General features: G+C 59.5%; 52 protein-coding genes, 2 tRNA genes and 1 pseudogene (1 of these 55 only partly in view). 33 read left to right on the forward strand and 22 right to left on the reverse strand.

Features of this window, described 5'->3' with window-relative positions:
* Positions 1–310: 310 nt before the first annotated feature.
* Positions 311–387: transfer RNA gene (locus tag IG169_RS00005), tRNA-Arg, on the reverse strand.
* Positions 388–1,062: 675 nt separating this feature from the next.
* On the opposite strand from IG169_RS00005, the gene IG169_RS00010 reads away from it, so the two are divergent.
* Entirely contained in the window at positions 1,063–1,371 is a 309-nt protein-coding gene (locus tag IG169_RS00010; RefSeq protein WP_246717036.1) for a zincin-like metallopeptidase domain-containing protein, read from the forward strand.
* Positions 1,372–1,374: 3 nt separating this feature from the next.
* Here IG169_RS00010 and IG169_RS00015 read toward each other — a convergent pair whose 3' ends face one another.
* Positions 1,375–2,517: an aminotransferase class V-fold PLP-dependent enzyme gene (locus IG169_RS00015; protein ID WP_193174099.1), complete on the reverse strand. Its 1,143-nt coding sequence runs from the start codon at positions 2,515–2,517 to the stop codon at positions 1,375–1,377.
* Positions 2,518–2,672: 155 nt separating this feature from the next.
* Here IG169_RS00015 and IG169_RS00020 point away from each other — a divergent pair, with 155 nt between their 5' ends.
* From IG169_RS00020 to IG169_RS24295, 11 genes and pseudogenes are all read left to right on the forward strand, one after another.
* A complete protein-coding gene (locus tag IG169_RS00020; RefSeq protein ID WP_193174100.1) occupies positions 2,673–3,632 on the forward strand; it encodes a DUF4007 family protein in 960 nt (319 codons plus the stop codon).
* The gene (locus tag IG169_RS00025) at positions 3,632–7,027 is read left to right on the forward strand and encodes an ATP-binding protein (protein ID WP_193174101.1); all 3,396 of its coding nucleotides are present in this window, start codon (positions 3,632–3,634) and stop codon (positions 7,025–7,027) included. Before IG169_RS00020 ends, IG169_RS00025 begins: the two co-directional genes overlap by 1 nt.
* Positions 7,020–7,541 carry a hypothetical protein gene (locus tag IG169_RS00030; RefSeq protein WP_193174102.1) on the forward strand — a complete coding sequence of 174 codons (522 nt, stop codon included), beginning with the start codon at positions 7,020–7,022 and terminating at the stop codon, positions 7,539–7,541. Before IG169_RS00025 ends, IG169_RS00030 begins: the two co-directional genes overlap by 8 nt.
* The gene (locus IG169_RS00035) at positions 7,538–8,164 is read left to right on the forward strand and encodes a methyltransferase domain-containing protein (RefSeq protein WP_193174103.1); all 627 of its coding nucleotides are present in this window, start codon (positions 7,538–7,540) and stop codon (positions 8,162–8,164) included. The genes IG169_RS00030 and IG169_RS00035 overlap by 4 nt, the downstream gene beginning before the upstream one ends.
* A gap of 6 nt (positions 8,165–8,170) precedes the next feature.
* Positions 8,171–9,016, forward strand: coding sequence for a phosphoadenosine phosphosulfate reductase domain-containing protein (locus tag IG169_RS00040; protein WP_193174104.1), 846 nt, complete (start codon positions 8,171–8,173; stop codon positions 9,014–9,016).
* A 44-nt stretch (positions 9,017–9,060) separates the two neighbouring features.
* On the forward strand, positions 9,061–10,659 hold the full coding sequence (locus IG169_RS00045; RefSeq protein ID WP_193174105.1) for a DEAD/DEAH box helicase: 1,599 nt from the start codon (positions 9,061–9,063) through the stop codon (positions 10,657–10,659).
* A 17-nt stretch (positions 10,660–10,676) separates the two neighbouring features.
* Positions 10,677–12,503, forward strand: a complete 1,827-nt coding sequence (locus IG169_RS00050) for an ATP-binding protein (RefSeq protein WP_193174106.1) — start codon at positions 10,677–10,679, stop codon at positions 12,501–12,503.
* 16 nt (positions 12,504–12,519) lie between these two features.
* The gene (locus tag IG169_RS00055) at positions 12,520–13,443 is read left to right on the forward strand and encodes a phospholipase D family protein (RefSeq protein ID WP_193174107.1); all 924 of its coding nucleotides are present in this window, start codon (positions 12,520–12,522) and stop codon (positions 13,441–13,443) included.
* Between the two features lies 1 nt (position 13,444).
* Positions 13,445–13,963 (forward strand): annotated as a pseudogene (locus IG169_RS00060) (integrase core domain-containing protein); the annotation flags it as partial.
* A 761-nt stretch (positions 13,964–14,724) separates the two neighbouring features.
* Complete coding sequence (locus IG169_RS00065; RefSeq protein WP_193174108.1) at positions 14,725–15,183, forward strand: helix-turn-helix transcriptional regulator; 459 nt, start codon at positions 14,725–14,727, stop codon at positions 15,181–15,183.
* Positions 15,184–15,412: 229 nt separating this feature from the next.
* Positions 15,413–17,701, forward strand: a complete 2,289-nt coding sequence (locus tag IG169_RS24295) for a DUF5906 domain-containing protein (RefSeq protein ID WP_193174109.1) — start codon at positions 15,413–15,415, stop codon at positions 17,699–17,701.
* Positions 17,702–17,852: 151 nt separating this feature from the next.
* On the opposite strand, the gene IG169_RS00075 is transcribed toward IG169_RS24295, so the two are convergent.
* From IG169_RS00075 to IG169_RS00085, 3 genes are all read right to left on the reverse strand, one after another.
* On the reverse strand, positions 17,853–18,464 hold the full coding sequence (locus IG169_RS00075; protein WP_193174110.1) for a hypothetical protein: 612 nt from the start codon (positions 18,462–18,464) through the stop codon (positions 17,853–17,855).
* 13 nt (positions 18,465–18,477) lie between these two features.
* Entirely contained in the window at positions 18,478–19,485 is a 1,008-nt protein-coding gene (locus IG169_RS00080) for a tyrosine-type recombinase/integrase (RefSeq protein WP_193174111.1), read from the reverse strand.
* A gap of 104 nt (positions 19,486–19,589) precedes the next feature.
* Positions 19,590–19,666 (reverse strand) — tRNA-Arg (locus IG169_RS00085).
* A gap of 274 nt (positions 19,667–19,940) precedes the next feature.
* Here IG169_RS00085 and IG169_RS00090 point away from each other — a divergent pair.
* From IG169_RS00090 to IG169_RS00110, 5 genes are all read left to right on the forward strand, one after another.
* Positions 19,941–21,020 (forward strand): extracellular solute-binding protein, encoded by a 1,080-nt coding sequence (locus IG169_RS00090; protein WP_193174112.1) that lies wholly within the window; start codon positions 19,941–19,943, stop codon positions 21,018–21,020.
* 70 nt (positions 21,021–21,090) lie between these two features.
* Entirely contained in the window at positions 21,091–22,191 is a 1,101-nt protein-coding gene (locus IG169_RS00095; protein WP_193174113.1) for an ABC transporter ATP-binding protein, read from the forward strand.
* Positions 22,192–23,049 carry an ABC transporter permease gene (locus tag IG169_RS00100; protein ID WP_193174114.1) on the forward strand — a complete coding sequence of 286 codons (858 nt, stop codon included), beginning with the start codon at positions 22,192–22,194 and terminating at the stop codon, positions 23,047–23,049.
* A gap of 13 nt (positions 23,050–23,062) precedes the next feature.
* Positions 23,063–23,914, forward strand: a complete 852-nt coding sequence (locus IG169_RS00105; protein ID WP_193174115.1) for an ABC transporter permease — start codon at positions 23,063–23,065, stop codon at positions 23,912–23,914.
* 132 nt (positions 23,915–24,046) lie between these two features.
* Positions 24,047–24,373 (forward strand): hypothetical protein, encoded by a 327-nt coding sequence (locus tag IG169_RS00110; protein WP_193174116.1) that lies wholly within the window; start codon positions 24,047–24,049, stop codon positions 24,371–24,373.
* A gap of 21 nt (positions 24,374–24,394) precedes the next feature.
* Here IG169_RS00110 and IG169_RS00115 read toward each other — a convergent pair whose 3' ends face one another.
* Positions 24,395–25,159: a GGDEF domain-containing protein gene (locus IG169_RS00115; RefSeq protein ID WP_193174117.1), complete on the reverse strand. Its 765-nt coding sequence runs from the start codon at positions 25,157–25,159 to the stop codon at positions 24,395–24,397.
* A gap of 233 nt (positions 25,160–25,392) precedes the next feature.
* On the opposite strand from IG169_RS00115, the gene IG169_RS00120 reads away from it, so the two are divergent.
* Both IG169_RS00120 and IG169_RS00125 read left to right on the forward strand, forming a co-directional pair.
* Positions 25,393–25,686 (forward strand): hypothetical protein, encoded by a 294-nt coding sequence (locus IG169_RS00120; RefSeq protein WP_193174118.1) that lies wholly within the window; start codon positions 25,393–25,395, stop codon positions 25,684–25,686.
* Positions 25,687–25,764: 78 nt separating this feature from the next.
* The gene (locus IG169_RS00125) at positions 25,765–26,979 is read left to right on the forward strand and encodes an MFS transporter (protein WP_193174119.1); all 1,215 of its coding nucleotides are present in this window, start codon (positions 25,765–25,767) and stop codon (positions 26,977–26,979) included.
* 30 nt (positions 26,980–27,009) lie between these two features.
* Here the strand turns inward: IG169_RS00125 and hppD are convergent, their stop codons facing one another.
* A complete protein-coding gene (gene hppD / locus IG169_RS00130) occupies positions 27,010–28,122 on the reverse strand; it encodes a 4-hydroxyphenylpyruvate dioxygenase (protein ID WP_193174120.1) in 1,113 nt (370 codons plus the stop codon).
* Between the two features lie 118 nt (positions 28,123–28,240).
* Between hppD and IG169_RS00135 the strand changes: the two genes are divergently transcribed.
* Together IG169_RS00135 and IG169_RS24300 are read left to right on the forward strand one after the other, a co-directional pair.
* Complete coding sequence (locus tag IG169_RS00135; RefSeq protein WP_193174121.1) at positions 28,241–28,717, forward strand: Lrp/AsnC family transcriptional regulator; 477 nt, start codon at positions 28,241–28,243, stop codon at positions 28,715–28,717.
* 80 nt (positions 28,718–28,797) lie between these two features.
* Complete coding sequence (locus tag IG169_RS24300) at positions 28,798–29,748, forward strand: N-acetyltransferase (protein WP_193174122.1); 951 nt, start codon at positions 28,798–28,800, stop codon at positions 29,746–29,748.
* Here IG169_RS24300 and IG169_RS00145 read toward each other — a convergent pair.
* The 5 genes from IG169_RS00145 to IG169_RS00165 all read right to left on the reverse strand — a co-directional run bounded on the left by IG169_RS00145 (position 29,729) and on the right by IG169_RS00165 (position 37,563).
* Positions 29,729–31,069 carry an MmgE/PrpD family protein gene (locus IG169_RS00145; protein WP_193174123.1) on the reverse strand — a complete coding sequence of 447 codons (1,341 nt, stop codon included), beginning with the start codon at positions 31,067–31,069 and terminating at the stop codon, positions 29,729–29,731. The genes IG169_RS24300 and IG169_RS00145 overlap by 20 nt on opposite strands.
* A gap of 6 nt (positions 31,070–31,075) precedes the next feature.
* A complete protein-coding gene (locus IG169_RS00150) occupies positions 31,076–33,604 on the reverse strand; it encodes a dipeptide ABC transporter ATP-binding protein (RefSeq protein ID WP_246717038.1) in 2,529 nt (842 codons plus the stop codon).
* Positions 33,605–33,615: 11 nt separating this feature from the next.
* Positions 33,616–34,773: an ABC transporter permease gene (locus tag IG169_RS00155; RefSeq protein WP_193174124.1), complete on the reverse strand. Its 1,158-nt coding sequence runs from the start codon at positions 34,771–34,773 to the stop codon at positions 33,616–33,618.
* Positions 34,774–34,788: 15 nt separating this feature from the next.
* On the reverse strand, positions 34,789–35,826 hold the full coding sequence (locus IG169_RS00160) for an ABC transporter permease (RefSeq protein WP_193174125.1): 1,038 nt from the start codon (positions 35,824–35,826) through the stop codon (positions 34,789–34,791).
* A 93-nt stretch (positions 35,827–35,919) separates the two neighbouring features.
* Positions 35,920–37,563, reverse strand: a complete 1,644-nt coding sequence (locus IG169_RS00165) for an ABC transporter substrate-binding protein (protein WP_193174126.1) — start codon at positions 37,561–37,563, stop codon at positions 35,920–35,922.
* Between the two features lie 341 nt (positions 37,564–37,904).
* Here IG169_RS00165 and IG169_RS00170 point away from each other — a divergent pair, with 341 nt between their 5' ends.
* Positions 37,905–38,711 carry an undecaprenyl-diphosphate phosphatase gene (locus IG169_RS00170; RefSeq protein WP_193174127.1) on the forward strand — a complete coding sequence of 269 codons (807 nt, stop codon included), beginning with the start codon at positions 37,905–37,907 and terminating at the stop codon, positions 38,709–38,711.
* Here IG169_RS00170 and IG169_RS00175 read toward each other — a convergent pair.
* Both IG169_RS00175 and IG169_RS00180 read right to left on the reverse strand, forming a co-directional pair.
* Complete coding sequence (locus IG169_RS00175; protein ID WP_193174128.1) at positions 38,708–39,421, reverse strand: sulfite exporter TauE/SafE family protein; 714 nt, start codon at positions 39,419–39,421, stop codon at positions 38,708–38,710. The genes IG169_RS00170 and IG169_RS00175 overlap by 4 nt on opposite strands.
* Before the next feature lie 44 nt (positions 39,422–39,465).
* Positions 39,466–40,464: a complex I NDUFA9 subunit family protein gene (locus IG169_RS00180; protein WP_193174129.1), complete on the reverse strand. Its 999-nt coding sequence runs from the start codon at positions 40,462–40,464 to the stop codon at positions 39,466–39,468.
* Positions 40,465–40,583: 119 nt separating this feature from the next.
* Here IG169_RS00180 and IG169_RS00185 point away from each other — a divergent pair, with 119 nt between their 5' ends.
* Positions 40,584–41,648 carry a 2-dehydropantoate 2-reductase gene (locus IG169_RS00185; RefSeq protein WP_210325796.1) on the forward strand — a complete coding sequence of 355 codons (1,065 nt, stop codon included), beginning with the start codon at positions 40,584–40,586 and terminating at the stop codon, positions 41,646–41,648.
* Positions 41,649–41,688: 40 nt separating this feature from the next.
* Here IG169_RS00185 and IG169_RS00190 read toward each other — a convergent pair whose 3' ends face one another.
* Both IG169_RS00190 and IG169_RS00195 read right to left on the reverse strand, forming a co-directional pair.
* Positions 41,689–43,578 carry a methyl-accepting chemotaxis protein gene (locus IG169_RS00190; RefSeq protein ID WP_193174130.1) on the reverse strand — a complete coding sequence of 630 codons (1,890 nt, stop codon included), beginning with the start codon at positions 43,576–43,578 and terminating at the stop codon, positions 41,689–41,691.
* 20 nt (positions 43,579–43,598) lie between these two features.
* Positions 43,599–44,219: a hypothetical protein gene (locus IG169_RS00195; RefSeq protein ID WP_193174131.1), complete on the reverse strand. Its 621-nt coding sequence runs from the start codon at positions 44,217–44,219 to the stop codon at positions 43,599–43,601.
* A 512-nt stretch (positions 44,220–44,731) separates the two neighbouring features.
* Here IG169_RS00195 and IG169_RS00200 point away from each other — a divergent pair.
* The 6 genes from IG169_RS00200 (at position 44,732) to IG169_RS00225 (ending at position 50,996) form a co-directional block, all read left to right on the forward strand.
* On the forward strand, positions 44,732–46,333 hold the full coding sequence (locus tag IG169_RS00200; protein ID WP_193174132.1) for an ABC transporter substrate-binding protein: 1,602 nt from the start codon (positions 44,732–44,734) through the stop codon (positions 46,331–46,333).
* A 51-nt stretch (positions 46,334–46,384) separates the two neighbouring features.
* The gene (locus IG169_RS00205) at positions 46,385–47,392 is read left to right on the forward strand and encodes an ABC transporter permease subunit (RefSeq protein WP_193174133.1); all 1,008 of its coding nucleotides are present in this window, start codon (positions 46,385–46,387) and stop codon (positions 47,390–47,392) included.
* A gap of 55 nt (positions 47,393–47,447) precedes the next feature.
* On the forward strand, positions 47,448–48,359 hold the full coding sequence (locus IG169_RS00210; RefSeq protein ID WP_193174134.1) for an ABC transporter permease subunit: 912 nt from the start codon (positions 47,448–47,450) through the stop codon (positions 48,357–48,359).
* Positions 48,360–48,363: 4 nt separating this feature from the next.
* Positions 48,364–49,365, forward strand: a complete 1,002-nt coding sequence (locus IG169_RS00215; protein WP_193174135.1) for an ABC transporter ATP-binding protein — start codon at positions 48,364–48,366, stop codon at positions 49,363–49,365.
* On the forward strand, positions 49,362–50,366 hold the full coding sequence (locus IG169_RS00220) for a dipeptide ABC transporter ATP-binding protein (protein ID WP_193174136.1): 1,005 nt from the start codon (positions 49,362–49,364) through the stop codon (positions 50,364–50,366). Before IG169_RS00215 ends, IG169_RS00220 begins: the two co-directional genes overlap by 4 nt.
* A 123-nt stretch (positions 50,367–50,489) precedes the next feature.
* Positions 50,490–50,996, forward strand: a complete 507-nt coding sequence (locus IG169_RS00225; protein ID WP_193174137.1) for a cytochrome b — start codon at positions 50,490–50,492, stop codon at positions 50,994–50,996.
* A 52-nt stretch (positions 50,997–51,048) separates the two neighbouring features.
* Here the strand turns inward: IG169_RS00225 and IG169_RS00230 are convergent, their stop codons facing one another.
* Positions 51,049–51,612, reverse strand: a complete 564-nt coding sequence (locus IG169_RS00230; RefSeq protein WP_193174138.1) for a cytochrome b/b6 domain-containing protein — start codon at positions 51,610–51,612, stop codon at positions 51,049–51,051.
* Positions 51,609–51,887, reverse strand: coding sequence for a PepSY domain-containing protein (locus IG169_RS00235; protein ID WP_193174139.1), 279 nt, complete (start codon positions 51,885–51,887; stop codon positions 51,609–51,611). Before IG169_RS00235 ends, IG169_RS00230 begins: the two co-directional genes overlap by 4 nt.
* Before the next feature lie 123 nt (positions 51,888–52,010).
* Here IG169_RS00235 and IG169_RS00240 point away from each other — a divergent pair, with 123 nt between their 5' ends.
* The 3 genes from IG169_RS00240 to IG169_RS00250 are packed head-to-tail and all read left to right on the forward strand — an operon-like array spanning position 52,011 to position 54,364.
* The gene (locus IG169_RS00240) at positions 52,011–52,322 is read left to right on the forward strand and encodes a PepSY domain-containing protein (protein ID WP_193174140.1); all 312 of its coding nucleotides are present in this window, start codon (positions 52,011–52,013) and stop codon (positions 52,320–52,322) included.
* 3 nt (positions 52,323–52,325) lie between these two features.
* Positions 52,326–53,003, forward strand: coding sequence for a response regulator transcription factor (locus IG169_RS00245; protein ID WP_193174141.1), 678 nt, complete (start codon positions 52,326–52,328; stop codon positions 53,001–53,003).
* Entirely contained in the window at positions 53,000–54,364 is a 1,365-nt protein-coding gene (locus IG169_RS00250) for a sensor histidine kinase (protein ID WP_193174142.1), read from the forward strand. Before IG169_RS00245 ends, IG169_RS00250 begins: the two co-directional genes overlap by 4 nt.
* 469 nt (positions 54,365–54,833) lie before the next feature.
* Here IG169_RS00250 and IG169_RS00255 read toward each other — a convergent pair whose 3' ends face one another.
* A complete protein-coding gene (locus IG169_RS00255) occupies positions 54,834–55,505 on the reverse strand; it encodes a hypothetical protein (RefSeq protein WP_210325797.1) in 672 nt (223 codons plus the stop codon).
* Between the two features lie 171 nt (positions 55,506–55,676).
* On the opposite strand from IG169_RS00255, the gene IG169_RS00260 reads away from it, so the two are divergent.
* On the forward strand, positions 55,677–55,964 hold the full coding sequence (locus tag IG169_RS00260; RefSeq protein ID WP_193174143.1) for a GIY-YIG nuclease family protein: 288 nt from the start codon (positions 55,677–55,679) through the stop codon (positions 55,962–55,964).
* A 63-nt stretch (positions 55,965–56,027) separates the two neighbouring features.
* On the opposite strand, the gene IG169_RS00265 is transcribed toward IG169_RS00260, so the two are convergent.
* The 3 genes from IG169_RS00265 to IG169_RS00275 all read right to left on the reverse strand — a co-directional run.
* On the reverse strand, positions 56,028–56,186 hold the full coding sequence (locus IG169_RS00265; protein WP_193174144.1) for a hypothetical protein: 159 nt from the start codon (positions 56,184–56,186) through the stop codon (positions 56,028–56,030).
* A gap of 83 nt (positions 56,187–56,269) precedes the next feature.
* Positions 56,270–56,647 carry a hypothetical protein gene (locus IG169_RS00270; RefSeq protein ID WP_193174145.1) on the reverse strand — a complete coding sequence of 126 codons (378 nt, stop codon included), beginning with the start codon at positions 56,645–56,647 and terminating at the stop codon, positions 56,270–56,272.
* A gap of 103 nt (positions 56,648–56,750) precedes the next feature.
* Positions 56,751–57,354, reverse strand: partial view of a hypothetical protein gene (locus IG169_RS00275; RefSeq protein WP_193174146.1) — the 3' portion only. The gene runs 44 nt beyond the window's last position; the window shows 604 of its 648 coding nt (coding positions 45–648); its start codon lies beyond the right edge, outside the window; it ends in the stop codon at positions 56,751–56,753.

Raw genomic sequence — 57,354 nt, forward strand, 5'->3', positions numbered from 1 at the left:
CCATGGTCGGATCAGGCCTGTCTTGGCCGAAGCCAATAATTATGACGCTATCTCGCCACCCGCGACTCTCCCGCGAAGCGGGTTCGTGCTTGAGGGCGCAAAGCGGTCGTTGATCGAAAATCCATCGTACGACGGCTTCGGACGAACACCGGAATTTTGATCCGCTGCCTCTGATAAGAGGTTCTTGCATATTGCCGCCCAATAATTTCTCCAAACGATCGCGCGGTGTTACCCCCGTGTTACCCAGACAAAAAAACTTGGACAGACGATGCGCGCTTAGAGATTAAGTATTTGAAAATGATGAGGATAATGGCGCACCCGACAGGATTCGAACCTGTGACCTCTGCCTTCGGAGGGCAGCGCTCTATCCAGCTGAGCTACGGGTGCCTGAAGAAGGCAAATTTTCCGACGCCCTTAAGTCTTTGAATTCTCGCCACTTATCCTATCGCTTTTCGAAAGGTAGCGAATGCGCTTAATCCGCGCAAGGGCGCGAATTAGCGCCTAACGAGCCTTCGCTGTGACACTGGTGTGACAAATTCAAGCGAAGGAGTACACCTTTTTTCGGAGCGTTTTAAAGGGGTTCTTGCGGGTACGATGCGACACAGGCTCCGCTGTTCGGATGGGAAAAAGTACTATTTCACCAAGCAGGTTGTCCCTCTTCGCTGGTTACCCCTAATAATAAATATAATAAATATAATAAATACTCCGCTTAATTTGTTAGCATGCTAATCTGCTCGACAATTAAATTGTTTGACATGCGCTCTCTATATCTCATGTAGAAACCGCCATATGTGTATTTCTATTAATAAAGGGAGGCTCCATCTAATAAGCGCCGACATCGCATAATACACTATAGCAATACTTGTACGATACGGCACCGCTACAGCCGATGCGGAACGCATGCTATCATCGGCGCAAGAAGCACGGCTCACACCAATCTGGTCAGTTCACCTCCCAGCGAACTTAATATCCGCAGGTTTGTGCGGCAAAGCGTATGCGGTTCAAGGCGTTGTGACCTTGGAACAACCTTAAGGCCCGATGGCGCCGTGCGAGTGTGATGGAATGGTAGACATACCAGGCTTCTATTCCACGCTGTGTCATGAGCTCGTGCACTGGCCCGGTGCCGAGAAGCGTCTTGGACGCGATATGAGCGGTCGGTTCGGAACCGAAGGCTACGCCATGGAAGAACTTGTGGCCGAGCTTGGTGCGACCTTCCTGTGCAGCGATCTTGGCATCAGCCAGGAACCGCGTCCGGATCATGCCTGCCACGTCAAGAACTGGCTGGCCGTGCTGAAGAACGACAAGAAGGCCGTGTTTACGGCAGCGAGCAAGGCTTCTGAAGCCACAAATTGGCTCGTCGAGCGCAGGTAAGCGCTATCGCAATTTTTCTATTGTATCGGCAATCAATTCGGTTGCCGATATTATCTCGTCGGCGTTCGTGAGCCTACCGATACTAAATCGCACCGAAGCCTCTGCATCTTCAGCATCGAGGCCGATTGCGCGAAGGACATGCGAAGGCTCCGGGATGCCTGAAGTGCATGCGGATCCGGAAGAAGCCGCGAGTTTCGGCTGGAGGCTCGCTAAGATGTCCTGGGCATCAAATCCGCGGAAGCAAACGTTCAGATTTCCCGGATGCCGATTTTGGAACGATGGTCCATTCAACGTAAAACCGTCGTCGAGCGCGAGAACTTCATTCGCGAGCCTGTTTCTCAGCATTGCTACTCTTTCCCGCTCCTCATGAGCATCAGGCCGGGTGAGCTGTTCTGCTGCCGCGCCGAAACCAACAACCAGTGGCAACGGTAACGTCCCTGATCGAATGTTGTTTTGTTGGCCGCCACCAACGATTCCGGGAACAATTTGACCCTGCAATTCCCTTCTGACGAAAAGCGCGCCGATTCCCATCGGCCCATACATCTTATGGGCCGACAGACTGATCAGATCAGCCGAACGCGCGAGCGCGGTGATATCAAGTGCGACCGGTGCCTGAGCCGCATCGCAATGAAACAGTGTGCCATGCCGCCTGCAAGCTTCAGAAATGCGTTCAATGTCTTGAATGGTGCCAATCTCATTGTTGACGGCCCCAACTGAGCAAATCGAGATGCCTTTTGATAGAATGGCTTCCAAATGCTCAAAATCGACGACTCCCGTGGGGTCAACTCGGAGCCTCTCGACCTCGAAGCCCAACTTGTCGCGAATTGTCCGTGCTGAGGCGAGCACACATTTGTGCTCGATAGGGCTAACCGCCACACGGGGGCGAGCGCTAATAGACGGTGCCATACCAATGAGGGCTAGGTTGTTCGCTTCGGTCGCGCCTGAGGTAAACACAATCTCATCGGTGTCCGCTCCAATAAGCTGCGCGACGGTTTCCTGTGCCTTCTCGACTGCTTCGTTTGCTTTCCATCCAACGATGTGCTCCGAAGAATGAGGATTGCCGAACGATTCTTTCCAATAAGGCACCATTGCAGCGAATGCCTCCTCAGAGAGCGGGCTGCTCGCTTGATAATCAAAGTATATCACTAATTATGTACTTTCATTTTCGGCGAATTTGCTATTTTCAACGCATTGCCTAGCGATTAAGCTTTCGTCCTGGAGCGACGCTCCAGTTTTCAGTTGACCCTACATCAAACGCCGCGTTATCGTCCACCTGGAATAACAATCCAGGTCAAATTTTCATGGCACGTAGTATTATTTACAGCGATCAGTATAAACCTCAATTTTCCGGACATGAGACATTTCCATTAAGATATGGCTGGCTCAAGAAGGCCGCCGACGCAGTTTCGGGATGCAAAAACGGTGCCGAAACCCGCAAAATATTTCTCGAAGAGGATGCTATTTCCCGTTTCGGCGTCGGTCGAAACATGGTCTCTTCTATTCGCTTTTGGGCTATGGCGACCAAGATGATCTGCGAGGCGAGCTCTGCCGGTCCAATTGAGTTGAGTCCGATGGCGCGGCGCATCCTTTCAGATAATGGCCTTGATCCCTTCATGGAAAACCCTGCCACCTTGTGGCTGATTCATTGGGAGCTCTGCAGCAATCCGGATCGCACGACATGGTATTGGTTCTTCAACCACTTTGCCGGGCTCTCCTTTGAGCGTGAGGATCTTGTAAGCGCCTTGGTCGCCCTTGCCGATGAAAGGCAGTGGCCGCGCGTTTCCGCCGCAACTGTCAAACGTGACGTAGAGTGCTTCGTAAGAACCTATGCTGCGAGGCCAACAACTGCTTCCGTCACAGGTGAAGATATCTTGGAATCCCCACTGACTGAGCTCGGTCTTATCCAAGCAACCGGCAAGAAAGATGGCTTCAGAGTTGTGCGTGGGCCAAAGAGCTCTTTAGGAGAGGGTGTTTTCGCCTACGCGCTAGTCGACTTTTGGTCCAAATATTCCGACTCAAACACCCTTTCTTTTGAAGCTATCGCGCACGAGCCGGGCTCTCCAGGCAGGGTATTTCTGCTTGATGAGAACGAGCTCGCAGAGCGTCTAAGCGACATCGAAGAGACGACTGCCGGCGCTATCCAATGGTCGGAAACTGCCGGATTGAAGCAGCTGCTGCGCCGCGCGCAGGTTCCGACCGAGAACGCGCTGACCTTCCTCGAGCTTGATTACCGCGTACATGACAAAATGGAGGCTGCATAATGTCCCTTAAAAACGCAGTCTCAATTGCTCGTCGCTTTCAGCGATCGATCCGCATCGACACGGACTTCGACAAGCCAGAAGCCTTAGAAGGCTTTATCTGCCCTCAATCATCCGTCGAGATCCTACGCTCGATGGCGCGCAATGTTCGCGAAGTAGGGCAAAGCGCCTTCACTTGGACGGGGCCGTATGGAAGCGGAAAATCAAGCCTTGTCGTCGCGCTTAGCGCGTTGCTGAGCTCTTCGGCAGCTACGCGGAAGGCAGCGGCGAAAGCAGTTGGAGCGGACGCGGCAAGAGAAATATGGCGCGCGATGCCGCCAGGCGAAGCTGGCTGGGATGTGATCCCAGTGGTTGGCCGACGTGATAATCCGGTGAACGTCTTGGCCGAAGCCTTCCAGCGCAGCTTGAAGAGCACAAGGACACCCAAAGGCGGATGGGATGAAGGTTCTTTGGTGAGCTTCATCGAGCGTAAGGCGCAGGCTTATGCGCCTGGTGAGGGCGGCGTCATCATATTCATTGATGAGATGGGCAAGTTCCTCGAAGCGGCGGGGCAGAGCCAAGGAGACATTTATATCTTTCAACAGCTCGCCGAGGCCGCCTGCCGGAGCGATGGGCGCTTGGTTCTCGTCGGCATTCTGCACCAAGCGTTTGACGAGTATGCGAACAAGCTGTCGCGTGAAGCCAGAGACGAGTGGTCGAAGATACAAGGACGTTTCGTTGACCTGCCGGTAAACGTTGCTGGCGAAGAGCAAATCGAGCTGATTTCTCAGGCAATTGTGGCGCAGCCGAAAACTAAAAATCACATCGCTCTGTCCAAGACAGTTGGTGCCCATATCACGCGGCGGCGAAAAGGTACGTCCAAGAACATAGATAAGGTTCTCGCGGACTGCTGGCCTCTCCATCCTGTGACCGCTGCGCTTCTAGGGCCGCTTTCCCGCCGTCGATTTGGACAAAACCAGCGCAGCATCTTCGGCTTCCTGAATTCAGCAGAACCGCACGGATTCTCTGATTTTCTGGATAACGCCGATAGCAAAGCTCTCTATCAGCCAGATGCACTTTGGGACTATCTGAAGAGTAATCTCGAACCGTCGATCATGGCGTCACCAGATGTCCATCGCTGGGCGTTAGGTGCAGAAGCCGTTGAGCGTTGCGAAGCCCTCGGTGGAGAAGCAATCCATCTAGGCTTGCTGAAAACGATCGCCGTCGTTGATCTCTTGAAGGACCGTTCTGGGATTGCTCCTAGCTTCGAAATTCTCGCTGCTAGCCTTCCCTCATTCGGTGAAACCGAATTGAACGAAGCGTTGGACCAACTCGCGGCGTGGTCCCTCGTCATCTACAAGAAGCACGCCGGTGCCTACGCAATTTTCGCTGGGAGCGACTTTGATATCGATAGCGCTTTGGAAGAGGTGTTGGTTGGCAAACAAGCCGTCGATATCGCCGCGCTCAAGAATCTGGCTGATTTGCATCCCATTCTCGCCAAGCGGCATTTTCATAAGACCGGAACAATGCGGTGGTTCGATATCGACATCGCAACCCTCTCTTCCCTAAAGGCCTGCGTTCGCGACTTTTCACCCACAAACGGTACGATCGGGCAGTTTCTTCTCGTCATTCCAGACGCGGGAGAGGACCAAAAAGAAGCCGAAGCAAAATGCCAGGCTGCATCCAAGCTGAGCGTTGATGCAGAGGTGATTATTGGCCTCTCACACCACGCCTGGAATATCACGAGTTTGGCGCGAGAGCTTATTGCTTATGAGCAGCTGCAGGCGGACCGCACAGAGCTCCAGGGCGATGCCGTTGCGCGAAGGGAGATCCAAGTTCGCGTTGCGAACCTGCAGTCCGCTTTGAATGCTGAGCTTCAGCGCGCGTTCGACAATGCTTTGTGGTTCCAGAAAGGATTCGCGAAACCTAGGCGGCTCATGTGGGATGAGGTAAACGCACTGGCGTCAAAGCTCGCTACGAACAGATTCCCCAAAGCTCCTCGTGTTTTCAATGAGTTGCTGAATAGAATTAAACCATCAAGTAGTGCCGTTGCAGCGCAGAATGCTCTGCTCAAGCGTATGGTGACAAATGAGGGAGAAGAACGTCTCTCAATCGAAGGCTACCCGGCCGAAGCAGGTTTGTTTGTCTCTGTTTTGGAGGCTACGGGGCTATACAAGAAGGTTCGTGGCCAGTGGCTCTTTCAAGAGCCGACGAGCGATGGCGACGCTAATCTGGAACCAATTTGGGCGGCTGCTGCTAAGCACTTGGAGAAGAACGCGAGCCGTTCCGTCTCCCTTCAGGAGATTTATGATCTCTGGCGCAAGCCACCCTATGGCGTTCGTGACGGACTTATGCCGACTCTAGCGGTGGCATTCGTTCTATCGATGAAGCGAAATGTCGCCTTCTACCGTGATGGCATTTTCCAGGCGCGATTTAAGGATTTGGATGTCGAATATCTCGCGAAGGATCCTGCTTCAGTGCAAGTCCGCTGGATGGATCTATCAGATGTATCACGCCGGCTCCTTTCCGAATTGGCTGAGGTTGTGCGGGAGCTTGATGGTCAAAACCGCCTAGAGAACCTTGAGCCGATCGATGTTGGCCGAGGGCTGATATCAATCTTCGACGCACTGGAGCCTTGGACACAGCGCACGATGCGCTTGTCATCCAACGCTATCCACATGCGAACGGTTTTTAAGAAGGCCAATGATCCCAATCGATTGATCTTTAATGACCTACCGTCACTCGTCGGCGATGGAGCTGACGTATCGGACCCGGCGCACCTCACTTCCGTTGTCGAGAATGTGAGGGCAGCGCTTGGCGAAATGGTGAATGCCTATCCCGAAATGCTCAATAGATTCGTCGACAGTATGCTTGATGAGCTGCATGTCCCGAACCGATCGCCGCAGGCCTTGGCTGATCTCAGAGCGAGGGCGGAGAATATCGAGCAAATCGGTGGTGACTTCCGACTAAACGCATTCATAGGACGCCTGGCGCGCTTCGCCGGGGGCAAAGAAGAGATCGAAGGCCTCGCTAGTCTCGCGGCGAACAAACCGCCACACGACTGGATTGATATGGATCTTGACCGAGCTCAGCTTGCGATTGCCGAGCTGTCGCAACAGTTCAACAAGGCTGAAGCCTTTGCTCGCGTCAAAGGTCGGCGAGACAAGCGTCAAGCCATGGCAGTGGTGGTAGGCGTTTCCGGCCGTCCTACCCCATTCATGAACGAGTTTGATGTCACTGATGCTGACCGTGAACACATCGATCTTATGGTCAGCAAGCTTGAGGAGGCGATTGCACAAGGTGGAGGTGGAAACAGGGATCTTGTTCTCGCGGCCCTGGCCGAATTGAGCACGCGCTACATGATGCCCCCCGAAGAGCCTTCCAATTCGGTAAAAGTGAAAGTCGCGCACCATGGATGAGAAACAATTTGAGCGTGACTCAATCTGCTATCAGCAAAACTTCGAACAAGCTCGCAATCTCAACAACCAGATGAATAATCTTCCAACGATTTCTATGACGTTGACTGGTGGACTTTGGTTTGCAGCGGGAGTGACTGAAGTACTCGATGATCAAATACGTTTTTGGCTTCTGATCCTATCAGGCTATTGTAATATTTTGCTGATATTTTCGCTTTTTCGAATCCGGGATGTTTTTGAAAGCTATCTGGAGCGAATTAAAGCATTTAACCCGGAAAGCTTTGCGTCAGGTAGGCCGGGAAATCCGAAAATCGGCTGGCTAGGCAAATATAGCACCATAACTATGTATTCTTATCTAATGCTATTCGCCGCAGGTGCATCATTTATATTTGCAATGCTCAAATACTGGCCCTTTGCAGGCCTTCCTAAGGGGGCGGGCTTTTTTATCGTCGCGCTATCGATAATTCTGCTGCGCATCCTCTCTGGCGAGGACAAGCATGAGGAGCGTGGATCGTGAGCTCTCCTCTCGCCCAGCTCGCTGAGGTCGATCGGACTATAGCATATTACGATGCGCAAGCTGAGACCTATGCTCAAGACACCCTCCAAGTTGATATGGCGCCGATTTATCAGCGCTTCCTCAAAAGGCTTCCAGAAGGAGGAGTGATCCTGGATGCTGGGTGTGGTGCAGGACGAGACATTCTTGAGTTCGTACGTCGTGGCTACGCGGTTGATGCCTTCGATGCGTCGTTGGAACTTTGCCGGATCGGGTCGCTGAAGACCGGGGTCCCCATCCAGCACCTGACATTTCAGGAGTTTTCAAGCGAAGCCAAGTACGATGGAGTATGGGCCTGCGCGTCTCTTCTCCACGTGCCCATGCGCGAAATGAGCCAGGTTTTAGCATCACTCATTCATTCGTTGAAACCGGGCGGCGTTTTCTATGCTTCCTTCAAGCATGGCGAAGGCGAAAGACACGAGACCGACGGACGGTTCTTCTTGGACATGACAGAGAGCCGGCTCCGAAGTCTGTTTGAGCCCTTCTCCAGCGTCACAATCAATGACGTGTGGATTTCCGGCGGTGAAGGAAGCCGTGCGGGCCGCGGCGATTGGATAAATGTCATAGCAACAAAAGAAAATATGTAACTGATTATGAATCATGAAAAGAAGGAAGTACGACACGTACTAGGCCTATCAGGTGGGCGAGACAGTGCTGCGCTGGCTGTTTATATGCGGCACCATCATCCGGAACTCGACATCGAGTACTTCTTCACCGACACCGGTAAAGAGCTGCCGGAGGTCTATGAATTTTTGGTGCGACTTGAAGGCGTTCTCGGAAAGCCGATTAAGCGTCTGAATCCAGATCGGGATTTCGATTTCTGGCTCAAGCAGTACAATAATTTCCTTCCCTCCGCGCAAACGCGTTGGTGCACCCGCCAATTGAAGCTCCGTCCTTTTGAGGAATGGATTAAGCCCATCGTCAAAGAAGGAACAGAGGTCTACTCCTATGTGGCGATACGAGCGGATGAGGAATATCGTGAAGGGTACAGCTCTAAGCACGACAATCTGAAGATACGCCTTCCCTTCAAAGAGGAAGGTATCGACAAGGCCGGTGTGATGGAAATCCTGGAGACATCTGGCCTAGGATTGCCCGAATATTACTCCTGGCGGAGCCGCAGCGGCTGCACCTTCTGTTTCTTCCAGCAGAAGATCGAGTGGGTTCGCCTCAGGGAACAGCACCCCGAAGCTTTCGAAGAAGCGAAGCGCTACGAGAAGAACGCCGTTGAACATGGTTCGCCGTTCACTTGGACCCAAGGAGAGCCCTTGTCTGAACTGGAAAAGCCCGATCGGATCGCCCAAATCCGTAGCGATTATGAAGAGCGCTTATCCCGGATGAAGGCGAAAAGCATGAAAAATCCGCTCCGCCCCAATCAAGAGCCGATTGATATTGATGACCTGTACGGTCAAAGTAAGATGTGCCTTGCTTGCCATAAATAAGTTCTGTTAGTCTGTGTTCTGAAATTCATTATTCGGGGTAGATTATGGCTGGGCAAGATTTAGGGACTCTTTTGTCGAGGGTCTCTATTGATACAATTAATGATATAGTTGAGGATGACATAGTATCCTTAATAAAGTCTATATCTTCGGCTTCTGATGTTAATAAGAACGTTCGCAGCGCCGCCCTTCTCCTGATCGATACTCAGCCTGAGTCGCACTTCGCCGAAGCGAAATTTAGGAGCATTATCCTAAACAGCATGGAAGAAAGCGCGCTCGCAAGCTTAGCCGCTCGTATTGGGTTCAAGGGAGATATCAAGAAATTTGATCCGTCCAGGGATGCGGACGTTTTCAAGCAGTACCTCGGGTTCTTTGGATTTGTGGTCGATGAACCTGTCGCTTTTTCTGAAATCCAAGCGAATGAAACGTTACAGCCGAACTTTGGTCTCTTCGACCATCAGCGCGATGCTGTAGACCGTGTGTGGCGCGTTGTTGGCGCCGGCCATGGGCGAGTCATACTCCACATGCCGACCGGCGCTGGTAAAACACGCTCAGCGATGCATCTCATTTGCCGATATCTCATCGAACATGAGCCAGGTATTGTCGTGTGGTTGGCCAACAGCTCGGAGTTGTTGGATCAAGGAGCTTCCGCTTTCCAGGAGGCTTGGAAGAATTTGGGTAACCGCCCCTTGGAGCTCAAGCGTATGTGGGGGCGGCATGATCCTGATATGAATGACTTTACCGACGGCCTCTTGGTCGGAGGCTTTCAAAAACTCCACGCCTACTTTTCGCGAAATCCAACAGCGCTGCTCAAAATCGGAATGAAAACCACCCTTGTTGTCGTCGATGAGGCGCATCAGGGAATAGCTCCAACATATCGTGACGTAATCAATCAGCTTGCCAATGCTGGCAAGAAAAGCGCTTTAGTCGGGCTTACAGCCACTCCGGGGCGCACGTGGTCGGATGTTGAAGAAGACGAAAAACTCTCCGACTTCTTTGAAAATCGCAAAGTCGTCCTTCGCGTCGAAGGGTGGGATAATCCCGTCAACTACCTCATAGAATCTGGCTATCTCGCGAAGCCTAACTTCAAGCGGATCGAAGTTCCGACAGAACTCTCAACAGAACCCTCCGGTAAGGGTGATGAATACAGTGATGATATTATTGACGAATTGTGTAATAGTTCCGAGCGAAATAAAGTAATTATTGAGGAGATTAGGGCTCTGACTGCGGATGGCCACAAGAGAATTATGCTTTTTGCTGCGTCAGTGAAGCATGCCGCAACGATTTCTGCGGTCCTTAATGTTATGGGGATAGAAAGCCATGTGGTCACCGGGACTTCCACGGAGCGCGCCCGGCAACGAGCCATCCGCGCCTTCAAATCAAATAAGAGTGCGCCAATCGTCCTGAGTAACTTCGGCGTCCTAACTACCGGCTTCGATGCCCCGAAAACCAGCGCAGCCATAATCGCTCGTCCAACAAAATCACTCGTGCTTTACAGCCAAATGGTAGGTCGGGCGACACGTGGTGTTAAGGCTGGTGGCAACAAGGAATGTACTATTTCGACAATCGTAGATACGTCGCTACCAGGCTTCGGCGATATGGCCGAAGCATTTGAGAATTGGGAAGACGTTTGGCGTGAACATTAATAAAACTGGTGGGGAAAATGTCTGATAATGACTCTTCAGTTATACCATCAAGCCTCGCAATCACGGCGATGCGTGACTCTGGTTATAAGAATACTGCTTATGCGCTAGCTGAGCTAATCGACAATGCTCAGCAGGAAAATGCAGATTGCATCGAGGTGATCTGTCGCCAATCGGAATCCCTCGTGAAGGAGCGTCATCGCTCTCGGATATCTGCAATCGCTGTTTTGGATAATGGCGGTGGAATGACGCCAGAAACGCTGAGAAAGGCGCTTCAATTCGGCAACGGTAATCGGCTGAATGACCGGAGCGGTATCGGTCGTTTCGGTATGGGGCTTCCGAACGCTTCGATCTCGCAAGCCGGCCGGGTCGATGTCTGGACGTGGCAAAATGGGCCAGACAACGCCTATCACTCCTACCTCGATGTCTCTGAGATCGAGAAAGGTGAGATGAGCCTAATTCCTACACCGGATCAACAATCCGTCCCGAAAGAATGGTCGGAACTCTCCGAGTGCATTGGTAAGACTGGCACACTGGTTGTGTGGACCAAACTCGATTTCCATCGACTGACTTGGAAGAGCGCTAAATCCACACTGAGCAACACCGAGCAGATCGCTGGGCGCATCTATCGGCGTTTTATTCACGATGGCAAGCTGCGCCTACGTTTGCTCGCCGTGAAAGATGATGGCTCGATCCTCTCAGATCATAACGCTCAGGTGGTCGATCCGCTTTATCTTCTGCCGTCTCCAAATGTGCCCGAACCATTCAAAGATAGACCGATGTTTGAGTTCGTTCACGATGACCCGGTCGAAATTGAGTACGGCGGAAAGACCCACACCGTACATGTCCGGTATTCGGTAGCGCTCCCGGAAACGGTTGAGGCTGCGAACGGAGCTGATCGCGGTCGAACCCCTTACGGGAAACATGCGCAAGCCAACATGGGCGTATCTGTGGTTCGCGCCGGAAGAGAGCTCATGCTCGATAAGGGCTGGTGTAACGGCTACGACCCCCGCGAGAGATGGTGGGGTGCCGAGGTGGACTTTCCGCCTGCTCTCGATGAGATTTTCGGCGTTACAAACAATAAGCAAGCCGCAACTCACTTCTCGGAACTTGCAACGATCGATTGGCAGCAGCTTGCTGAGGATGGTGAAGATTTCCGTGACGTCGTGAACCGGTTGAAGGAAGACGAAGACCCTGTTGGCTGGCTGTTGGAGCTGAGTGACAGCCTCAAGCGGAATTTGAAGCAATTGCTAGAGACGGTGAAGGCTCAAGCTGTTGGAGGGCGGGGATCCCGCAAGGAGCGACACGACCAGACTGATGATGCCACGGCATCGGCTAATGAAGCCTGGACAAAGAGAGCGAAAGAAAAACCCATCGCAGACGATACTGCGGAAACGAGTGACGATGATCTCAAGGCCTTAAAAGAGGACCTTCAGGAGACGAACAAATACTCTGAGGCAGACGCTGAGAATCTCATCGAGCTCATTAAGGAGAAGAGCCTCAAAGTCGTATTCTTAGAGGCGGATTTCCCGGACTCCTTTCAGCTCTTCAATGTTCAGAGCAAAGGCGGTCTTACCGAGATTACCTTCAACAGAAAGCACCCCATGTTTGACGCGGTCTTTGCAACGGTGAATACCGTGGACGAAGACATAGACGAGCTAACGAAGGAAGAGGTTCTGGAGCGTTTGTTGCGTGCGATTAACGCATCGAAATTGCTCTTTGCAGCTTGGGCGCGATATGAGCGCGAAGCCGGCGTTGACAAGGCCCGCGCTCTTGAGCGCGTGAGATTTGACTGGGGTCAGATGGCGGCGTCATTCCTGGATTTGGATGACGACGCAGCGCTATAAAATGGGGCCTAGTTGAATGCTATCAGATGGCGAACGCATTAAGCGTTTGATCGGGTCCGCGCGTAAAGAAGTCCTTTTATGTGCGCCGTTCATCAAACATGACGTACTTGAAAAGTTACTCGAGCTCGTCGCGCCGCGAGTACGTGTCACGGTCGTTACTCGCTGGAAGGCTGCTGAGGTTGCTGCAGGTGTAAGCGATCTCTCAGTCTTTGAGTTGATGACCGAGAAAGAAAACACTCAGCTGCTTCTCCTCGATGAGCTCCACGCAAAGCTATATGTGGCTGACGATGCATGTCTGGTCGGATCAGCAAATCTGACCGGCAAGGCGCTCGGTTGGAGCCCCAATCCCAACATCGAGATCTTGGTGGATCTAAAGCGTTCAGACGAGCAGGTTCAAGCGCTCCTGGAGCGACTTGCTCACGCCTATGAAGCGACTTTTGCGCTTCGGAATGAGATCCAGAAGGAGGCAGATGCTCTCGAGGAGCTAAGCTTGCCGGAGGCTGAGAAAGTCGATCCCGAAAACACGGCAGCACAGACCTCTTTTTGGTTGCCCAGATGTGCAGCGCCGGATCGCCTTTATGACGTGTACCGAAAGCTGTCGACTGGCGCCGGAATCTTCTCGAGTACTGAGCAGGACGCCAAGGCTGATGTCGAGGCATTGGCCGTGCCGAGCGGCTTAGATGAACCGCAGTTTGTTAGTCATGTGGCGGGTGCAATTTCCTCGCTTCCCGGCATGATGACTGTTCTCGAAGGGGTCCCAGGCACCATAGACGATGAAGAAGGCATCCGCTTGGTTGGAGAGATGTACCCGAATTACGATGCCGGCGAGCGGCGGAAACAGTGGGAAATCGTACGCGAGTGGATCAGGGTAGTCTTAGCTGATCGCTTCGAGGTTGCCCCATCAAACTATGTAGTCCGCCTGAAGCCGAAGCAGAATTGAATCACTGGGCACGAGAGCCCCGATCCTGGTCGAGGCGATACTGAATGCGCCCTGGTCACTGGACTTCGTGCAAGACCAGTTCGCCTGCGGACGGCGCTTTCGGGTGCTGAACATTGTCGATGACGTGACGCGCGAGTGTCTGGCTGCGATCCCGGACACGTCGATCTCTGGTCGCCGGGTGGCGCGTGAGCTGACCGATCTGATCATCCGTCGCGGCAAGCCCGACATGATCGTTTCCGACCATGGCACCGAGTTCACCTCGAACGCCATCCTTGCCTGGTCGAAGGATCACCGTGTCGAATGTCACTACATCGCGCCCGGCAAGCCGATGCAAAACGGTTATGTCGAGAGCTTCAACGGACGGATGCGGGACGAGCTCCTAAACGAGAGCCTGTTCTTCGGCATCGATCATGCGCGCAGCGCCATCGCCGAATGGAGGGAGGATTTCAACACCGCGAGGCCACACTCCTCGCTCGGCTACCAGACCCCGGCGGTCTTCGCCGGAGCCCTCACCGCAACGGGTCAAGGATCTTCTCTTAGTGTCAAGCGCTGGGGCACCGGACCTCCCCGTCCAGCAGGTCCTGCGCCGACTGCCGAACCGCCCCCACAAGTACTTGATTTTATTGCGCTAAATGGAGGCGGTTCGGGACCCATGATCTGTGGTCCTATGTGCTGCTCGCATTGTAAGCCTTTATACCACTCTGGCGCGCGTCGGTGATGCCAGCGTTGTCCGACTCATCGCCTAATCGCCAACGCTGCCCGGTCTACTATGGCTAGGTCTTATACAAACGGGTCAGCCGCCTTAATCAGAAATTCGGTTGAAACTTCTGATGCGTCATCCACCGCGAGCCCCCTCTCCTCCAGCCAATCCCGACTAACTTCCCACGGCATGACTCGCCGTTCAAGAAGCCAGCTCGCGACTTCATCGAGACGGTAAAAAGTCCGGTTCCCCTTTCCGCACTGTCTTGGCTCGGGCACAGGCCCGGTTTCGCGAACCCGCCAGTTCGCCAAAGCCTGCAGGCTGACTCCAAGCAACCGCGCCACTTCACGGCTAGGTACGGGGCGCCATGGCGGTGTTGATGAGCTGATCAAGTGGTTAGCCAGCTTCTCTCTACACCACGCTTTTGTTTCGTCTGGTTGTTCCATTTAGACAATGTAGTGGCCTTTTCCGGCTCGAAAATCCTATTTCTACGCAGGTGATGCACGACGCTGCAGTCGAGGTTTGTCGCCGCGCCTGTCACTAGCCACATCTGTCAGACAAAGAAAAAAAGGTACTGACCGATGAACAAGCTTCTAACCCAAACCCAAGTTGCCGCCTTACTCGGCGTTTCGGTGCGGACTGTCGCCCGAATGGCCAAGAACGGACAGCTGCCTAAGCCTGTCCTCCTTGGAAACAAACCGCGTTTTTGCGCAAAGGCCGTCGATGACCTCATTCACGCTGATGGGGGCGATGAACTCTGCGATGGAGTAACCCTTACGACTAGCTCCGGCTCTCAGTTCTTCCCGATCGTTGATGCGCGTTTTCTGGTGGAGAACGAGGGAAGCAAGTTTGCTGTCTTTGAGCTGGACGATGGAAAATTCCATCTGCGGCCTTGGCTCACCTATGTCGTTGATGACTTGCTAGACTGCGCTCCTGTGCTCCTGTCTTGTGAGGATCGCGATGTACGTGAGATCGAAATCAGTGATCTTCCCGAACTTGCGTCGGCCGCTTGGGAGCTGCCGGGAAGAAGACATATGTGATCTGAAAATTACGTCGGAGCGAGAAAGCCCGCTCTCAAACGAGCGCGAAATCGCGAGCGATTGACACCTCGACCGCCTCGGGGACCATCCGAGAGAAGCCCGAAACGCGGTTATTTTCCGAGTACTCTAGGGGAAGCGGAGTTCCCGACTCAAACTTTCTCGATGCATCACCAAATCGCTCCTCAGACCGGGACCGAACGATCAATTATGAGTGACAATGGAGCATAACGTGAAAATCAATATCGAGAAGCTAGCGGACGGATGGGGGAATGCTGAGGGGTATGTTTGTGCATTTTCGGGCACCAAACAGCTCTTTTTTTCCTGGCCAGAGCAAGAAAGGGAACTGACAGCTTGGCTCGAAGCCAACGCCGAGCGTCGCGACGTATATGTGGGATGGTGTTTGTTTCATCGCCCGAGCCGAAAAGCTACGGACGCATATGCTCTTCCTGGCGTTCTGATCGACCTTGATTTGAACTCCGGTAAGCACGCAAAGCAGAATTATCCCACATCGGAGCAGGAAGCCATGGCAGTTGTGGCGCAAACGGCCCTGCCGGATCCCTCGCAGGTCATCGCCAGCGGGGGTGGGCTCTACCTCTATTACCTCTTCAATGAACCGTTCATCATCGAGTCGCCAGCTGACAATGCCAGGGCAGCAGCTGTTACCAAGGGCGTAACAAATATTCTGAAAACGGCTATGGCCGCGCAAGGATGGGCGATCGATGACGTATCGGACTTGTCTCGGGTTACAAGGCCGTTGGGCGCACGGAATTGGAAGTACTCGGATGCTCGTCATGTCGAACTGAAATCAGAATCTGAAACCAGATTGAAAATAGAAGACTATGAGATGCTGATCGGCGCCGGCGTCTCCAGGAAACAAGCGGACGAGCGCCCCTTCCTTCATCCTACAGATCCTACAGAGGGTTACGCCGATTTCAGCTTGCTGCAGAAGCACTGCCGTTTTGTAGGTAAACTTCGGGACGAACCAACAGAGGTATCAGAGCCTGAGTGGTATGCAGCGGCGACGTTGGCCGCACATTGCGACAACGGTGACGACCATTTTCACGAGCTCTCCGCTTTGGATGCGACGAGATATGATGCCGCGGAAACCGATGCCAAGCTCAGGCACGCGAGAAAGGTCAAGCCCCGCACATGCGGATTTATCGCCGATGAGCTAGCGTCTCCGGAATGCGTTCGGTGCCCGTTTAGGGCTGCAGATATGACCTCACCGTACAAACTCGCGTTCGGCGACCGGGATTTGCTTGAGCTTCAATCCCAATACGTCCTATGCGCACAAACCGATATGTATCATCCAACATCGGATGATCGGGCGGCCCTGCCAGCGAGTTCATTTAATAACCATTTCGCGCATCGCGTTGCTAAGACTCATATGCGCTTCGTTCATGATGATCGCTCCCCGAAGGTGATTGGAACAGACTACATTCCCGGCGATAGCCGGCTGATCATTAGTCATTCTGATGACGCGCATGTTCTGAATGAATGGACTTTCGGGGGCCTGACACCGATTTCAGGCGAAACTGGCGTCATCGATGAGCACATTCAGCTTATTTTGCCGAAGAAGGAGGACCGCGACTGGGTACTTAATTACCTTGCCCATCTCCTTCAGCAGCCCGACATAAAAATCAAACACGGCATTATGCTCATTGGCGATCACGGTGTCGGAAAGTCGTTCATCACTGAGATTCTAAAAGCGCTTTTCGGAGATAGGAATGTCAAGGTAGATGACGCTGCGATTCATGCAAGCGACTACAGGCGATCCTTGGGCAACACTCAGATATTGGTAATCGAAGAGATGGCCACATCGTCTCGGTGGGAAGTTACAAATTCTCTCAAGCCATGGTTTACGAGCGACACAGTGGTAGCGAATGAAAAGTACATTCGGGCGAGCGAAGTCAGAACGCCGCGTGGAATTTTTATCTATACAAACCGCGCGATCCCCGCTGTGTTTGAACCTGGCGAACGGCGTAACGCAGTCTTTCGGATCGATCTCCCTGCACAAAACCAGAAATACTATGATCGGTTGTTCACCGCCGGCATCCAACAGCTCGCCGCATTCAAACGGGATTTGCTTGATCGAGATATTTCCGGTTGGTCGCCTCATGGTCGCCCGCCCGTCACTACCGCGAAGGCGGATATTATCGAAGCCAGCAGAACGCCGGTAGCGACCGACATCCAGGATCTTGTAAGTGACGGAAAGCTAGTCAAAGAGCTTGCCACTGTACGAGATATTATCAGCCTGCTGACCAATCCCGTGCATTCGTTCGCTCCGCCGTCCTCATCAAAGGTGACGAAGGCTCTGCATGAAATGGGCGCGAGGAAGTTGGCAAAAACCAAACTTTCGAATGGCTCATCAGTTGATCTGTGGGCACTTCGGAATGCTCAACGTTGGCTGATGGCTACTCACGCAGAACGAAAAGCGCACTACGAAGGTGTGGCTTCTTCTTCTGGAACGGTGCTTGGAATTGTCGACCAGCACGTCTCATCGGCCGGGTCAAATTGATAGAGGGTTCTTGGTTCCTGAGTTCTTCAATTGTGGGGAAATTATCGAAAAGGATCAGATGAAAATTAATCTCGGCTGATCCGCGAACCCAAGAACTCAAGAACCACCCTCCGGATTGCCGCCTTCGAACTGCCGGAAGGAGGAAAGGCATTCAATATTCATGCATCTGCATTTCCTGCTCTAATCGACGCATATTGGGGTCCTCCTCGATAGCAACCCCAACTATCTGGTCATCGTCAATCCGGAGTTTGATATTTGAGCTCGCCACCAAATCGAGCTTCTGAGAAATGTCAAAAACCAGTTCTCTAATTTTGGCGTGAAACGCTGCTATCAGCGACTGGGCAACTGGATTTCGCGTCACAGAAGCAGATGAGCAGAGACTGCCAAATTCCGGCACCCACATGAGGTTGCAGGGGTCCGGCGCCGAATGCCAAGAATGGATTGATTGCTCGGCCCAGAATGCCCTCGAGAAGTCCTCCGGAAAGACAATCTTGTCGCGCGCGCTGTTGTGGCTAATGACGAAATTCCCACGCTGATTGATGCGCATCATCAGAGCAACCCGTGGTCTTCTGTTTTCTTCGATAACAGTGGGAGACCAGTTGATCGGGTCTGCCAACTCGTTCATGTTTTCAGTTGAGCACCCGAAATCCCTAGCGTCGCAGTATTTGATCAGATCATCCCAATTTGACTTATGCCGCCTGTCTTTTTGGTACCGCTTCGCAAGTTCAAGAAATTCTTCCGATTTCGCTTCTTGAGAAAGCAAATGGGCCAGTTTCCTACTTCGCATAGTCTTGTTCCTTCGAGAATGAGAATAGCTTGTCGGCTACCGACTTGGCCGTAAGGTGCGTGTATCGCAACAGCATGCGCGGATCTTTGTGCCCGCTGATCAGCGCCACCTCTGGCAATGAAAGCCCAATCTCGAAGAAGTGGCTGATCGCTTCATGCCGAAGATCGTGAAATCTGAGATCTTCAATGCCAGCTCGCCGCTTCATACGTTCCCAAGCTAATCGAGTCGCGTTCGGCGTTGCAGGAAAGACCTTCCCACTAATCCCAGCCATTGAGAGCAGCACATCTCGCGCCGCGGCTGAAAGCGGCACGGTCCTTTCTTCCCCATTCTTTGTGTCCTTGAGATAGGCAAGTCCCTGATTCAGGTCGACGCTCCTCCATGTAAGCGACAGCAGTTCGCCTCGGCGCATTCCCGTTTCGAGCGCCAGCAAAACAAGCGGCTTCAGATATGAAGGCCCGTTATCGCACTCGTCCAAGATTAGCTGGAGTTCACCCGGCATAAGTCGCCGGCATCGAGCAGCACTCTCCCGCGGGCGGGACACTGCGGAAAAACACTGTTTCGGGACAGGATACTGCCATTCCTCGGCTGCGATACGAAGACAATGCAGCAAGATAACCATTTCCCGCCGGACGGTCGACGGCGAGACTACTGACAGCCGATCATCGCGATAATTCGCAATATGCGCTGGTGTGAAGCGTTTCACCGATACATTGGCTATTGGATGTCGATAGATGGCCCCCATATGTGCCCGCTCAGCGGCCTTACCTCGCTTGTGCCTCGTGATCGCTTGCTCGTAGCGCTCCAATAGATTTCTCAATCTGAGTGAAGGTTCCTTTCTCGCCTCGGCGCGCATCTCTCCATCGTCGAGGCGGCTTTCCTGGTCTCGCGCCCACTTGATGGCTGCAGCCTTTGTGCGGAAGGTTTTCGATGTTGCGCAATGTCCTTCCCGGCGCACTTGCGCCTGCCAGGTCCCACCACGTTTTCTAATTGACGCCATTCTCATCCGTCCGTTTGCTGTGACAACAGTGTGACAGGACGGGTTTTGAGAGAGATGCCGACCCGAATTCACGGATCAAACATAAGCTTTTTCAAAGACTTGAATGGCGCACCCGACAGGATTCGAACCTGTGACCTCTGCCTTCGGAGGGCAGCGCTCTATCCAGCTGAGCTACGGGTGCCACTGGCGAAACGCCAAAGCCCGGCCTTGATAACCGAGGCGGGCGCAACCTTCAATGCGGAAATTGCGCACAGAGGCGCAGAACCGTCACCGCGTTGACGCATGGCGAGACCGGACATCCGGTTCCGCATGGGCGGTCCCGACCGGCAGCTCCCGCGTCGCGCCGAAACCGGTTTCCGCATCGCAAATCAATAATTTGACCGAATAGCAAAAATCCACCAATCTTCCTGACCGTGGTCGATCCCAAGATCGATTTCTGCACGAAGGGAGTTGTCATGCAAAAGCGTAGTGGAAGTCTGAAATTCATCGTCTCCGTCGCAACCATTAGCCTTCTCGGCCTGGCCCATTCCGCCAGCGCGGATACGCTACGCCTGCTGACCTGGGGCGGCTATGCGCCGGAAAACGTGGTCGCGATGTTCGAGAAGGAAACGGGGAACACCGTCGAGGTGACCAAATCGAACAACGAGGAAATGATCGCCAAGCTGCGCGCGACCGGCGGCGGCGGGTTCGACCTGGTGCAGCCGAGCCAGGACCGCATCGCCGGACCGCAGGCCGAATTCGGGATATACAAGCCGATCGACCTCTCCAAGATCGATGCCGCGCAGTTCATTCCGTCGATGCTCGAGGCAACCAAGGCCAACACGACCGTGGACGGCGAGGTCTATGGCGTTCCACATGTGTGGGGGACCAGCGGACTTGTGCTCGACACCACCAAGGCCGCCGGCGTGAAGGACTACACCGACCTCTGCAACGCGGACGTCGCCGGGAAGGTCTCCTACCGCCTCAAGCGCCCGACGCTGATCGGTTTCGCGTTCTCGATGGGCATGGATCCGTTCGCCGCCTATGGCGACGAAGCCGCCTATACGGACATCATGAACAAGGTCGAGGCCAAGCTGATCGAGTGCAAGCCCAACGTCAAAACCTATTGGGGTGGCGGCGACGAGCTCCTGAACCTGATGCGTTCGGGTGAAGTCGTGGCCGCGATGGCGTGGGATACCGGCGGCTGGAAACTGAACGCCGACAATCCGGATATCACCTTCGTGGCGCCGACTTCGGGCGCGCTCGGCTGGATCGACACTTTCGCGCTGCCCGCCAAGGGCAAGGCCGACGACGTGGCCTATGCCTGGATCAACTTCGTGATGCAGCCTAAAATCGCGGCGCTGATCACCGAGGCGGCCGGCAACTTCACGGCATCCAAGGGCGCCGACGAGTTCGTTTCGGCCGATCTCAAGGCACGCTACCAGGCGAGCTTTCCGCCGGAAGCCGTCGACAACATCAAATGGTATCCGCCGGTGCCGGCCGGACTGGAAGCGATCGAAGGCGGCGTGCTTGACCGCGTAAAGGCCGCCAACTGATTATCCGCAAATCCTGCGGCACCCGCCTTCGGGCGGGTGCCGCTTCGTTTCACGGTATGACGAACAGCCGATGACCCCCGACCTTCAGTGCATCGATCTGACCAAGCGCTTCGGCGACACGACCGCGGTCAGCGACGTTTCCTTTTCCGTGCCGCCGGGATCCTTCTTTTCCATCCTCGGACCATCCGGGTGCGGCAAGACGACGATCATGCGAATGATCGCGGGATTTCTCGCGCCGACGAGCGGCGACATCCTGATCAAGGGCAAATCGGTGCTGGACGTGGCGCCGAACAAGCGGCCGGTCAACATGGTCTTCCAGCATCTGGCGCTATTCCCGATGATGAACGTCGCCGACAATATCGGCTACGGACTGCGGCGCGCCGGTCTGCCGAAGCGCGACATCACGCGCAAGGTCGGCGAGGTCCTCGAGCGCATCGGATTGCCGGAGATCGGACGCCGCCGTGTCGACGAACTTTCGGGCGGGCAAAAACAGCGCGTGGCGATCGCGCGCTGCATGGTTCTCGAACCGGACGTGCTGCTTCTTGATGAACCGCTCGGCGCGCTCGACCTGAAGCTGCGCGAGCGCATGAAGATCGAACTCAAGGCGCTGCAGGCCGATTTCGACACGACATTCGTCTACATCACCCACGACCAGTCGGAAGCATTGGTCATGTCGGACCAGATCGCGGTCATGAACCAGGGCTGTTTCGAACAGATGGGAACGGCGCGCGATCTCTACTACCGGCCGGAGACGCCGTTTGTCGCCGGCTTTGTCGGTGACAGCAATCGCTGGAGCGGACGGATCGAACGCAGCGACGGCGGCGCGCCGGAACTGCGGACCGACAGCGGCCTGCTTATTCGCGGAAACGCACAGGGACGCGCGCTCGGCGACGGCCAGTCAGCCGACATATTTGTCCGGCCGGAAGCCATTCGCCTCTCCCGCAACGAGACCGAACTCACATCGTTGGACAACCACCTGAAGGGTCGTGTCACGAGCCTGCTCTTCAACGCCGCCGCCAGCCGGGTGCTGGTTCGCGACGAGGGTAGCGCCGGCGAGATCGAGGTCGCGCTGCCGCAGTCGGGCGAATTCGACGACCTGGCCAAGGGAGACGTGGTGCATATCGGCTGGTCGGGCGAACAGGCGAATTGCTTCGCCGCCGGGGCCGAATAGATGCGTGACGGAACGCGGCTCGGCTTCATCCTGCTTCTGACGCCGCTGTTGCTGTGGCTGTCCCTGCTCATCATCATCCCGCATATCGACATGTTCCTGGTGTCGCTGCGCGAACGTGTCGGCGTCGGGAAATACGAGATCAGCCCGGCGAACTACCTGACGTTCCTGCAGGAGCCGCTCTATCTCTGGACGTTCCTGCGCACGGCGGTGATGTCGGTCCTGGCGACGCTGATCACGCTCGTTGTCGCCTTTCCGGTCGCCTACTACATCGCGAAAATGGCCAAGGGGCGCGTGCGGTCGCTGCTTTTCCTGCTTTGCCTGGTCCCGTTCTGGGTTTCCGAACTCGTCCGCACCTTCGGCTGGATGATCCTGTTGCGCGAGACCGGCGTGATCTCCAGCCTGCTGCAATATCTGGGGCTCGTCCACGGCCCGGTCGAAATGCTCTACAACGACGCCGCCATCATGATCGGCCTCGTCTACACCTCGATGCTGTTCATGGTCGTCCCCCTGATCACCACGCTCGGAAGCCTCGACGACGCGGTGATCGAGGCCGGCTACGACCTCGGCGGCAGCGGACCGTCTATCCTGCGAGAGATCGTCATTCCGCATGCGATGCCGGGGATCGTCTCGGGCTGCATCGTCGTTTTCATGCTGAGCCTCGGCAACTACCTGACGCCGACCATGCTCGGCGGCAAGGACAGCCTGTGGTTCACCGAACTGATCTATTCGCAGTTCATCGTGCGCTTCAACTGGGAGCTTGGCGCGGCATTCGGGTTCGTGCTTCTGTTCCTCTCGTCCTTCATCGTCTGGGTCATGCTGCGGCTGACCGGGCAGACGCTCGAAAAGACGATGGGCTAGGGGAGGCGCGACCATGATTCCGACTATTCCCCAATCGCGCCCGTTCCGGTTTGCCTATTCCGCCTATGTGGTGCTGTTCTTCGTCTATCTGGCGTTGCCCCTGTTCGTGGTGACGGTATTCGCCTTCAACGACAGCCAGTTTCCTTCCCTCCCCTGGGAGGGGTTCACCTGGAACTGGTTCTTCGGCGACGCGGCGCCGATGATCGGCGTGTTCCACGAACGGCCGATTCTGCGCGCCATCGGAACGTCGGCGTTTGTCGGTCTGGCCGTGTCGCTGTTGTCGGTGGCGGTCGGCGTGTCCAACGCCTTTCTCTTCACGCGCCACAAGTTTCCCGGCCGCGGCCTGCTCTACATTCTGATGCTGCTGCCTCTGGTCATTCCCGGCATCGTGCTCGGCATCTCGATGCTCGTCTTCTCCAGCACCGTGGCAAACGCTGTCTGGGACAGCATGAAATGGGACCTCGAAGTCCTGCGCCCGGGGCTGACGCTCGTCATCCTCGGCCAGTTCTCGTTCATCGCGACGATCGCGACGCTGGTCATTTCCGCCCGGCTGCAGAAGTTCGACCAGTCCCTGGAAGAGGCGGCGCTCAATCTCGGCGCAACGCGACTGACCGCGGTGCGCACAATTACGATTCCCTATCTCGCTCCGGCGATGATCGGCGCCTTCGTGGTGGCGTTCCTGATGAGCTTCGAAAATTTCAACACCACATTGATGCTGGTCGGGTCCGATGCACCGCTGACCATCGCCATGTTCGACCGACTGAAAGAGGGATCCACGCCATTGTTGAACGCGGTCTCCCTCCTGCTCATGCTGGGCTCGTCGTGCCTCGCCCTGGTCATGATCGCATTCCAGCGGCGGGATTAGGCCTGCCGCGTGTGAATTGCGGGATGGCCGTCAACGCGAATTTGTGCGGTGACCGGGAACCGCATGGACAGCCCTGCCCGACTCGATTAACCGGTTCGCCGCAACGCTTTGAAACCTTTCGAAGGAAGCCGCATGTTCGTTCGACTGGCGCTCGCCGCTGTCGCTGTGGCCTGCGCCACAACCGTCCGGGCAGGCGAAAACGAAGCCGTTCGTTTCGCCATCTTCCGCGGATACACCGCCGCCATCGAGGACGCCTGCCCGGCCTATTTCGCCTATGGCGACGCCACTTCTGGCAAAGAGCTGAGCCCTGCCGACCGCGCGGCGGCGATGGCGATCGTTCCCGCATGGCGCAAGGAGATGCGCCGCAACGTCAGATCGCTCGGTTGCGACGCGGCGGCACGCGACGCGCTGGCGTTTACGGATCTCGATTTTCAGCAGGTCTGGGAATTCAAGGAATAGCTGTCCGGCCCGGCCGGCGTATCACGCGGCGGCCGGCAGGCAAAGATCCTGAACGATCCGGTCGCGACCGGTTTCCTTGGCGACATAAAGCGAACGGTCGGCGGTGCGAAGCACGTCGTCGAGGGTCTGGCCCTTGCGATGACGCGCAATGCCGATGCTGACCGTGATCCCGATATCGCCGAGGTCCATCGATTCGGAGATTTTGTGTGTCAGGACACGAATGCGTTCCGCGACGCGCTGCGCCATATCGAGATCGGCGAGACGCAGGAAGACGGCGAACTCCTCGCCGCCAATGCGCGCGGCGACATCCTGAAGGCGGATGCTGTCCATGATGGCCTCGCCGAGATTGATCAGAACCTCGTCGCCGACGCCGTGGCCGTATGTATCGTTAATCCGCTTGAAATGGTCGGCATCGATGAACAGGACAGCGCCAGCGCCGGCCGGCTCGTCCGACGCGGAAAGCGCCGCGCCGACGGAGGCCATGAATTCGCGCCGGTTGGCGAGGCGGGTCAGGGAATCGGTCTGCGAAGCGATGCGCAGTTCGCGCGCCAGCCGTTCGACCTTCACGTGCTGGTCAAGGAACAGCCAGGCGATCGGAAAGGCCACGATAATGGTTATCAGCGCCGTCAGCAAAAGGTCGAGCGCAAGACGGTCCGAAAAGAAGATGCTGTAGAATGCCAGCGTCAGGGAATCGGAGCCCAACACCGCGGCCAAGGTCACGAGGCACGACTGACACCAGATCGGCATTGTCTTGAATTTCTCGAAAACCCTGTCCGCGCGGGCCATGACCGTCCTTCCCGTGGCAATCGCCGCATGATGCCAGCGGTCGATAAATTCGGGTCTTACCGGTCAGTTCAAATTTTAAGGATCCGCCACTTTTTTCCCGGGCCAGCCGGCGGCATCGACAGGAATTAACAAAATTTAGCCCGAAAGCCGTCAATTCCGCGCATCATGCAAACCTGATATTCAGGGATTCATGCCATTCTGGGACAGTGCCATCACTGAAACCAGGGGCTATTATGTATATCGATCCCCATACCATGACATTCCTGATGATCCTGTTCATCGGATCCGCATGTGCCTATTTCATAGGGTATGCGATGGACGGCGTCATGGGCGGAGACGGATTCGGCATCCTTCCGAACACGATCATCCTGATAGCCGGCGGCTTCCTCGGCTATTACGCCACCAAATACATTCACCTGCCTCTCAACGGCACGACCCAATATGGCGTCACGGTCGTTGCCGGCGGTTTCGCCAGCCTGGCATTGCTGGCAATGTTGAAGGCGCTTGCGCAAAGGATGGGTTTCTAGAAAAGCCAGTCCGGCGCTCGCGGCAACCCGCAGAATAGAGCATTAGACAAGACGGCAAACCGGCAATAGCGTCGCGCAATGCATCCTGCGGACCTTCTCGATAGCCGGTATTCCTGGAAACGCCTCGCGGTCAGTCTTCTGATCGCGACAATCGGCAATGTCGGCATGTGGTCGATCATAGTGATCATGCCCCAGGTACAGGCCGAGTTCGACACGGCACGGGCCGCAGCATCGGTTCCCTACACGCTGACGATGGCCGGCTTCGCTCTCGGCAATCTGTTTATCGGGCGCGCCGTCGACCGGTTCGGGATCACGGTGGCACTCTCCGGCGCGGCGCTCATACTCGGCACCGGCTACGCCGCCGCCGCGGTCGCGCCATCGATCCACATGTTGGCGGCGGCGCAATTCGTCATCGGTTTCGGCACTGCGGCGGGTTTCGGGCCGCTGCTCGCCGACATCTCGCACTGGTTCCGGCGCCGACGCGGTATCGCGGTGGCGATCGTCGCCAGCGGCAATTATCTGTCCGGCGCGATCTGGCCGATCCTGCTGCAGCCGATCCAGGAAAGCGGCGGCTGGCGCGCGGTCTATTTCGCGCTCGCCGCGATCATCGTCGCCAGCGTCATTCCGCTGGCCTGGCTGCTGCGGCGCCGGTTTCCGGCAAGTGTCGTCGATGCGGCGCCGGTCGTCACGCCGGCAAACGGCCGTGCGGCCGCCTTTTCGCCGCGCACGCTGCAATTGCTGCTCGGCCTTGCCGGTGTCGGCTGCTGCGTCGCCATGTCGATGCCGCAGGTCCATATCGTGTCGCTTTGCACCGATCTCGGCTTCGGGCCGGCCGTCGGCGCCGAAATGCTGTCGCTCATGCTGTTCGGCGGCGTCGCGTCGCGGCTCACGTCCGGATTGATCGCGGATCGCCTCGGCGGCGTCGCCACGCTGCTGATCGGATCGTCGCTGCAATGCGTCGCGCTGTTCCTCTACCTGCCCTATGACGGGCTGGTGTCGCTTTACATGGTCAGCCTGATCTTCGGCCTGTCGCAGGGCGGAATCGTGCCGAGCTATACGCTGATCGTACGCGAATACATGCCAGCCCGCGAAGCCGGCACGCGGGTCGGATTCGTCATGATGGCGACGATTGCCGGCATGGCGCTGGGCGGCTGGATGTCGGGCTGGATCTACGACATGACCGGGTCCTACCAGATGGCGTTCCTGAACGGGATTGCCTGGAACCTGCTCAACATCGCGATCATCCTGACGATCTTCCTGCGCTCGGGACGACGGATGCCGATGGCGGCGTAGCCGGTTACCCGCGGGAATGCGGGCGTCCGATTACTCGGCCGCGTCCATCGCCAGTTCGCCGCTTTCGATCTGTTCGCGTTCGATCGACTCGAAGAGCGCGCGGAAATTGCCCTCGCCGAAGCCGTTATCGCCCTTGCGCTGGATGAACTCGAAGAAGATCGGCCCGATAACGGTCTTGGAGAATATCTGCAGCAGGATCTTCGTCTCGCCGCCGCCGACAACGCCTTCGCCGTCGATCAGGATGCCGTATTTCTTCATCCGGTCGACCGGCTCGTCATGGCCGTGCACGCGATCGTGGCTCATCGCATAATAGGCGTCCGGCGGCCCCGGCATGAACTGCAGGCCATTGGCGGCGAGCGCGTCGGTCGCATCGTAGATATGGTCAGTGCCGACGGCGATGTGCTGGATGCCCTCGCCCTTGTATTTCTTCAGATAGCTCTCGATCTGGCTCTTGTCGTCGGTCGACTCGTTGAGCGGGATGCGGATCTTGCCGCAGGGCGAGGTGATCGCGCGGCTGACGAGGCCGGTGAGCTTGCCCTCGATATCGAAGAAATGGATCTGGGTGAAACCGAACAGTTCGCGATAGAAGGCCCACCACTTGTCCATGTTGCCACGGTAGACATTGTGGGTCAGGTGATCGAGGTAATAGAAGCCGACGCCTTCCGGCTTCGGATCGCGCGCGCCGATCCAGTCGAATTCGGCGTCATAGGGCGAGCCCTTGTCGCCATAGGTATCGACGAAATAGAGCAGCGATCCGCCGATGCCGACGATAGCCGGCGCGTCGAGCGCCTTGTCACCGCCCTCATAGGGTGTCGCGCCCTTCGCCACGGCGTGCTCGAAGGCATGTTTCGCATCGACCACGCGCCATGCCATGGACGGCGCGCACGGGCCGTGCTCCTCGACGAAGCGCATGGCGTGAGAGCTGGGCTCGGCATTGACGATGTAGTTGACGTCGCCCTGGCGCCAGACCGTGATTGCCCTGGTCTTGTGGCGGGCAACCGGCGCATAACCCATGCGCGCAAAGAGCGTTTCCAGTTCCTTCGGATCGGGATGGGCGAATTCGACGAATTCGAACCCATCGGTGCCGGCCGGATTGTCGGCCGAGATTTTCGCTTTCGGTGCGTCGTGCGGGAAGGGTCCCATGGCAAGCCTCCAAATCTCTCTCGCACCAGAATACCGCATGAGCGGCGCAAGGTGTTTGCGTATTTGCGCATGATCTGACATCATTCTGCACGAATCGTGCATCATGAAGTGAAAAAACATGTCTGACGCAGAACTGGACAAAACGGACCGCAAAATCCTTGCGCTGCTGCAGGACGACGCGCGGCTGACCAACAACGACATCGCGGAGCGCATCCACCTGTCGCCGTCGCAATGTTCGCGGCGGCGCGCACGGCTGGAGCGCGACGGGTTGATTGCCGGCTATCACGCGCGCATCGACGGCGAGAAGGCCGGCTTCGGCCTGGTGAATTTCATCTCGGTGACTCTGTCAACGCACAACCGCAACAATGCCGCGCGCTTCGCGGAGCTGATGGCGCGGCTGCCGGAGGTGCAGGAGGCGCACGCGCTGACCGGCGAGATGGACTACATCCTCCGGGTGGTGACGCGGGACCTGCGCGGCCTGTCGGATTTCGTCAACGAAACGCTGCTGCCGCACGAGGCGGTGCAGAACGTCAAGACGTCCATCGTCCTGCAGACACTGAAGGATACCAGCGCGCTGCCGCTGGACGACTCGTAGAAACCCGGTGCCGGTTGCCGCGTGATGGATACAGGAACCAGGATTCCCTATATCACCCGCAACCGACGGGAACCGATCCAATGCCTCTCGACAGCTATCACCACGCCGAAAGACCGGGACCGGACTACCGGCCCGGCAATCCGGCGCTCTTCACCTTTCACGGCACCGGCGGAGACGAGACCCGGTTTCTCGACCTTTCTGCCGCGCTCTTCCCGGAAGCGGTCGTCATCGCGCCGCGTGGCGATGTCTCGGAAAACGGCATGCGCCGCTTTTTCCGGCGCGCCGGCGAAGGCGTCTACGACATGGAGGACCTCGCCGCGCGGACGCGCGCAATGGCCGATTTCGTCACCGCCCACATAAAGCGGCTCGCACCATCGCGCGTCATCGGGCTCGGCTATTCCAACGGCGCGAATATCCTCGCTTCCGTCATTCTGGAGGAACCCGGCCTCTTCTCCGACGCCGTGCTGATGCATCCGCTGATCCCATGGGAAATCGAAAACGGTGACGACCTTGCCGCAAAGAGCATCCTGGTAACCGCGGGCGGGCGCGATCCGATCTGCCCGCCGGACCTTACCGGACAACTGATCGAGGGGCTGGAAAGCCGCGGCGCAACCGTCAAGAGCGTCTGGCATCCGGGCGGGCACGAGATCGCGCAGAGCGAGCTCGACGCGATCGCCACGTTCCTGACCGGCATTCGCGCCGACATGACCGACGTGAAGACGCTTCCCGTCGAACGCGAAGAGGACGATGCCGGCAAGGGGCGCTACCTGGTGCGCGGTCCGGGCGAGACAATCGCCGAGATGACCTACCGCCTGATCGGCAAGGACCAGATCATCATCGATCACACCGAGGTTCCGGATGCGTTTCGCGGCACGGGAACCGGAATGCGCCTGCTCAAGACACTGCTCGCCGACGCGGAAAAGGCCGAACGGAAGATCATTCCGCTCTGCCCGTATGCGGCGGCGCAGTTCGAAAAGCACCCGGAATGGGCCGATATGCTGGCCTATCGCGTCAGGGCGAAAAAAGGCTGACGAAGTCGCGCACCCTCGCACCGGATACCGGCCGCCAGACGAAAGCCTCGAGACCGTCCGCCAGTTTCCCGTGGCCGGAATCCGCCATCAGTGCGCGAAACTTGGCGAGAATCTCCTCGTCGGAAAGCGGCTCGACGGCATCGCCGCGGGCGCGAACGGCATCTGAGTTCGCAACCGTCTTGTCGCTGAACGTCACTTCGGCGCGCGCCCAGCGCTCGGCCGGAAACTCGGCCGAAAAGACCGGGTCGTCGACGAGAATGATGCGGTCAGCAAGCGCGAGAATTTCGTTGTCGCGACAAGCCGCGTCCGACACCTCCGCAAGGCCGATCCTTCCCCTGAGCGCCGCGGCGGCGACGGGAAAAGGCAGCGAATATTGCGCTTCCTCCGTCGACTGCGGACGGCGTGCGGCGAGCCGCGTCGCCTCATGAAACGAGAAAATCCGAATGCTGTCGATGCCGGCCGGCGGACGTCCGGACCGGGCAACCGCCTGTAGCACCGCCTCAACGGCGGGCTGCGCCCAACGGCATACTGGATACGGCTTGAAATACTGCTCCATCATTCGCCAGCGCTCGCCAAGGTCCGACCAGATTTCCGCGGTTGTCTCGTCTTCCAGCGTGATCGCCGGCGCGCCGGTGAAGCCGTCGCGGGCGAGATAGGCGGCGGACACGCCGGCCATCGCGCCCCAGCCGGAGCCGTCCTTCAGCATGGTCGGGTGATCGATGCAGCGCATCATCTGGCTGCGCGGCCCGTGATATTCGGCGATGCCGAGCGCATGGCGGAACGGCCCCGCGTCGAGGCCCAGAACATGGCCGCCGAGCGCGGCGGCGCCAACCGCCACCCAGGCGCCGGAGGTGTGATAGTCTGGCGCCGTCGCATGCAACGAAATGCCCGCGCGGATGGCGATCTCGTAGCCGGCGACAAGGAGGCCGAGGAAGCGCGCGAACGCCATCTCCGGCTCCTCGGCGGCGGCAAGAGCGAACAGCGCCGGGAAAATGCCGCAGCCGGCATGACCCTTGGTGAGCGGATGGCCGTCATGGGCGTCGAAGGAATCGATCGTCATGCCATTCGCAAGCGCCGAGCCGGACGGGCTTGTCCGGTGATCGGCACGGAAAAGCAGCGGGGCAGATTCCATGTTGCGCCCGGCGGCGAAATGCGTCGCGGCGTGATCGGAAATGACTCGCGAGAGTTCGGTCCTGCTGCCCGCCGCGGCGACACCGATCAGGTCGACCAGACAGCGGCGCGCCTGATGCAGGACATCCGGCGGGAAGTCTCCGGCGGCGCAGCGGGCGACAAATGCAGCGACGTCATCCGCCCGCGTCATGATCTTCTATCGCGGCTTTTTGCCGAAGACGCGGACATATTCGTCGACGCCGCCCTTGGCGAGGGCCTTGGCCTGTTTGACCCAGTCCTCTCGCTCGATGCGGCCGCGGAATTTCAGATGGTCGTCGACCCATTCGCGTTCGGCCTTCTTCCAACCGGCGATCTGGTCGTATTTATAGATGCCGAGCCCGTTCAGAACGCCCTCGATCTTCGGCCCGACACCGGAGATCAGCTTCAGGTCGTCGGGCTTGGCGGGTTTGCGCATTTTCGGCGGACGGGCTTCCGCTTTGGCGGCGGTTTTCGGCGCAGACTCCTTCTTCGGCGCCGCCGCGCGCGCCTTTTTGGCCTCGGCCTTCTTTTGCACCGGCGCTTTTTTCACCTTGGCGGTATCGACCTCTTTCGACGAATCGTCCGTCTCGGGCACATCGAAGGATATGACCGGCTCCATGGCCGCGAAATACTCTTCGGAAAGGTGGCACAGCGCAGTGTGGCCGCCAGCGAAATGCTTGAGCGGCGGCATTTCGGTCTCGCACAGCTTGCCCGGCACCTGGCGCTTGTGCGGACACCGGGTCTGGAACGGACAGCCGGGGGGCGGATTGAGCGCCGACGGAATATCGCCTTCCAGAATGATGCTCTTCTTCTTGACGCTGGTATCGGCAATCGGGATCGCCGACAGAAGCGCCTCGGTATAGGGGTGATAGGGTGGCGCGAAGACCTGCTCGGTCGTGCCCTGCTCGACGATGTAGCCGAGATACATCACCACGACCCGGTCGGCGATGTAACGGACGACCGAGAGGTCGTGGCTGATGAAAAGCATGGTCGTGCGCGACTCGCGCTGGATGTCCATCAGCAATTCCGTCACCGCCGCCTGGACGGAGACATCGAGGGCCGATACCGGCTCGTCGGCGACGACGACTTTCGGGCCGCCGGCAAAGGCGCGGGCAACGCCGATGCGCTGTTTCTGGCCACCCGAGAGCTGGCGCGGCATGCGCGTCTCGAAGGCACGCGGCAGTTTCACCAGATCGAGCAGTTCAAGCATGCGGGCGCGGCGTTCGGCCTGGTTTGCGCCGATCTTGAATTTTTCCAACGTGCGGATGATCTGGCTTCCGATCGAATGGCTCGGATTGAGCGTGTCGAACGGATTCTGGAACACCATCTGGATGGCCGAAACGAGATCGGCCCCCCGGTTCTGCACCTCGATGGCCTGGATCTCCCGGTCGTCGAGCTTGATCGTACCGCCGGTTGCCGTCTCCAGCCCGAGCAGTACCTTGGCGAGCGTCGACTTGCCACAGCCGGACTCGCCGACGATCGCAACGGTTTCGGCCTCGCGGGCATCGAAGGTGATCGACTCGTTCGCCTTCACGGTGCGCCGCTCGCCGCCACCGAAGATCGCGTTGGCGGCGACATCGTAATACTTCTTCAAATCGTCGATCTGGAGGATCGAATCGCCCGGCTTGATGAGCTCGTTGGTCTTCACGCCTTCCGGCATTGCCGCCCAGTCCAGATCCTTGAAGCGCTCACAACGGCTGAAGTGGTTCCTGTGGCCCGAAACGGGGTACATCGGCACTTCGTGGGCGTTGCAGACGCCCTCGACGAAATGGTGGCAGCGCGGGGCGAAGTTGCAGCCCTTCGGCCGTTCGTGCGGCAGGGGCAACTGGCCCGGAATGGCGATCAGGGGGCGCGCATTCTTGTCGGCGCCTGGCAGGGGAATCGAGCGGAACAGCCCCTGCGTATAGGGATGGCGCATGCGATCGAACACGTCCTTCACGCCGCCGGTTTCGACGGCCTCGCCGGAATACATCACGGTAATCCGGTCGCAGGTTTCGAGGATCAGGCCGAGATTGTGCGAGATGAACAGCCTCGACATGCCGAATTGCTTGCCGAGGTCCTTCACAAGATCGACGATGCCGGCTTCCACGGTGACGTCGAGCGCGGTCGTCGGCTCATCGAGGATCAGCAGTTCCGGATTAGACAGCAGCGCCATCGCGATGACGACGCGCTGCTGCTGTCCGCCCGAAAGCTGATGCGGATAGGAGTTCATGACACGCTTCGGGTCCGGAAGGCGCACGGCGTCAAGCATTTCGACGGAGCGTTTCCATGCAGCTTCCTTCGACGCGCCCTCGTGGATCATCGGCACTTCCATGAGCTGGCGGGAGACCTTCATCGCCGGATTGAGCGAGGCCATCGGCTCCTGGTAGATCATGGCAATCTTGGAACCGCGTAGCGTGCGCAGTTCCGCGTCGCTCATCTCGCCCATCTTGCGGCCCTTGAACTTGATCGTCCCGGACTTGATATGACCGCGGCTGCCCATATCGCGCATGATGCCGAGTGCGACGGTTGACTTGCCGCAGCCCGACTCGCCGACGATACCCATCGCCTCGCCGGGCATCACCTTGCAGGAGAAGTCCATGACGGCGGGGATCTCGCCGGCGCGGGTATAAAAGGAGATGTGCAGGTTCTCGATTTCCAGGATCGGCGTTTCGGCCGTAACGGGGGGCCTGTCGCCGGTCGGGGCTTCAACTGTTTGCATGGCCATACCGGTTCCCCTCAGTCCTTCAGCGATTCTTCACGCAGCGCGTCGGCGAGCAGGTTCAAGCCCAGCACCAGCGACATCAGCGCGATGGCCGGAACGACACCCTGCCACGGGAAGAGCCGAAGCTGGGCGACCTTTGAGCCGTCCTTGATCGCGGTACCCCAGTCGGGGCTTTCCGGCCCCATGCCGAGACCGAAGAAACCCAGGGTTCCGAGCAGGATCGTCGTGTAACCGATGCGCAGGCAGACATCGACGATCAGCGGGCCGCGGGCATTCGGCAGGATTTCCCACAACATGATGTACCAGGGCGATTCACCGCGCGTCTGGGCCGCGGCGACATAGTCGCGGGTGATGATGTCCATGACGAGGCCGCGCACGATGCGGAACACGCCGGGGCTCGAAGCGAAGACGACGGCGACGAAGATGTTCAGCTCGTTTGGTTCGATGGAGATAATGCCAAGCGGATCGGCGTTGAAGACAAGACCCGAATAGATCCAGAAGCCGATGACCACGGTGAGCGCCAGATAGGTCCACATCAGCGCCGGCCGGGCCGAATAACGGGTCACGAACAGGACGCAGAAGAAGATGATCGGGATGATGAAGAGGATGCCCGCCATCGCATAGGGAATGGCGGTCTCCATGATGCCGGGAGTCACCAGGAGGTAGAACAGAAGGATCACGGGAAATGCCAGCACGAGGTTGGCGAGGAAGGACAGGACCGAATCGATGCGGCGGCCGAAGAATCCCGCCGGAAGACCGAGCGACGACCCGACCAGAAGCGCGATCAGCGTCGCCGCCGGCGCGATCGTCAGCACGATGCGCGCGCCGTAGACGACGCGACTGAAGACATCGCGCGCCAGCTGGTCGCCGCCAAGCAGGAAGGCCATGCCGGTTTGGGTATCGACAGCGCCGGGGACCGCGTTCTTCATGATCGTGACCTGAACGCGGGGATCGAGCGGCGCGATGATGTTGGCGAAGATCGCAGTGAAGACCCAGAAACCGCAAATCATCACGCCCGCCGTGCCGATGGCGGAATCAAACAATTGCCCGAACAGTCCGAGCCGGCTGCCGTAGACGCGGACGACCACGAGGATGACGATCAGCGCCGCCCATACCGGCCACAACCGGTAGAGAAGGCCTGCGATAATTCCGAAAATGCCCAGAGTTTCCATACCCGCTTCCTCCGGTTACGCGACGCGGATGCGCGGGTTGAGATAAGCGTAGCCGATATCCGATATCAGCTGTGTCACAAGGACGATCACCACCGAGATCAGGCCACAGGACAAGACGAGATCGATGTCGTTGTTGGCGGCGGCCTGCACCAGCAGGTAGCCGAAGCCCTTGTAGTTGAACATGCTCTCGACGACGACGACGCCGGTGAGCAGCCACGGAAACTGCAGCATGATCACGGTAAAGGGCGCTATCAGCGCGTTACGTAGCGCATGGCGCATGACGACGGCGCGAAATGTCAAACCCTTGAGCCGCGCGGTGCGGATATATTGCGCGGTCATCACCTCGGCCATCGAGGCACGGGTCATGCGCGCGATGTAGCCGATGCCGTAGATCGCCAGTGTCATCACCGGCAGGGTGAAATTGTAGAAGGAAAATCCGCGCGTCAGCGCGGTCGCCGCCGAGCCGTTGAGAACGCCGAGCCATGTCGCGAAGATGGCGGTGAAGATCACGCCCGACACATATTCCGGCGTCGCCGTCGAGGCGATGGAGGCAACGGACAGGCTCCGGTCGAGCTTCGAGCCTTCGCGCATGCCGGCCAGCACGCCGATCACCAGCGCGGTCGGAACCATGATCAGCATCACCCAGAACATCAAGATGCCCGTGGCCGCGAGCGCCGCGGGCAGTTTCTTGTTCACCGTGGTGCGAAACGCGGTCGAACAGCCGAAATCGCCTTGCAGGACGCCGGAGAAGGTCGCCTTGGTCGGTTCGTCACAATAGCGGAAACGGGGAACGATCTGACCGGTGCTCGGATCGCGGACCGGCTGTTTCGGCGCTATACCGATCCAGCGTCCGTACCGGATGAAGAAATTGTCCCGGTAGCCGTTGCGTTCGAGCCAGTTGTTCAGCTCCTGCTCGGTGGCGCGGGATTCGGTCTGGAAGATCGCGAGTTTCTTGAGGTTCGGTTCGAGATTGACGAAGAAGAAGACGACAAGGCTCAGACACAGCATTGTCAAAAGCATGACGCCAAGACGCCGCAACAAGAATGAAAGCATGACCCCGAACTCTCCCCCGGCTTTGTGAAATGCGGATTGTAGCCGCCGGTAAAAAGGCGGGAAGCCAATCCGCTTCCCGCCTTCCTTTACGACTTACTTGTCGAGCCAGACCCCTTCGAGATGGATCTCGAAGGTCTGGTGCATGAACAGGCCTTTCACATAATCTTGGTGATGCCTGTAGAGCTTGCGCCAGAACGGCTGGATGATGATGCCACTGTCCTGAAGGATCATCTCGATGTCCTTCATCATCCCGCGGCGCTTGTCCGCGTCGGCGACGGCCAGAGCCGCGTTGAGCTTTTCATCGAACTCGGGGTTCGAATAGGCCGTCTCGTTCCATGACTCTCCAGTGCGGTAGGCAAGCGCCAGAACCTGCACGCCGAGCGGACGCATGTTCCATTCGGTCGTGGAGAAGGGGTACTTGGTCCAGTCGTTCCAGAAGGACGAACCCGGGATGACGGTGCGCTTGATGTTGAAACCGGCCTCACGGCACTGCGCCGCGACGACATCGGCCGGATCCTTGACGTACTCCGCATCGTAGGAGATCAGCTCGAACTCGGTGTCCATGTGACCGGCCGCGGTCATCAGTTCCTTGGCCTTGCCGAGATCACGCGAGATCGGCGGAAGCTCGTAATATTCCGGATGGATCTGGCAGACATGGTGGTTTTCGCCCACCGTGCCGGCGTCGTTGTAGCCGAGCTTCAGAACGGTCGCATTGTCGACGGCAGACGTGATCGCGTTGCGGACGTCCTTGTTGTCGTAGGGCTTGTTGGCGACGTTCATGCGCAGAACCACGGTCGCCGCGGTAACGACCTCCTCCTGCACGAGACCCATGGATTCCAACAGTCCGACCGCTTCGCCAACCGTCTGGTAGTTGGCGTCGATTTCTCCGGACTCGAGCGCGGATATGGTCGAATTGATCTCCGCTCCGTAATCGAGGAACTCGACACCGTCGAGATAGGGTTCGCCCTTCCACCAGGTGAAGTTTTCGCGGCGCTTGATAACGGCGCGATTGCCGACCTCGTATTCGGTAATTTCGTAGGGCCCGGTGCCGGGCATTTTCAGCGTATCGGGATTCTCGTCGAACGACGGATGCACGATAAGCGCCGGATAGTCGGCGAAGCTCGCAATCAGCGTGATGTCGGAAGATTTCAGGGTAAGCTTGACGGTGTGGTCGTCGACCTTGGTAATCGCGCCTTCAGCCGCCTTGCCCGTATCGTCGTCGATGAGCGTCGCAACGCGCCCGGACATCGAGTTGCCTTCGACCGATTTATCGCACCAGCGGGTGATATTGTAGATCACGTCATCGGCGGTGAAGTCGTCGCCGTTGGACCACTTGACACCCTGACGGACGTTCAGCGTGTACTCGGTGGCATCGTCATTGATGTCCCAGCTTTCGACAAGATGGCCATCGAACGTGAAGTCGCGGGTATAGCGGATGAGGTAGTCATTGCACTGGCGGGTGACGTTGGCCATTTCCGACCAGTCATAAGTGCGCGGATCCTTCGCTTCCTTGATGATCATCTGCATGCGCAGGACGCCGCCCTTCTTGCCTTCCTGGGCCCTGGCGGGCGTCGGAGCGGCAAGACCGATCATGGAATAGGCGACAGCGGTTGTGGCACCGAAGGTGCTGGCCAGCGCGAGAAATTCGCGACGGTCCATCTTGCCGGTCTTCGCGGCTTCGGCCAGTTCGACGATGTGGTCGGGCAGGCGTTCGCCGTTGCGTTTGAAAAATGCCATCTCAATACCTCCCTGAGTGGAGCATTTCGTGAAGCTAGCTTTGACCATCGGGGTGATGATGTCAAAACGCCCATCAACATGCGCCACGATGCCGACGGCTTTATTTCAGATGCGACGCGTGCTGCCAAATTTTCGACACTTGGTGACTTTTGGTAACACGCCGCGCCCGCGAATATCCGCGCCCGGACCCGCGGCGCCGTCGGAAGGCCGCGCAAGATCCCGGCACCTTCGGCCGCGCCTGCGCGTAAGGGCTGGTCAGCCGCACGGATTATCGTGTATGCCGCGTCAGGCGCAAAGCCTTCTGATTCCGCCGCCCGGCAATTCCCAATCGGACTTCTCCCATGCCAGACCAGACGATCGTCGAAGCCCTTCTCCTCGGTATCCTGGAAGGGCTGACGGAATTCATTCCCGTTTCATCGACCGCCCATTTGCTGCTCGCCGGCCACTTTCTCGGCTTTGAATCGACGGGCAAGACCTTCGAGGTGCTGATCCAGCTGGGCGCGATCCTGGCGATCCTGACGGTCTATTTCTCGCGACTCTGGCAGATGTTGCTGGCGCTGCCGTCGGATGCCAAGACACGGCGTTTCGTCGCCGGCATCCTGCTCGCCTTCCTGCCGGCGGCCGTCATCGGCGCGCTTGCGCATGACTTCATCAAGCAGGTGCTGTTCGAGTCGCCCACCCTGATCTGCAGCGTGCTGATCGTCGGCGGCGTGATCCTGCTGTGGATCGACAAGCTGCCGCTGAAGCCGCGTTACACCGACGTGATGGACTACCCGCTCGGGCTCTGTTTCAAGATCGGGTTGTTCCAGTGCCTCGCGATGATCCCCGGCACGTCGCGTTCGGGCGCGACCATCGCCGGCGCACTGCTGATGGGAACCGACAAGCGGTCTGCGGCGGAATTTTCCTTCTTCCTCGCCATGCCGACCATGGCGGGCGCGTTCGCCTACGACCTCTACAAGAACCGGGACGCGCTGTCGTTCGACGACGCCGTTCTTATCGGCGCGGGCTTCGTCACGGCATTCATTGCCGGCGTCTTCGTCGTGAAATACCTGCTCGACTATGTATCGAAGCACGGTTTTTCGCTGTTTGCGTGGTGGCGCATCCTCGTCGGCGCACTCGGCCTGATCGGGCTGCATTTCCTCGGCTAGGAAAACGCCCGGCGCAGAAGTTCGGCGGCCAGGACCGTGACAACGATCCGAAACCAGAACCGGAAGCGCGCCTCGTCCATATTCTCCAGAAGCCTCGCGCCGATCATCGTGCCGAGATAGCCGGACGCGATCATGGCGAGGGCCAGCGGCAGCCACGGCGCGAGGTTGAAGCCGAGCACGCCGAATACCACGACTTTCAGGACATGCTGAATCGCCATGGCGACGGCGGAATTGGCCACGACCTGCTGACGGGTGTCAAAGGCCTTCGCCATCAGGGCGGCGACGAGCGGACCGGTGGCGCCGATGAACATGGTCAGCGCCGTCGAAATGACGCCGCCGATTGTAAAGACCAGCGGCGATTTCGCGGCCGGCAAAGGCGGCAGCTTCACCCAGGTCAGGACAACGATGAAGATCGCGAGAATGGTCTTCAGCAACGCTTCCGGCAGGTCGGTGACGACCGATCCGCCGGCGAGCGCGCCGATGATCCCGCCGGCGGCGAAAGGAAGTATCATCGACGGCACCGTCGACTTGCGCATGTGAAAGGCGCGGCCGGCATTGGAGCCGAGCTGGACGACGCCATGCACCGGGATCAGTGCGGCGACGGGCATGAACAGGCCCATCAGCACGAGCATCATGATGCCACCGCCGACGCCGAACGCAGCGGTGACGGCGGATGTGAAAATGCTGGCGACAACGAGAAAACCCGCCATTGCAACCGAGATCGCGTCAGGCAGGAGCGCGCCGGCGTCCAAATTCAGGCCGCGCCGCCGGTTTCAGTCGGCAGGTTGGGATTGGTGAACTGGCCGGTTTCGCGGAATCGCCACATATAGGACGGCAGGATCGCTTCCAGCGTCGCCGGGCGGATGCCGATGCCGGCGAGCGTGCGGCCTTCCGTTTCCGCGGCGTCGGAGACCACGTTGTCGGTCTTGAGCAGCGTCACCTGGTCGACGGTCAGAAGCGGATTCGGCAGAAGGCCCAGAATTCGGCCCTGCATCCGCGCGGCCCACCAGGGAACGGTGACGAAGAGGCGCTTGCGCCGCGTGACCTTCAGAACCTCTTCCAGGCATTCGCGGAACGTCAGCACTTCGGCGCCGCCGAGTTCGTAGACAGCGCCGCCTTTCAGCTTGCCGTCAACGGCACGGGCGAAAACCTCGGCCACGTCACCGACATAGACCGGCTGGAATTTCGTGTGGCCGCCGCCGATTAGCGGCAGGACCGGCGAGAAGCGCGCCATCTCTCCGAACTTGTTGAAGAAATCGTCCTCTGGCCCGAAGACGATCGACGGGCGGATGACGATCGCATGGTCGCCGAGCGCATCGAACACGGCCCGCTCGCCGTGGCTCTTGGTGCGCGCATATTCGGATTCCGAATGCGCGTCGGCGCCGAGCGCCGACATGTGGACGAGCGGCACGCCGGCCTCGGCACAGGCTTCGGCAACAGCTCTGGCGCCAAATTCCTGCACGGCGGCAAAGCTCTGCCGGCCGCTCTGGAAAAGGATGCCGACGAGATTGATGGCCGCATCGGCGCCCTCAATGGCGCGGGCGATCGACCAGCGGTGACGCAGATTGGCCTGGACGGCGGTGATCTGGCCGACATCGCCGAGCGGCTGCAGGTGGAAAGCGAGGTCCGGACGGCGCACGGCGACGCGTACGCGGTAACCGCGCTGCGCCAGGGCGCGCACCACGTGGCGGCCGACAAATCCCGAGCCGCCAAATACCGTCACCACTTTGGGAAGGTTGGATTTTTCGGTCATGGATTTCTCCGGATCTGGCTGCCTATCAGTCTTGCCGATCCCCTACCGGTTTTGCACCGCAAGGTGAAGGGGAAAATTGCCCGGACACGGCGTGTTCCCGCAATAACGCGTCGCGATACTTGACGAAATCGGCCGGTTCGTCACCCTTCACCATGCGTTATCGCGACAAGGGGCCGGAGCACATGCGAACGGGAATCTACGGAGCCGGGTCGATCGGCTGTTACGTCGGTGGCATGCTCGCCGCTGCCGGCCAGGATACGGTCCTGTTCGGGCGGGCCTCGATGGGCGAACGGCTTGCGCGCGGGATTACCCTGACGCGGTTCGACGGCAGCGAACGGCGCGCATCGCCGGACAGTTTCCGGTTTGCGACCGATCCGCATGCGCTCGCCGAATGCGACCTTGTCCTCGTCTGCGTCAAGAGCGACGGCACGCGGGCGGCCGGCGAAACGCTCGCCGCCATCCTGAAGCCCGGCGCCGTGATCGTCAGCCTGCAAAACGGCGTCTCCAATGCCCGTGTGCTGCGCGAATGCCTCGGCCAAAGGAGCGTGCTGGCCGGCATGGTCGGGTTCAACGTGGCGCAGATCGGAACCGACCGGTTCCATTGCGGCACGGAAGGCGAGATCGTCATCGGAACGGGCGACGGCGCACAAGCGTTTGCCTACGCGCTGAACACGGCCGGCATTCCGGCAGACATCTCGCCGGAGATCGAATCCGTGCAGTGGGGCAAGCTCCTCTACAATCTCAACAACCCGGTCAATGCGCTGTCGGGACTGCCGCTGAAACGCCAGCTTTCGACGCGCGCCTACCGCCAGGTCTTCTCTGCCCTGATCCGCGAGGCGCTCGCCGTGCTGAAGGCCGCGGGCATCCGGCCGGCGAAGATCGGCAAGGTCGGGCCCAATCTCATTCCACAGATCCTCGATTTGCCGGACTGGCTGTTCGTCCGGCTGGCCGCCGGCATGCTGCAGATCGACAAGGACGCGCGAACGTCGATGGCGGAAGACCTCGAACGCGGACGGCCGCCGGAAATCGACTGGCTGAACGGGGAAATCGTCGCCCTGGGCAAGACAACCGGCGTCGCCACGCCGGCCAACGAGCGCATCGTCGCGCTGGTCAAGGCCGCGTTTTCCGGCGAAGGGCCGCGCCGCTATGACGGACAGGAACTGAAAAAGGCGATGCTGGTCTGAACGGCACCGCCTTTTTCGAGTGTCTTTAGGCCGGCTGCGATCACCGCATGCCGAATGCGCCCGCGAGTTTGCGGCCGAGATCGCGCGCCGGCGAGGAAGCGGGGGCGGAACCGTCGTCCGCTGCCCGGGGGCCTGCGCCCCGGGCGCCAAGCGATGCGGCATCGATCGTGAAGCGATCGACGAGACGGCGCAGTTCCGCGGCCTGCTGTCCCAGCGACTGGCTGGCAGCGTTCGTCTCCTCGGCCATCGCTGCGTTCTGCTGGGTCATCTTGTCCATTTCGCTGACTGCGGCGTTGACATCCTGAAGGCCCGCAGCCTGTTCGCGCGCCGAGGAAACGATCGCGCCGATATTCTCGCGGATCCGATCGACATGGCCCTGAATTTCTTCCAGCGACGCGCCAGTCTTGTTGACCTGCTCGACGCCGGAGCCGACCTCGGCGCTGGAATTGTTGATCAGGCCCTTGATTTCCTTCGCGGCCTCGGCGGAACGCTGGGCCAGTTCGCGCACTTCCTGAGCGACGACCGCGAAGCCGCTGCCCGCCTCGCCGGCCCGCGCTGCCTCGACGCCTGCATTCAGCGCCAGCAGGTTGGTCTGGAACGCGATGTCATCGATCACGGCGATGATCTGGCTGATCTTGGTGGAAGACTGCTCGATGCGCTGCATGGCGGAAATCGCCTGACCGACAACGCCCCGGGATACCTGCACGCAATCCGTCGCGTCAGCGACGATGCGGTCGGTTTCCTCGGCGCGTTGCGCCGATTCCCGAACGGTCGCGGTGATCTCTTCGGATGCCGCGGCGGTTTCCTCGATCGAGGCTGCCTGGCTTTCGGTGCGGCGTGACAGGGTATCGGCGGCCGAAGACAATTCGCCGGAACTGTCGGCGACCTTGGCGGTCGTCCCCGAGATGCTCTGCATGGTCTCGGTGAGCGATTCGATCGCGCTGTTGAAGTCTTCGCGCAGCGCCTGGAACTCCTCGCCGATATCGTCGATCCGCACCGTCAGGTCGCCCTTGGCGAGCCGGCCGAGCGCGCCGCCGACCACTTGCATCGCCTTACGCTGATTTTCCGAAACACGCGTGCTTTCGGCCTCGTTGCGTTGACGTTCGGCATCGAAGCCGCGGCGTTCGGCTTCCGCGCGCGCCTCGGCCTCTTCCTTTTCCTGGGCGGCGATCCGGAACGTTTCAAGCGCCGACGCGACAACGCCGATCGTATCGGTGCGGCCACGATGCGGGATATCGGATTGCAGATCGCCCGCTTGCAGCGTTCCGATGCGGTTTGTCAGGTCGCCCAGCGGGCGGCTGACGATACCGCGAAGGGCGTAAAGGAAGGCGCCGATCACGAAAAGGATGGAGACCGCCTGGATCCCGAGCGTATTCCATCCGAATTCCGCGCTGGTCTCCGCGAGGCCCTTTGTGCTCCAGACCGTGCCGATATAGCCGCGCGGCTTGCCGGTACTGTCCGGATCGAGGGGCACGACGATCGCGACAATGCTCTCGCCATGGGCATCCGGGGCGACAACGGGTTCGGTCGGGTTCGCGGCCAGGACGGCCGCTATGTCGGAATCGGCGGCGGCGGTGTCAAAACCCGAATACGCCCAGGAAGCCATCACCTGCTTTTCGTTGTTGAAGGCCTGGATCCGGCGCAGGGCGTGATTGTCGGAGTTCGCATAGCGGCTGTAGGCCTCCTCGATCGCTTCCGGCACATTCCATTTGATGCCGCCGGCCGCCATCGAGCCCAGCTGCTGGACTTCGCGGGTCCAGTTGACGAAAGCGTCCTCGCGCAGGGTCTGCGACGCGTCGCGCTGCAGGAGGAAAACGGTGGCGGCGAGGCCGATGATGTTTACGACAACGATGACCGAGGCCAGCTTCGCGGTGAGGGAAAGGCGGCCGAAGAAGCCTGCGGACGATGTCTTGCTTTTCTCTTTGCTCATTGGAATCTGAAGGTCCTGGATCAGAGTTTGTTCATGTTGACCGACACGGTGACGGCACCGATCGGTTCGCCGCTGTCGGGATCGAAAATCGTTTGGGATATCTGCGACAAAAGCAGGCCGGACCCGGCCTCGAATTCGACCTCGTCAATGAAGGGATCGTGCGAGCCCGCCTGGAAAGTCTTCTGATGCTTGGCTTCGTCGCCCTGCCAAAAATCGGATGTTGGCGTCGAGAGCCCGACATTGAGGCCCTTTGCATCCATCAGGATGATCTCGACGATCATCCAGTCGGCGGCCCGCTGTTTCTGCTTCAGGAAATGTGAGACGTCGCGTTGCATGACTTCCTCGACCATCGGGCGGTCGACGCCTTCGGCGCTGACTTCGGCGCGCCAGGCATCGTCCTTGGCCTTGATGGTCGCGTCGTCGAAACCGGCGGTGCGAAGGTTCTGTTCGCGGATCGCGGCGACGACTTCCGGCCCGTTGATCCAGGACCGGACATGATCCTCGAAGTAGCGGCCGACTTCCTCGACGTGGTTCGGCCCGCCCGTTCCGGCAGCCATGGCGTGACCGGTACAGGCGAACGCGCAAACTGCAATAACTGTCGCGATGCGCGGCAGAACGCGCACCCGAAAATCGAGTGACATGACTTGAACTCCGTTGCACGCCGGCGGCAGAAAAAGCCGGATCCGCAGATACGTGATGACCGAAAAAACATGCCGGATGGCGCGCGGGACGAACGTCATGTCCATCAGGACCCCGGCGGGGAAGGCGCTATCAAGCTCTCGCCAAATATGTTTTATACGCGGTTAACAAACGCGGATGGTTTGAACGAATGTTTGCCGGGACAACTTCCGCGGACCAAACCGGTTCGGCGGTTCGCCCGGGGCAATCGCATCCGATGCCCTCGCCGCGAGGCCTCTGATGCAATTCCACGTCTTTGCTTCATTCGGCGCGCCGCATCTCACGGTGCGAGACCGCCACGGCGGCCAATTGCATTTTTGATCAGTTGGACAAGGAAACGTCCGATTGGATATTGCAATCGCTCATCAATCGGGCTTTGCTCCCCTCTTCCGCATTCCAGAGGGGATGCTGTTCCCCGTTTCGTTACCCATGAAACGGGCTGCTTAAACGTTATAGTTTGTAAACGGGAGCAATCATGAAAATTCGCAAGATACCAACGCTGCTTGCTGCAACGTTTCTCGCAACGGGCCTAGCGACCGCCGCCAGCGCCAAGACGCTGGTCTACTGCTCTGAAGGTTCGCCGGAAGGTTTCGACCCGGCCCCCTATACCGCCGGCACGACCTTCGACGCCTCTGGCCGCACCATCTATAACCGCCTGGTCGAATTCGAGCACGGCAAGACCAGCGTCGTGCCGGGCCTGGCCGAGAGCTGGGACGTGTCCGATGACGGGCTGGAATACACTTTCCATCTGCGTCCGGGCGTCAAGTTCCAGACTACCGACTATTTCACCCCGACCCGCGACTTCAACGCGGACGACGTGATCTTCTCCTTCGAGCGTCAGCGCGACGAGTCGAGCCCCTGGTACCAGTACTCCCCGGGCATTTCCTGGGAATACTTCAACGGCATGTCGATGCCGGCGCTGATCAAGGACATCGTCAAGGTCGACGATCTGACCGTCAAGTTCGTTCTCAACCGGCCTGAAGCGCCGATGATCGCGAACCTGGCGATGGATTTCGCCTCGATCATGTCCAAGGAATATGCCGACAAGCTGCAGGCCGAAGGCAAGATGGAGATGCTGAACCAGCAGCCGGTCGGCACCGGCCCCTATCAGTTCGTCGCCTATCAGCAGGACGCCGTCATCCGCTACAAGGCCAACCCCGACTACTGGGCCGGCAAGCAGAAGATCGACGATCTGGTCTTCGCCATCACCACCGACGCCGCCGTCCGCCGTCAGAAGCTTGAAGCCGGCGAATGCCAGATCATGCCCTATCCGGCGCCGGCCGACATCGAGGCCCTTCAGTCCAACCCGAACCTCACCGTCGGTGAGCAGGAAGGCTTGAATGTCGGCTATCTCGCCTACAACACCCAGCAGGCGCCATTCGACAAGGCCGAGGTCCGCAAGGCCCTCAACATGGCCATCGACAAGCAGGCCATCATTGACGCCGTCTTCCAGGGCGCCGGCAAGATCGCCAAGAACCCGATCCCGCCGACAATGTGGTCGTATAACGACGCCGTCGTCGACGATCCCTATGATCCGGAAGCGGCCAAGAAGATGCTGGCCGATGCCGGCGTTTCCGACCTGCACATGAACATCTGGGCCATGCCCGTGCAGCGTCCTTACAACCCGAACGCCCGCCGCATGGCCGAGCTGATGCAGGCCGACCTCGCCAAGATCGGCGTGACCGCGGACATCGTCTCCTATGAATGGGGCGAATATCTCGACCGCTCCAAGGCCGTGGATCACGATGGTGCGGTGCTGCTCGGCTGGACCGGCGACAATGGCGACCCGGACAACTTCCTGGCCGTGCTGCTCGGCTGCGACGCCGTTGGCGGCTCCAACCGTGCCGAATGGTGCTACCAGCCCTTCGAGGATCTGATCCAGAAGGCCAAGGTGACGTCCGACATCGCCGAGCGCACCAAGCTCTACGAGCAGGCACAGGTCGTCTTCAAGGAGCAGGCTCCCTGGCTGACGATCGCTCACTCGAAAGTGTTCATGCCCATGTCCAGCAAGGTCAAGGGCTTCGTCATGGATCCGCTCGGATACCACCGCTTCGACGACGTCGACGTCGCAGAGTAACCCCCAGGGAAAATCGGGGCGCCCGCGCGGGCGCCCCGAGCTTATCGCCACATGCTGCGTTTCTTCGTCAACAAACTGCTTCTGGTCCTGCCGACCCTGATCGGGATCACCATCGTCGCCTTCGCCTTCGTGCGCGTCCTGCCCGGCGACCCGATCCTGCTTCTCGCCGGCGAGCGCGGCGTGTCGCCGGAGCGCTACCACAAGCTGCTGGTGCAGTTCGGCTACGACCTGCCGATCTGGCAGCAATACTTTAATTACGTCATCGGGCTGCTGCACGGCGATTTCGGCATTTCGATCTCGACCAAACGCCCGGTAATCGATGAATTCCTCGCCCGTTTCCCGGCGACGCTGGAACTGTCAGTCTTCGCCATGACCTTCGCCACGGTCATCGGCATCCCCGCCGGCATTATCTCGGCGGTCAAGCGCAGCTCCGTCTTCGACCAACTGACCATGGGCGTGGCGCTTACCGGCTACTCGATGCCGATCTTTTGGTGGGGACTTCTGCTCATCATTCTGTTTTCCGGCATGCTGCACTGGACACCGGTCTCGGGGCGCATCGATCTCTTGTATTTCTTCCCACCGGTCACCGGCTTCATGACCGTCGATGCCCTGCTGTCCGGCCAGAAGGGCGCCTTCCAGTCGGCCGTCAGCCATCTGATCCTGCCTTCCATCGTGCTCGGCACCATTCCGCTCGCCGTCATCGCCCGCCAGACCCGGTCGGCCATGCTCGAAGTGCTTGGCGAGGACTATGTCCGGACCGCGCGCGCCAAGGGGCTGACGCCCGTGCGCGTGATCGGCCTGCACGCCTTCAGGAATGCACTCATTCCGGTGGTCACCACCATCGGCCTGCAGGTCGGGCTGCTGATGGCCGGCGCGATCCTCACTGAGACGATCTTCTCCTGGCCCGGCATCGGCAAGTGGATGATCGATTCGATCTCGCGGCGCGACTATCCGGTCGTCCAGGGCGGGCTGGTGCTGATCGCCGGCATCGTCATGCTGGTCAATCTGATTGTCGATCTGCTCTACGGGCTGATCAATCCGCGAATTAGCCACCAATAGGCCAGCCGATGACCGAGACTCGACGCCACGCCAGACCAAAAGCCGGAGCAAGCCGATGAGCGAACAGGCCCTGCCCGGCGCGCCCGCGCGCACCATCAACGGACGGCGGCAGATGCTCGCCGAGTTCTGGCACTATTTCTCCAAGAACCGCGGGGCAGTCACCGGGCTGGTGGTCTTCATCCTGCTGGTGCTGATCGCTGTGTTCGCGCCGCTGCTGGCGCCACACAATCCCGACCAGCAGTTCCGCGACCATCTGCTTTCCCCGCCGTTCTGGCAGGACGGCGGGTCACTGACCTTCCTGCTCGGCACCGACGCGGTGGGACGCGACATCCTATCGCGGCTGATCCACGGCGCGCGGTTCTCGCTGTTCATAGGCGTCGTCGTCGTCACCATCGCGATGACCGGCGGCATCCTGATCGGGCTGATCTCCGGCTTCTTCCGCGGCTGGCTCGATACGCTCTTCATGCGGATCATGGACATCATTCTCGCCTTTCCCTCGTTGCTGCTCGCGCTGGTGCTGGTGGCTGTGCTGGGGCCGGGCTTGATCAACGCCATGATCGCCATCGCAATCGTCTACCAGCCGCATTTCGTGCGGCTGACGCGCGCCTCGGTGCTGTCGGAACGCGAGCGCGAATACGTCATCTCGGCGCGGGTGGCAGGCGCCGGCGTGCTCAGGCTGATGTTCATCACCATCCTGCCGAACTGCCTCGCGCCGCTGATCGTGCAGGGAACGCTCGCCTTTTCCAACGCCATCCTTGATGCCGCAGCGCTCGGCTTCCTCGGCATGGGCGCGCAGCCGCCGACGCCGGAATGGGGCACAATGCTCGCCGAAGCGCGCGAGTTCATCCTGCGCGCGTGGTGGGTCGTCACCTTCCCGGGCCTAGCCATCCTGATCACCGTGCTGGCCATCAACCTGATGGGCGACGGGCTGCGCGACGCGCTCGACCCGAAACTGAAGCAGAGCTGACGCCATGGCCCTTCTCGAAATCGAAAACCTGACCGTCGCTTTCGCCACCTCCGTGGGGCCGTTCAAGGCCGTGGACAACGTGTCGCTGACCTGCGACCGCGGCGAAATCCTCTCCATCGTCGGCGAATCGGGGTCCGGCAAATCGGTCGCGATGCTCGCCCTGATGGGCCTGTTGCCCTGGACGGCGACGGTGACCGCGGACACGCTGCGTTTCGATGGCAAGGACATGCTCACAATGTCCGCGCAACAAAAGCGCACGATTATCGGCAAGGACATCGCGATGATCTTCCAGGAGCCGATGTCGAGCCTGAATCCGTGCTTCACCGTCGGCTTCCAGATCGGAGAAAGTCTGCGCATTCACATGGGCATGAACCGGGCGCAGCGGCGCGAACGCTCGATCGAACTGCTCAACCTGGTCGGCATCCCGGCGCCCGAAAAGCGGCTGAGCCTGTTCCCGCACCAGTTGTCGGGCGGCATGAGCCAGCGCGTTATGATCGCCATGGCGCTCGCCTGCGATCCGAAGCTGCTGATCGCCGACGAACCGACAACGGCACTCGATGTGACCATCCAGGCGCAGATCCTCGACCTGCTGGTCGACCTGCAGAAACGGCACGGCATGGGCCTGATCCTGATCACCCACGACATGGGCGTGGTCGCCGAGACGGCGGAGCGGGTGCAGGTGCAATATGCCGGGCAGAAGGTGGAAGAGCAGCATGTGCGCGAGCTTTTCCGCGATCCGCACCATCCCTACACGCAGGCGCTCCTGTCGGCGCTGCCCGAACGCGCGACGCGGCGCGGCCGGTTGCCGTCGATACCGGGCGTCGTGCCCGGCCAGTACGACCGGCCGTCGGGCTGCCTGTTCGCGCCGCGGTGCCGCTACGCGACCGAGCGCTGCGATCGCGAGACCGAGCGCCAGGGCGCGGAATTCGGCTTTGCGCTGTGCAACTACCCGCTGAAGGACGGCGATCCGACGGGATATCCGGAAAAAGCGGAGGCCGGCCAATGAGCGACACCGTTCTCGAAAGGCGCACCGCCACCGGCGAAATCGTCGTCGAAGCCCGCGAGCTCACCCGCTATTACGAGGTCGGCGGCGGTCTGTTCGGCGGCAAGGGCGTCGTCAAGGCGCTCGACGGCGTGTCGTTCTCGCTGGAAGCCGGCAAGACACTCGCCGTCGTCGGCGAATCCGGCTGCGGAAAGTCGACGCTGGCGCGCCTCGTCACCATGATCGAGCCGCCATCGGCGGGAGAGTTGCTGATCGACGGCATCCCGGTGACGCAATCGACGCCGGAACTGCGCCGCAAGATGCAGATCGTCTTCCAGAATCCCTACGGCTCGCTCAATCCGCGCCAGAAGATCGGCGCGATCCTCGAGGAACCGCTGGTCATCAACACCCAAGACGACGCACAGACGCGGCGGCGCAAGGCCTCCGAAATGATGGAGCGCGTGGGGCTGCGGGCCGAACATTACGAACGCTATCCGCACATGTTCTCCGGCGGCCAGCGCCAGCGCATCGCGATTGCCCGCGCGCTGATGCTGAACCCGAAAATCCTGATCCTCGACGAACCGGTCTCGGCGCTCGACGTGTCGATCCAGGCGCAGGTTCTTAATATCCTGATGGACCTGCAGGCCGAACTCGGGCTCGCCTATCTGTTCATCAGCCATGATCTCTCCGTGGTGCGGCATCTCGCCGACGACATCATGGTGATGTATCTCGGCAAGCCGGTGGAAACCGGGCCTTCGGAAGAGGTGTTCAACACGCCGCGCCATCCCTATACGGCGGCGCTTCTGTCGGCGACGCCGGTCGCCGATCCGTTTCACGAGAAACACCGCATCCGCCTCGAGGGCGAATTGCCGTCGCCGCTCGATCCGCCGAAAGGCTGCGCGTTCAACCCGCGCTGCTGGCGCGCCGACGACACGTGCCGCGCCGAACAACCGCCCCTGTTCGATCTCGGCCTGCAATGCCACGCCTGCTTCCACCCGCTGCCGCTTCCGGAGCCCGGGACGTAGACGAAAATCGCTGCCAGCCTCGCGTGGTATTGTCTGCGACGCGCCGTCGCATAAATATAGCATGCACTGCAATTGGACCTGATGTAGGTTTCCACCGATTTCGATTCTCTCATGGAGGCCCGCATGCCCGCGACCGCGAAGACCGCGCCCACCGGTTATTCCGCCACCCAGATCAGCCTGCACTGGCTGGTCTTCCTGCTGATCGGATTTCAGCTGGTGTTCGACGAGGATATCGGCCGGGCTTGGCGCGCGGTGCGCCGCGGCGAGGAACTCGCCTTCAATCCCTGGGTCGCCGCCCATGTCTATATCGGCATCGCGGTGCTGGTGTTCGCGCTGTGGCGGATCTTCCTGCGCGCCCGGCGCGGCGCGCCACGGCCGCCGGAACACGAACCGGTGATCCTGAAACTCGTCGCCGGCGCCACCCATCTCGGTCTCTATGCGCTGATGCTGCTGATCCCGCTGTCCGGTCTCGCCGCATGGTTCGGCGATGTCGCGCTGGCGGGCGAGGCGCACGAGGTGATGAAGCCTATCCTGATCATCGTCGTCCTGCTGCATATCGCCGGCGCGCTTTACCAGCAGTTCATGCTCAAGACCGACGTCATGACCCGGATGCGCAAGCCGCAGGCATGAAAAAAGGGCGGACCCCGCGGGGCCCGCCCGGCAATTGCTTCATCAGATACGATCAGGATGCGCGCTTGCGCCCGGTCACCATGGCGCGGACGAGGTTCTCGCCGTGGTGGATGCTCGCCAGCACGACGCCCGCGACATGCAGACCGACCAGGGCGAGCGTCCCGTAGACGAGGGCGACATGGGTATCATCCACCCATTCGACGCCCCAGTAGGCGTCCGTCGTCATCATGTAGCCGGTGGTGGCGATCCCGGCGAGCGCGATCAGCAGCAGGACGATCATCGCGCCGCCGGCGGGGTTGTGGCCGATGTGGCGTTCCGCCCTCATCGCCATCGCGTCGCGCAGATAACCCATCACCGTGTTCGGGCCGCGCACGAAATCTGTGAAACGCGCATGGCGCGGGCCGATCAGGCCCCAGACGACACGGAAGGCCACGAGCCCGCCGACGATGTAGCCGGCGAGCTTGTGGACGCTCATCATGTCTTCGCCGGTGAAGAAGGCGACGAAGAACAGCGTCACGAGGGACCAATGGAATATCCTGACCAGCGGGTCCCAGACCCGGACGGTCGCCGGCGGTTCCTTGCCGCCGGCTTCCGTGAAGGTCGCGTGCATTGTCATTGCTCGCCCTGTTCGTTGCCGACGATTTCGCCGGTAGCCGGATTCATCATGGCCTGCACGCGGGCGCCGTCCTTCATGCCATAGATTTCATAGCAGCCGTTCTCGACCTTGACCCGGCGCACGTCGTAGCCCATGCCCGCGAGCTTCGCCTTGGCGGCGTCCTGGGACATCCACTTGGCTTGCGGGGCGTTGCCGCAGGACATCGACGATTCCGACGCCATGGCGGGGACAGCCAGAAGGCCGGTTGCGATTGCTGCGAGGACGAATTTCTGCATTTCTATCTCCTTGGTTCGAACCGGTCATTGCCGGCCATGGCGCCGTTCTGGCAGGGCGGCGATGACAGATGGCTGACGGAGGCTGTAAGCGTTTTGTCATTTATCGGATGCGATAGGCTGCTGATGCGCCGGCTGTTGATCATCTTTCTCCTGCTTGCCCCCGCTCTCGCGGGACAGTCGGCGCATGCCGACAGCGGCCGCAAGGAGCGCGACGACCTGACGGCGGCGCGCAAGCGCGGCGAGATCCTGGCGCTGGCGGAAATCCTCGACCGGGTGCGGCCGCAGATCGGCGACAAGATCATCGAGGTGGAATTCGAAAACGACGGTGGCAAAATCGTCTACGAGATCTACTATCTCGACGACACCGGCCGGCGGCGCGAGATCACGGTCGATGCGAGCGACGCCAGCGTGATGAACAGCAAAGAGCAAGACTGAGCCATGCGCATCCTGGTCATCGAGGACGACGAACGCATCCGCGACGACGTGAGCGCGGCGCTGACCGCGGCGGGCTACGTGGTCGACGCGCAGGCCGACGGCGAGGAAGGCTGGTATCTCGGCGACACCGAGGCCTACGGCGCGGCGATCCTCGATCTCGGCCTGCCGCACATGGACGGGCTGTCGATCCTGAAGCGCTGGCGCGAGGCCGGGCGCGAGCTTCCCGTGCTGGTGCTCACCGCGCGCGGCTCGTGGAGCGAGCGCGTCGAGGGCATCGACGCCGGCGCCGACGACTATCTCGCCAAGCCGTTCCGGATGGAGGAACTGATGGCGCGGCTGCGCGCGATCCTGCGCCGCTCGGCCGGGCACGCGTCGCCGGTCATCAAGGCGGGCGAAGCCGAACTCGACCCGCGCCAGATGCGATTTTCGGTGCGCGGCGTGCCGCTGGCGCTGTCGCCGCAGGAATACCGGCTGATCGCATATCTGATGCTCAACAAGGGCCGCATCGTGCCGCAGCAGGAACTGGCCGAACACCTGCAGTCGCTGCATTTCGAGCGCGAATCCAACGCCGTCGAGGTGCTGATCGCGCGCGTCCGGCGCAAGCTGCCGATCGCGCTGATCGAGACGCGGCGCGGCTTCGGATACACCATCGCCGACACGCCCGAGACAGAGAAGGCATGACCGGAACCTTCGCGCGCCGGTCGATCCGCCGCCGGCTGATGGCCTATGCCGCCGGGATCATGGCGGTGACGCTGGTGATCGCCGGCTTCGGCCTGACGGCGCTGTTCACCCGCAACCTTGAGCGCCGCGTCGGCCAGGAACTCGACACCCATATCGCCCAGCTCGCCGGCGCGCTGCGGTTTTCGCCCGACGGCACGGTGACGCTGTCGCGCGAGCCGGCCGACCCGCGCTTCGACCGGGTGTTCGGCGGGCTGTACTGGCAGGTGCGCGACGACGCCACCGGGCAATTGATCCGCTCGCGCTCGCTGTGGGACCAGGAACTCGACCTGCCGGACGATTTGCTGACGCCCGGCGTGGTGCATGTCCACGACGCCATCGGCCCGGACGGCGCGAAACTGCTGGTGCACGAACAGGCGATCATCGCCGACGCCGGCCTCGCCGAGCACCGGGTGCGGCTGTCGGTCGCCATCGACCGGCGCGAACTCGACCAGCTGCGCGCCGGCTTCGCGCGCGACATCGCGCCGGCGCTGATCGTCGCCGGGCTGGTGCTGCTGCTCGGCTTCGCGGTGCAGATCCGCTCCGGCCTGAAGCCGATGGACGCGCTGCGCTCGGGCGTCGCCGACATCCGCGCCGGCCGCGCGAGGCGGCTCGACGACGCGGTGCCGGCGGAGGTGTCGCCGCTGGTCGAGGAGGTCAACACGCTGCTCGACCACCAGGAGGCGGCGATGCTGCGCGCCCGCGACCGGGCGGCCGACCTCGCGCACGGGCTGAAGACGCCGCTGACCGCGCTGTCGGCCGACGCGCGCAAGCTGCGCGCCATGGGGGTGACCGACATCGCCGACGACATCGACGAACTGGCGCTTCGCATGCGCGCCCATGTCGAGCGCGAGATGGCGCGCGCCCGGCTGCGCCACGGCGCTGCGACGCAGGCGATCGCGCTGGCGCCGGCGGCCAACGCCATCATCAGGGCGCTGCAGCGCACGCCCGCCGGCGAGGACAAGGTGTTCGAGACGGCCATCGAGGCCGGCATGACGGCGCGCGTCGAGCCGGACGATCTCAACGAGATTCTCGGCAACCTCGCCGAAAACGCCATGCGCCACGCCAGGGAACGGGTCCGCGTCTCGGCGACGCGCGACGGCGACGAGGTGCGGCTGACGATCGAGGACGACGGCGCCGGCGTCGGGCCGGAGCAGCTCGCCGAGATCCGCCAGCGCGGCCGCCGCCTCGACGAGACCGGCAAGGCCGGCGCCGGCCTCGGCCTCGCAATCGTCTCCGACATTCTCGACGAATGCGGCGGACGGCTGGAACTCGGCGCGTCGCGGATGGGCGGATTTTCGGCCACGGTGGTGCTCAGGGGGTGAGAAGCGGTCGGCCTTTGGCCGGCCAATCGACAACGATTTGTCGATTGGAGCGACGAACGCCCGGAGCGATAGCGCAGGGCCGGCGGTTGAAGGCGGGCTCCCACCGTCTTCCTCACCCCATCCTCCGTCATCCTCGGGCATGACCCGGGGATCCACGGCAAAGAAGCTCGGCGACCATGGCGGGCTCCCTCGCCTCCCCCTTGTGGGGAGGCCGGCGAGTGGCTCGCGCAGCGAGACAGAGCCGGGTGGGGGTAAGAACCTCCATCGAGGAGACTTGTTACCCCCACCCGGATCAGCTGCGCCGTCCGCTGCGCGGCCGCCTTGCTTCTCCGGCCTCCCCACAAGGGGGAGGCGAAGCGCGCGGCATCGGCGCCGCGAGCCCCTTTGGCCCCGGCCTTAAGCTCCTCGCTTTCCTGTTCGTAAGCGGCAAGCCGCTGTCCGGCGCTCGTCGCTGCCGGGTCCCTGCCGCTCACGACGTGTCCTCCCGCTGCGCGTCATGCGCCAGGGCGTGGCACTCGCGCAGCACGTCGTCGACTTCGTGGATTTGCCGCTTGCGGTGGCCCGGCGGGCGGCCGGGGCGCATGGGGTGGAAGCGTTTTGTGAGGCCGAGGTCCCGGCGCGCCTTCCAGCGGGCAAGGCGCTTCGCGTGGCCGTCGAGATCGCCGAGCGCGCGTTTGAGCCCGGCGAGCCGGCGGCGGAGGCGGGCAGCGTCGACCGGATCGTCCGGCATGGGAACCCGGATTTCAGGGATCGGCGCCGGCTCGGTCAGGCCGATCACGCAAATGCGCGGGAAGGATTTCGCGCGGCGGCGGCGCGGGCGAAAGTCGAACCGCTTGCGCGGATCGATGAGGGGCAGGGCGATGGCGGCGGGTTCGCCTGTGGTGGTGGTTGTCGTGGTTGTTGTGGTGGTGCGTTTGCGGCGCGCCGGCACCACCACAACAAACCCGCGCGCGGCGATCACGATCAGGCGGCGGACGGCGGATTCGGCGGGGCGGAGAATGCTCAGGAGATGGTTGCGCAGATGGCGCGGCAGGGTGGCCACCGCGTCCCCCTCGCCCCGCCCGGCTAGGACGAACAGAGCAGCGACGATGCGCAGGAGTGCCTCGCGGTTGCGGTCGATTGCCCGGGGCCAGTTGATCATGCGCGTCCTTCTCTGCGTTTCGGGGCGGGAGAAGGGTAAGGGAGATGGGAGGGCGGTGGATAAGTTTGATGCAGCGGAAGGGCACGATGCCGGCGATTTGTCGAGCGGTCCTCCCAAACACGTCATCCTCGGGCTTGACCCGAGGATCCACGGCTAGGAACCTCAGTGGTCATGGCGGGCTACGTCTATATCGTTACGAACCACAAGAAGGGCACGCTCTATGTCGGCGTGACCAGCGACCTCGAGGGACGCATCTGGGAACATCGAGAGGGCCTGACGCCCGGCTTCGCCTCTCGCTACGGATGCACGCGGCTAGTCTGGTACGAGCAACACGATCACATCAGCGATGCGATCCAGCGGGAGAAATCGCTCAAGCGCTGGTACCGGCAATGGAAGATCGACCTGATCGAGGCGATGAATCCGGACTGGAATGATCTCTATCTTCTCCTGAACAAGTGAGTCCCCTGGCCGTGGATCCTCGGGTCAAGCCCGAGGATGACGGAAGAAGGTTGGGCTATGACGCTAATCGCCAATATCGGCGCAAAGATCATCGCCCGCGATACGCCACTGCGGCGGGGTGGCTTTATCGCCCTCGCCCAGCCCGGCCATAGCGAACAGCGCCGCGACGACGCGCGGGAGCGCTTCGCGGTTGCGGTCGATTGCCCGGGGCCAGTTGATCATATGCTTCCGTCTCCGCGTTTCGGGGCAGGAGAAGGATAAGGGAGGTCGGGGGGATAAGACTAACTAACTATACCGCTATCCCGTCATTCTAGGATGTCGAACTCCCGACCTATTAGGCTGAGATCTCGCCGCGAAAGAACCACGTTCAATCTCTTAAAGAGCTTAGTGACATCTTCAATAGATAGATCGTGAACACCGACTTTTATCAGTTGTGGTTTATCGATTTTGGAGAGAGCTTTATGAGCTTCGTCTGCATCCTTTGCGTTGATCAGATATCCATAGACTTGCGGAGGATTACCGGCATTCTCCATGTATATCTCTACGCTGACGAGTGATTGACCCTCTTTCATCAACCCTCGCTCACGCAGCAATGCATGAACGCTGTTATTAATATCATCATCCGCAGCCGCCTCGCCAATCCAATCATCGTATTGAACGCCAGCCTTAAAACATTCGGACATTAGATGCTTACTCCTATATTCATTTTTCGCTAATATTAAATCACAAGCTCTCTTAGAGAATAATTCTTGCTAAAAAATACGGACCCTCATTTTATTCATTCTGTTAAATTCTCAAATCGCAGTTTTCAATGATTGCTTGGGCAACAGCTTCCAGAAAGCGATCCATCTGCTTTGACTTCTTCTGAACTCGTTTAGACCACTGTCTGGTTACTCTTCGGTATTCATCGCGGGCGGCTTTCTCAGAAATATCCTTCAGTTTGCCAGACGCAGTTTCTACGATGAAGAGCCTGCTGGTCTCTAAATCATCAAAACGCTCATGGTGATGAGCCCGATTCCGCGCTCGAAGTTCAGCTGAAAACACCTTGTCATATAATTTGATGAATTTTCCGATGTCTAGATTTTTATCCTGCATACAGTCATTAACCGCATTAAGAACGCTCTTTATCCGCTCCCGGATCTCATAAAATCTGCCAAAATACATCTCACACATGTGGACCAAATGCCTTTGGCGAGATACGGGAAGTCCGTGAAAGGGATAGCGGCGAAAATAATATTCACAATCCTTAAGAGCAGACACACTGTCCGCCAGCGAGAGAAAACATATAACAATTTTATGCTTTTTCTCTATATCTTCGGGAAATTGAAATCCTTCTTCTAGTTCTTTGTAGTCTCTTCTTATTATATCGTCGAAAAATAGCGTATACTTG

Origin of the sequence: Oricola nitratireducens, from assembly GCF_014904745.1 — a bacterium.
Classification (GTDB): domain Bacteria; phylum Pseudomonadota; class Alphaproteobacteria; order Rhizobiales; family Rhizobiaceae; genus Oricola; species Oricola nitratireducens.

Excerpts from the sequence above, each read along its gene's own strand:
- IG169_RS00010 (WP_246717036.1), top strand. The coding sequence starts at position 1,063 with ATGGTAGACATACCAGGCTTCTATTCCACGCTGTGTCATGAGCTCGTG.
- IG169_RS00020 (WP_193174100.1), top strand. The coding sequence starts at position 2,673 with ATGGCACGTAGTATTATTTACAGCGATCAGTATAAACCTCAATTTTCC.
- IG169_RS00025 (WP_193174101.1), top strand. The coding sequence starts at position 3,632 with ATGTCCCTTAAAAACGCAGTCTCAATTGCTCGTCGCTTTCAGCGATCG.
- IG169_RS00030 (WP_193174102.1), top strand. The coding sequence starts at position 7,020 with ATGGATGAGAAACAATTTGAGCGTGACTCAATCTGCTATCAGCAAAAC.
- IG169_RS00040 (WP_193174104.1), top strand. The coding sequence starts at position 8,171 with ATGAATCATGAAAAGAAGGAAGTACGACACGTACTAGGCCTATCAGGT.
- IG169_RS00045 (WP_193174105.1), top strand. The coding sequence starts at position 9,061 with ATGGCTGGGCAAGATTTAGGGACTCTTTTGTCGAGGGTCTCTATTGAT.
- IG169_RS00050 (WP_193174106.1), top strand. The coding sequence starts at position 10,677 with ATGTCTGATAATGACTCTTCAGTTATACCATCAAGCCTCGCAATCACG.
- IG169_RS00055 (WP_193174107.1), top strand. The coding sequence starts at position 12,520 with ATGCTATCAGATGGCGAACGCATTAAGCGTTTGATCGGGTCCGCGCGT.
- IG169_RS00065 (WP_193174108.1), top strand. The coding sequence starts at position 14,725 with ATGAACAAGCTTCTAACCCAAACCCAAGTTGCCGCCTTACTCGGCGTT.
- IG169_RS00080 (WP_193174111.1), bottom strand. The coding sequence starts at position 19,485 with ATGGCGTCAATTAGAAAACGTGGTGGGACCTGGCAGGCGCAAGTGCGC.
- IG169_RS00090 (WP_193174112.1), top strand. The coding sequence starts at position 19,941 with ATGCAAAAGCGTAGTGGAAGTCTGAAATTCATCGTCTCCGTCGCAACC.
- IG169_RS00095 (WP_193174113.1), top strand. The coding sequence starts at position 21,091 with ATGACCCCCGACCTTCAGTGCATCGATCTGACCAAGCGCTTCGGCGAC.
- IG169_RS00100 (WP_193174114.1), top strand. The coding sequence starts at position 22,192 with ATGCGTGACGGAACGCGGCTCGGCTTCATCCTGCTTCTGACGCCGCTG.
- IG169_RS00105 (WP_193174115.1), top strand. The coding sequence starts at position 23,063 with ATGATTCCGACTATTCCCCAATCGCGCCCGTTCCGGTTTGCCTATTCC.
- IG169_RS00110 (WP_193174116.1), top strand. The coding sequence starts at position 24,047 with ATGTTCGTTCGACTGGCGCTCGCCGCTGTCGCTGTGGCCTGCGCCACA.
- IG169_RS00115 (WP_193174117.1), bottom strand. The coding sequence starts at position 25,159 with ATGGCCCGCGCGGACAGGGTTTTCGAGAAATTCAAGACAATGCCGATC.
- IG169_RS00120 (WP_193174118.1), top strand. The coding sequence starts at position 25,393 with ATGTATATCGATCCCCATACCATGACATTCCTGATGATCCTGTTCATC.
- IG169_RS00125 (WP_193174119.1), top strand. The coding sequence starts at position 25,765 with ATGCATCCTGCGGACCTTCTCGATAGCCGGTATTCCTGGAAACGCCTC.
- hppD (WP_193174120.1), bottom strand. The coding sequence starts at position 28,122 with ATGGGACCCTTCCCGCACGACGCACCGAAAGCGAAAATCTCGGCCGAC.
- IG169_RS00135 (WP_193174121.1), top strand. The coding sequence starts at position 28,241 with ATGTCTGACGCAGAACTGGACAAAACGGACCGCAAAATCCTTGCGCTG.
- IG169_RS24300 (WP_193174122.1), top strand. The coding sequence starts at position 28,798 with ATGCCTCTCGACAGCTATCACCACGCCGAAAGACCGGGACCGGACTAC.
- IG169_RS00145 (WP_193174123.1), bottom strand. The coding sequence starts at position 31,069 with ATGACGCGGGCGGATGACGTCGCTGCATTTGTCGCCCGCTGCGCCGCC.
- IG169_RS00150 (WP_246717038.1), bottom strand. The coding sequence starts at position 33,604 with ATGGCCATGCAAACAGTTGAAGCCCCGACCGGCGACAGGCCCCCCGTT.
- IG169_RS00155 (WP_193174124.1), bottom strand. The coding sequence starts at position 34,773 with ATGGAAACTCTGGGCATTTTCGGAATTATCGCAGGCCTTCTCTACCGG.
- IG169_RS00160 (WP_193174125.1), bottom strand. The coding sequence starts at position 35,826 with ATGCTTTCATTCTTGTTGCGGCGTCTTGGCGTCATGCTTTTGACAATG.
- IG169_RS00165 (WP_193174126.1), bottom strand. The coding sequence starts at position 37,563 with ATGGCATTTTTCAAACGCAACGGCGAACGCCTGCCCGACCACATCGTC.
- IG169_RS00170 (WP_193174127.1), top strand. The coding sequence starts at position 37,905 with ATGCCAGACCAGACGATCGTCGAAGCCCTTCTCCTCGGTATCCTGGAA.
- IG169_RS00175 (WP_193174128.1), bottom strand. The coding sequence starts at position 39,421 with ATGGCGGGTTTTCTCGTTGTCGCCAGCATTTTCACATCCGCCGTCACC.
- IG169_RS00180 (WP_193174129.1), bottom strand. The coding sequence starts at position 40,464 with ATGACCGAAAAATCCAACCTTCCCAAAGTGGTGACGGTATTTGGCGGC.
- IG169_RS00190 (WP_193174130.1), bottom strand. The coding sequence starts at position 43,578 with ATGAGCAAAGAGAAAAGCAAGACATCGTCCGCAGGCTTCTTCGGCCGC.
- IG169_RS00195 (WP_193174131.1), bottom strand. The coding sequence starts at position 44,219 with ATGTCACTCGATTTTCGGGTGCGCGTTCTGCCGCGCATCGCGACAGTT.
- IG169_RS00200 (WP_193174132.1), top strand. The coding sequence starts at position 44,732 with ATGAAAATTCGCAAGATACCAACGCTGCTTGCTGCAACGTTTCTCGCA.
- IG169_RS00205 (WP_193174133.1), top strand. The coding sequence starts at position 46,385 with ATGCTGCGTTTCTTCGTCAACAAACTGCTTCTGGTCCTGCCGACCCTG.
- IG169_RS00210 (WP_193174134.1), top strand. The coding sequence starts at position 47,448 with ATGAGCGAACAGGCCCTGCCCGGCGCGCCCGCGCGCACCATCAACGGA.
- IG169_RS00215 (WP_193174135.1), top strand. The coding sequence starts at position 48,364 with ATGGCCCTTCTCGAAATCGAAAACCTGACCGTCGCTTTCGCCACCTCC.
- IG169_RS00220 (WP_193174136.1), top strand. The coding sequence starts at position 49,362 with ATGAGCGACACCGTTCTCGAAAGGCGCACCGCCACCGGCGAAATCGTC.
- IG169_RS00225 (WP_193174137.1), top strand. The coding sequence starts at position 50,490 with ATGCCCGCGACCGCGAAGACCGCGCCCACCGGTTATTCCGCCACCCAG.
- IG169_RS00230 (WP_193174138.1), bottom strand. The coding sequence starts at position 51,612 with ATGACAATGCACGCGACCTTCACGGAAGCCGGCGGCAAGGAACCGCCG.
- IG169_RS00235 (WP_193174139.1), bottom strand. The coding sequence starts at position 51,887 with ATGCAGAAATTCGTCCTCGCAGCAATCGCAACCGGCCTTCTGGCTGTC.
- IG169_RS00240 (WP_193174140.1), top strand. The coding sequence starts at position 52,011 with ATGCGCCGGCTGTTGATCATCTTTCTCCTGCTTGCCCCCGCTCTCGCG.
- IG169_RS00245 (WP_193174141.1), top strand. The coding sequence starts at position 52,326 with ATGCGCATCCTGGTCATCGAGGACGACGAACGCATCCGCGACGACGTG.
- IG169_RS00250 (WP_193174142.1), top strand. The coding sequence starts at position 53,000 with ATGACCGGAACCTTCGCGCGCCGGTCGATCCGCCGCCGGCTGATGGCC.
- IG169_RS00255 (WP_210325797.1), bottom strand. The coding sequence starts at position 55,505 with ATGATCAACTGGCCCCGGGCAATCGACCGCAACCGCGAGGCACTCCTG.
- IG169_RS00260 (WP_193174143.1), top strand. The coding sequence starts at position 55,677 with ATGGCGGGCTACGTCTATATCGTTACGAACCACAAGAAGGGCACGCTC.
- IG169_RS00265 (WP_193174144.1), bottom strand. The coding sequence starts at position 56,186 with ATGATCAACTGGCCCCGGGCAATCGACCGCAACCGCGAAGCGCTCCCG.
- IG169_RS00270 (WP_193174145.1), bottom strand. The coding sequence starts at position 56,647 with ATGTCCGAATGTTTTAAGGCTGGCGTTCAATACGATGATTGGATTGGC.